The organism is Roseibium sp. SCP15 (genome assembly GCF_040329435.1).
In the GTDB taxonomy this organism is placed as follows: domain Bacteria; phylum Pseudomonadota; class Alphaproteobacteria; order Rhizobiales; family Stappiaceae; genus Roseibium.
Window position 1 is genome coordinate 739,936 of the sequence record NZ_JBDZYI010000003.1, and the last position, 56,285, is coordinate 796,220.

General features: G+C 54.9%; 57 protein-coding genes (2 of these 57 only partly in view). 13 read left to right on the forward strand and 44 right to left on the reverse strand.

The features are described from left to right. A protein-coding gene (locus ABLO27_RS17320; protein WP_353034223.1) for a 3-oxoacid CoA-transferase subunit B crosses the window boundary here: on the forward strand, positions 1-65 show its 3' portion. 586 nt of this gene lie to the left of the window's left edge; only the last 65 of its 651 coding nucleotides appear in the window; its start codon lies beyond the left edge, outside the window; it ends in the stop codon at positions 63-65. Between the two features lie 22 nt (positions 66-87). On the opposite strand, the gene ABLO27_RS17325 is transcribed toward ABLO27_RS17320, so the two are convergent. Beyond that, the gene (locus ABLO27_RS17325; protein WP_353034224.1) at positions 88-1,572 is read right to left on the reverse strand and encodes a PLP-dependent aminotransferase family protein; all 1,485 of its coding nucleotides are present in this window, start codon (positions 1,570-1,572) and stop codon (positions 88-90) included. Positions 1,573-1,654: 82 nt separating this feature from the next. On the opposite strand from ABLO27_RS17325, the gene ABLO27_RS17330 reads away from it, so the two are divergent. Further along, positions 1,655-2,329: a pyridoxamine 5'-phosphate oxidase family protein gene (locus ABLO27_RS17330; protein ID WP_353034225.1), complete on the forward strand. Its 675-nt coding sequence runs from the start codon at positions 1,655-1,657 to the stop codon at positions 2,327-2,329. An 88-nt stretch (positions 2,330-2,417) separates the two neighbouring features. Here the strand turns inward: ABLO27_RS17330 and ABLO27_RS17335 are convergent, their stop codons facing one another. The 3 genes from ABLO27_RS17335 to ABLO27_RS17345 all read right to left on the reverse strand — a co-directional run bounded on the left by ABLO27_RS17335 (position 2,418) and on the right by ABLO27_RS17345 (position 4,971). Then, on the reverse strand, positions 2,418-2,984 hold the full coding sequence (locus tag ABLO27_RS17335) for a lytic transglycosylase domain-containing protein (RefSeq protein ID WP_417714811.1): 567 nt from the start codon (positions 2,982-2,984) through the stop codon (positions 2,418-2,420). Between the two features lie 533 nt (positions 2,985-3,517). After that, entirely contained in the window at positions 3,518-4,282 is a 765-nt protein-coding gene (locus ABLO27_RS17340) for an N-acetylmuramoyl-L-alanine amidase (RefSeq protein WP_353034229.1), read from the reverse strand. Further along, complete coding sequence (locus tag ABLO27_RS17345) at positions 4,279-4,971, reverse strand: molecular chaperone DjiA (protein ID WP_353034231.1); 693 nt, start codon at positions 4,969-4,971, stop codon at positions 4,279-4,281. Before ABLO27_RS17345 ends, ABLO27_RS17340 begins: the two co-directional genes overlap by 4 nt. A 270-nt stretch (positions 4,972-5,241) precedes the next feature. On the opposite strand from ABLO27_RS17345, the gene ABLO27_RS17350 reads away from it, so the two are divergent. Then, positions 5,242-7,413 (forward strand): putative bifunctional diguanylate cyclase/phosphodiesterase, encoded by a 2,172-nt coding sequence (locus ABLO27_RS17350; RefSeq protein WP_353034233.1) that lies wholly within the window; start codon positions 5,242-5,244, stop codon positions 7,411-7,413. Positions 7,414-7,457: 44 nt separating this feature from the next. Here ABLO27_RS17350 and arsH read toward each other — a convergent pair whose 3' ends face one another. From arsH to ABLO27_RS17370, 4 genes are all read right to left on the reverse strand, one after another. Continuing rightward, on the reverse strand, positions 7,458-8,198 hold the full coding sequence (arsH, locus tag ABLO27_RS17355) for an arsenical resistance protein ArsH (protein ID WP_353034234.1): 741 nt from the start codon (positions 8,196-8,198) through the stop codon (positions 7,458-7,460). Beyond that, positions 8,191-8,604, reverse strand: coding sequence for an arsenate reductase (glutaredoxin) (arsC, locus tag ABLO27_RS17360; protein WP_353034235.1), 414 nt, complete (start codon positions 8,602-8,604; stop codon positions 8,191-8,193). The genes arsH and arsC overlap by 8 nt, the downstream gene beginning before the upstream one ends. Before the next feature lie 16 nt (positions 8,605-8,620). Then, the gene (locus tag ABLO27_RS17365; RefSeq protein WP_353034236.1) at positions 8,621-8,959 is read right to left on the reverse strand and encodes an ArsR/SmtB family transcription factor; all 339 of its coding nucleotides are present in this window, start codon (positions 8,957-8,959) and stop codon (positions 8,621-8,623) included. Between the two features lie 206 nt (positions 8,960-9,165). Continuing rightward, complete coding sequence (locus ABLO27_RS17370; RefSeq protein ID WP_353034238.1) at positions 9,166-9,702, reverse strand: winged helix DNA-binding protein; 537 nt, start codon at positions 9,700-9,702, stop codon at positions 9,166-9,168. Between the two features lie 149 nt (positions 9,703-9,851). On the opposite strand from ABLO27_RS17370, the gene ABLO27_RS17375 reads away from it, so the two are divergent. Further along, complete coding sequence (locus ABLO27_RS17375; RefSeq protein WP_353034239.1) at positions 9,852-11,330, forward strand: glycosyltransferase family 39 protein; 1,479 nt, start codon at positions 9,852-9,854, stop codon at positions 11,328-11,330. On the opposite strand, the gene ABLO27_RS17380 is transcribed toward ABLO27_RS17375, so the two are convergent. Beyond that, positions 11,323-11,568 carry a hypothetical protein gene (locus ABLO27_RS17380; protein ID WP_353034241.1) on the reverse strand — a complete coding sequence of 82 codons (246 nt, stop codon included), beginning with the start codon at positions 11,566-11,568 and terminating at the stop codon, positions 11,323-11,325. The genes ABLO27_RS17375 and ABLO27_RS17380 overlap by 8 nt on opposite strands. A 201-nt stretch (positions 11,569-11,769) precedes the next feature. On the opposite strand from ABLO27_RS17380, the gene ABLO27_RS17385 reads away from it, so the two are divergent. Then, entirely contained in the window at positions 11,770-15,354 is a 3,585-nt protein-coding gene (locus tag ABLO27_RS17385) for a hydantoinase B/oxoprolinase family protein (protein ID WP_353034242.1), read from the forward strand. Positions 15,355-15,669: 315 nt separating this feature from the next. Beyond that, positions 15,670-16,566: a diguanylate cyclase gene (locus ABLO27_RS17390; protein ID WP_353034243.1), complete on the forward strand. Its 897-nt coding sequence runs from the start codon at positions 15,670-15,672 to the stop codon at positions 16,564-16,566. Between the two features lie 6 nt (positions 16,567-16,572). On the opposite strand, the gene ABLO27_RS17395 is transcribed toward ABLO27_RS17390, so the two are convergent. Next, positions 16,573-17,214 carry a DUF1062 domain-containing protein gene (locus ABLO27_RS17395; RefSeq protein WP_353034245.1) on the reverse strand — a complete coding sequence of 214 codons (642 nt, stop codon included), beginning with the start codon at positions 17,212-17,214 and terminating at the stop codon, positions 16,573-16,575. Positions 17,215-17,560: 346 nt separating this feature from the next. Then, positions 17,561-18,337, reverse strand: a complete 777-nt coding sequence (locus ABLO27_RS17400; protein ID WP_353034247.1) for a HugZ family protein — start codon at positions 18,335-18,337, stop codon at positions 17,561-17,563. A 187-nt stretch (positions 18,338-18,524) separates the two neighbouring features. On the opposite strand from ABLO27_RS17400, the gene ABLO27_RS17405 reads away from it, so the two are divergent. Continuing rightward, complete coding sequence (locus ABLO27_RS17405; protein WP_353034249.1) at positions 18,525-18,977, forward strand: BA14K family protein; 453 nt, start codon at positions 18,525-18,527, stop codon at positions 18,975-18,977. A gap of 167 nt (positions 18,978-19,144) precedes the next feature. Here ABLO27_RS17405 and ABLO27_RS17410 read toward each other — a convergent pair whose 3' ends face one another. Continuing rightward, positions 19,145-19,906 carry an extensin family protein gene (locus ABLO27_RS17410; protein WP_353034251.1) on the reverse strand — a complete coding sequence of 254 codons (762 nt, stop codon included), beginning with the start codon at positions 19,904-19,906 and terminating at the stop codon, positions 19,145-19,147. Positions 19,907-20,003: 97 nt separating this feature from the next. Between ABLO27_RS17410 and ABLO27_RS17415 the strand changes: the two genes are divergently transcribed. Continuing rightward, entirely contained in the window at positions 20,004-20,630 is a 627-nt protein-coding gene (locus tag ABLO27_RS17415) for a LysE family translocator (protein WP_353034253.1), read from the forward strand. Between the two features lie 15 nt (positions 20,631-20,645). Here ABLO27_RS17415 and ABLO27_RS17420 read toward each other — a convergent pair whose 3' ends face one another. Then, positions 20,646-21,791, reverse strand: coding sequence for a DUF2336 domain-containing protein (locus tag ABLO27_RS17420; RefSeq protein ID WP_353034254.1), 1,146 nt, complete (start codon positions 21,789-21,791; stop codon positions 20,646-20,648). Positions 21,792-21,933: 142 nt separating this feature from the next. Between ABLO27_RS17420 and ABLO27_RS17425 the strand changes: the two genes are divergently transcribed. After that, positions 21,934-22,239 carry a hypothetical protein gene (locus tag ABLO27_RS17425; RefSeq protein WP_353034255.1) on the forward strand — a complete coding sequence of 102 codons (306 nt, stop codon included), beginning with the start codon at positions 21,934-21,936 and terminating at the stop codon, positions 22,237-22,239. A gap of 570 nt (positions 22,240-22,809) precedes the next feature. Beyond that, entirely contained in the window at positions 22,810-23,631 is an 822-nt protein-coding gene (locus tag ABLO27_RS17430; protein WP_353034257.1) for an alpha/beta hydrolase, read from the forward strand. Positions 23,632-23,674: 43 nt separating this feature from the next. Here the strand turns inward: ABLO27_RS17430 and ABLO27_RS17435 are convergent, their stop codons facing one another. The 3 genes from ABLO27_RS17435 to ABLO27_RS17445 form a co-directional block, all read right to left on the reverse strand. Then, positions 23,675-24,274 (reverse strand): FMN-dependent NADH-azoreductase, encoded by a 600-nt coding sequence (locus ABLO27_RS17435; RefSeq protein ID WP_353034258.1) that lies wholly within the window; start codon positions 24,272-24,274, stop codon positions 23,675-23,677. 160 nt (positions 24,275-24,434) lie between these two features. Next, complete coding sequence (locus tag ABLO27_RS17440; protein ID WP_353034259.1) at positions 24,435-26,087, reverse strand: pyridoxamine 5'-phosphate oxidase family protein; 1,653 nt, start codon at positions 26,085-26,087, stop codon at positions 24,435-24,437. Positions 26,088-26,418: 331 nt separating this feature from the next. Further along, complete coding sequence (locus ABLO27_RS17445; protein ID WP_353034260.1) at positions 26,419-27,039, reverse strand: glutathione S-transferase family protein; 621 nt, start codon at positions 27,037-27,039, stop codon at positions 26,419-26,421. 178 nt (positions 27,040-27,217) lie between these two features. Between ABLO27_RS17445 and ABLO27_RS17450 the strand changes: the two genes are divergently transcribed. Then, positions 27,218-28,093: a LysR family transcriptional regulator gene (locus ABLO27_RS17450; RefSeq protein WP_353034261.1), complete on the forward strand. Its 876-nt coding sequence runs from the start codon at positions 27,218-27,220 to the stop codon at positions 28,091-28,093. An 80-nt stretch (positions 28,094-28,173) separates the two neighbouring features. Here ABLO27_RS17450 and ABLO27_RS17455 read toward each other — a convergent pair whose 3' ends face one another. From ABLO27_RS17455 to ABLO27_RS17475, 5 genes are read right to left on the reverse strand one after another with little or no spacing between them, the layout of a single operon-like run. Further along, positions 28,174-29,592, reverse strand: a complete 1,419-nt coding sequence (locus ABLO27_RS17455) for a carnitine 3-dehydrogenase (protein WP_353034262.1) — start codon at positions 29,590-29,592, stop codon at positions 28,174-28,176. Beyond that, complete coding sequence (locus ABLO27_RS17460; RefSeq protein WP_353034263.1) at positions 29,589-30,500, reverse strand: 3-keto-5-aminohexanoate cleavage protein; 912 nt, start codon at positions 30,498-30,500, stop codon at positions 29,589-29,591. Before ABLO27_RS17460 ends, ABLO27_RS17455 begins: the two co-directional genes overlap by 4 nt. A 10-nt stretch (positions 30,501-30,510) precedes the next feature. Next, positions 30,511-31,293: a carnitinyl-CoA dehydratase gene (locus tag ABLO27_RS17465; protein ID WP_353034264.1), complete on the reverse strand. Its 783-nt coding sequence runs from the start codon at positions 31,291-31,293 to the stop codon at positions 30,511-30,513. Then, positions 31,286-33,322, reverse strand: a complete 2,037-nt coding sequence (locus ABLO27_RS17470) for an acetate--CoA ligase family protein (RefSeq protein WP_353034265.1) — start codon at positions 33,320-33,322, stop codon at positions 31,286-31,288. The genes ABLO27_RS17465 and ABLO27_RS17470 overlap by 8 nt, the downstream gene beginning before the upstream one ends. Before the next feature lie 2 nt (positions 33,323-33,324). Continuing rightward, on the reverse strand, positions 33,325-34,485 hold the full coding sequence (locus tag ABLO27_RS17475) for an acyl-CoA dehydrogenase family protein (protein ID WP_353034267.1): 1,161 nt from the start codon (positions 34,483-34,485) through the stop codon (positions 33,325-33,327). A gap of 78 nt (positions 34,486-34,563) precedes the next feature. On the opposite strand from ABLO27_RS17475, the gene ABLO27_RS17480 reads away from it, so the two are divergent. Both ABLO27_RS17480 and ABLO27_RS17485 read left to right on the forward strand, forming a co-directional pair. Next, positions 34,564-35,511 (forward strand): GlxA family transcriptional regulator, encoded by a 948-nt coding sequence (locus ABLO27_RS17480; protein WP_353034268.1) that lies wholly within the window; start codon positions 34,564-34,566, stop codon positions 35,509-35,511. A 212-nt stretch (positions 35,512-35,723) separates the two neighbouring features. Further along, on the forward strand, positions 35,724-37,676 hold the full coding sequence (locus ABLO27_RS17485; protein ID WP_353034269.1) for a multiheme c-type cytochrome: 1,953 nt from the start codon (positions 35,724-35,726) through the stop codon (positions 37,674-37,676). Positions 37,677-37,860: 184 nt separating this feature from the next. Here ABLO27_RS17485 and ABLO27_RS17490 read toward each other — a convergent pair whose 3' ends face one another. The 23 genes from ABLO27_RS17490 to ABLO27_RS17600 all read right to left on the reverse strand — a co-directional run. After that, on the reverse strand, positions 37,861-38,229 hold the full coding sequence (locus tag ABLO27_RS17490) for a hypothetical protein (RefSeq protein WP_353034270.1): 369 nt from the start codon (positions 38,227-38,229) through the stop codon (positions 37,861-37,863). Further along, complete coding sequence (locus tag ABLO27_RS17495; RefSeq protein WP_353034272.1) at positions 38,226-38,975, reverse strand: hypothetical protein; 750 nt, start codon at positions 38,973-38,975, stop codon at positions 38,226-38,228. The genes ABLO27_RS17490 and ABLO27_RS17495 overlap by 4 nt, the downstream gene beginning before the upstream one ends. Positions 38,976-38,986: 11 nt before the next feature. Further along, complete coding sequence (locus ABLO27_RS17500; RefSeq protein WP_353034273.1) at positions 38,987-39,295, reverse strand: hypothetical protein; 309 nt, start codon at positions 39,293-39,295, stop codon at positions 38,987-38,989. Positions 39,296-39,344: 49 nt separating this feature from the next. Beyond that, positions 39,345-39,590 carry a hypothetical protein gene (locus ABLO27_RS17505; protein WP_353034274.1) on the reverse strand — a complete coding sequence of 82 codons (246 nt, stop codon included), beginning with the start codon at positions 39,588-39,590 and terminating at the stop codon, positions 39,345-39,347. Next, positions 39,583-39,846: a hypothetical protein gene (locus ABLO27_RS17510; protein ID WP_353034275.1), complete on the reverse strand. Its 264-nt coding sequence runs from the start codon at positions 39,844-39,846 to the stop codon at positions 39,583-39,585. Before ABLO27_RS17510 ends, ABLO27_RS17505 begins: the two co-directional genes overlap by 8 nt. Next, complete coding sequence (locus ABLO27_RS17515) at positions 39,821-40,177, reverse strand: hypothetical protein (RefSeq protein WP_353034276.1); 357 nt, start codon at positions 40,175-40,177, stop codon at positions 39,821-39,823. The genes ABLO27_RS17510 and ABLO27_RS17515 overlap by 26 nt, the downstream gene beginning before the upstream one ends. After that, positions 40,174-40,638, reverse strand: coding sequence for a lysozyme (locus tag ABLO27_RS17520; protein WP_353034277.1), 465 nt, complete (start codon positions 40,636-40,638; stop codon positions 40,174-40,176). Before ABLO27_RS17520 ends, ABLO27_RS17515 begins: the two co-directional genes overlap by 4 nt. After that, complete coding sequence (locus ABLO27_RS17525) at positions 40,628-40,843, reverse strand: hypothetical protein (RefSeq protein WP_353034279.1); 216 nt, start codon at positions 40,841-40,843, stop codon at positions 40,628-40,630. Before ABLO27_RS17525 ends, ABLO27_RS17520 begins: the two co-directional genes overlap by 11 nt. A gap of 11 nt (positions 40,844-40,854) precedes the next feature. Further along, the gene (locus ABLO27_RS17530; RefSeq protein WP_353034280.1) at positions 40,855-41,415 is read right to left on the reverse strand and encodes a hypothetical protein; all 561 of its coding nucleotides are present in this window, start codon (positions 41,413-41,415) and stop codon (positions 40,855-40,857) included. Positions 41,416-41,483: 68 nt separating this feature from the next. Then, on the reverse strand, positions 41,484-42,128 hold the full coding sequence (locus ABLO27_RS17535; protein WP_353034281.1) for a hypothetical protein: 645 nt from the start codon (positions 42,126-42,128) through the stop codon (positions 41,484-41,486). Beyond that, positions 42,128-44,089 carry a hypothetical protein gene (locus ABLO27_RS17540; protein WP_353034282.1) on the reverse strand — a complete coding sequence of 654 codons (1,962 nt, stop codon included), beginning with the start codon at positions 44,087-44,089 and terminating at the stop codon, positions 42,128-42,130. The genes ABLO27_RS17535 and ABLO27_RS17540 overlap by 1 nt, the downstream gene beginning before the upstream one ends. Before the next feature lie 1,019 nt (positions 44,090-45,108). Next, complete coding sequence (locus ABLO27_RS17545) at positions 45,109-45,255, reverse strand: hypothetical protein (protein WP_353034283.1); 147 nt, start codon at positions 45,253-45,255, stop codon at positions 45,109-45,111. 165 nt (positions 45,256-45,420) lie between these two features. After that, the gene (locus ABLO27_RS17550; protein WP_353034285.1) at positions 45,421-45,798 is read right to left on the reverse strand and encodes a DUF4279 domain-containing protein; all 378 of its coding nucleotides are present in this window, start codon (positions 45,796-45,798) and stop codon (positions 45,421-45,423) included. A gap of 45 nt (positions 45,799-45,843) precedes the next feature. Next, positions 45,844-46,269, reverse strand: coding sequence for a hypothetical protein (locus ABLO27_RS17555; protein WP_353034286.1), 426 nt, complete (start codon positions 46,267-46,269; stop codon positions 45,844-45,846). 114 nt (positions 46,270-46,383) lie between these two features. Beyond that, on the reverse strand, positions 46,384-48,276 hold the full coding sequence (locus ABLO27_RS17560; protein ID WP_353034288.1) for a hypothetical protein: 1,893 nt from the start codon (positions 48,274-48,276) through the stop codon (positions 46,384-46,386). 27 nt (positions 48,277-48,303) lie between these two features. Beyond that, a complete protein-coding gene (locus tag ABLO27_RS17565) occupies positions 48,304-48,837 on the reverse strand; it encodes a virion core protein, T7 gp14 family (RefSeq protein WP_353034289.1) in 534 nt (177 codons plus the stop codon). Positions 48,838-48,840: 3 nt separating this feature from the next. After that, positions 48,841-51,273 (reverse strand): hypothetical protein, encoded by a 2,433-nt coding sequence (locus tag ABLO27_RS17570; protein ID WP_353034291.1) that lies wholly within the window; start codon positions 51,271-51,273, stop codon positions 48,841-48,843. Further along, on the reverse strand, positions 51,270-51,857 hold the full coding sequence (locus ABLO27_RS17575; RefSeq protein WP_353034293.1) for a hypothetical protein: 588 nt from the start codon (positions 51,855-51,857) through the stop codon (positions 51,270-51,272). Before ABLO27_RS17575 ends, ABLO27_RS17570 begins: the two co-directional genes overlap by 4 nt. 79 nt (positions 51,858-51,936) lie before the next feature. After that, positions 51,937-52,275 carry a hypothetical protein gene (locus tag ABLO27_RS17580; RefSeq protein WP_353034294.1) on the reverse strand — a complete coding sequence of 113 codons (339 nt, stop codon included), beginning with the start codon at positions 52,273-52,275 and terminating at the stop codon, positions 51,937-51,939. Between the two features lie 140 nt (positions 52,276-52,415). Beyond that, a complete protein-coding gene (locus ABLO27_RS17585) occupies positions 52,416-54,827 on the reverse strand; it encodes a hypothetical protein (protein WP_353034295.1) in 2,412 nt (803 codons plus the stop codon). Next, complete coding sequence (locus ABLO27_RS17590; RefSeq protein WP_353034296.1) at positions 54,827-55,297, reverse strand: hypothetical protein; 471 nt, start codon at positions 55,295-55,297, stop codon at positions 54,827-54,829. Before ABLO27_RS17590 ends, ABLO27_RS17585 begins: the two co-directional genes overlap by 1 nt. 95 nt (positions 55,298-55,392) lie before the next feature. Continuing rightward, positions 55,393-55,851 carry a hypothetical protein gene (locus ABLO27_RS17595; RefSeq protein WP_353034297.1) on the reverse strand — a complete coding sequence of 153 codons (459 nt, stop codon included), beginning with the start codon at positions 55,849-55,851 and terminating at the stop codon, positions 55,393-55,395. Next, on the reverse strand, positions 55,851-56,285 hold the 3' portion of the coding sequence (locus ABLO27_RS17600) for a hypothetical protein (protein ID WP_353034298.1). Its footprint extends 39 nt past the window's final position; the window shows 435 of its 474 coding nt (coding positions 40-474); its start codon lies off the right edge, out of view; the stop codon is at positions 55,851-55,853. Before ABLO27_RS17600 ends, ABLO27_RS17595 begins: the two co-directional genes overlap by 1 nt.

Consider the following 56,285-nt stretch of genomic DNA (forward strand, 5'->3'; position numbering starts at 1 on the left):
ACGTCATTTCAGCCACCGAAGCCAACCTGATCATTCGAGGAGAGGTTCCCCGAATGCGCCTTTAAAGGCCTGCGGAGCAGACTTCACTCAAGGGCTGGCTGTCTCGTGCCCAGCTTCCTTTAACAGATTGCTCAACGTCTCGACCCCTTGGGCAATCTGCACAGGAGTGGCATCGGCAAAACCAATGATCAGTCCCGACTTGCTGTTTTCGCCGAGATAGCAATTGCTGAGAGGCGACACGGCAAACCCGTGTTCCTGCATCTGTTTAGCCAATGCAACGTCATCGATCAGTTCCCTGAGAACCATCGTCACTTGAACGTTGCCGGTCGGAATGTCGACCTGCACCCGGTTTCCCAATCTTTGCCGCAACGTCTCAACGAGCAGTGCCCCACGCTCTTCATAGATCTGGCGGATCTGTTTAAGATGTTTCTGATAGCTGCCCCCATCCATGAACTGGGCAAGGGCCGCCTGGGCCTGAACATTTGCTGCACAGCCCATGTTGCGCATGAACTGCGTCAGCGGGTCGATCAGTTTCGAGGGCACAACGCAATAGGCAATGCGCAGGCCCGGCATCAGGCTCTTTGAAAACGTGCCGAGGTAGATCACCCTCCCCTCGTCCGCCAGGCCGTACAGCGCGGCAACCGGACGCCCTGAAAAAAGAAACTCGCTGTCGTAGTCATCTTCCAGGATCGTTGCCCCACTGGTCCCGGCAGTATCCAGAAGCGCCAACCTCCGTGTCAGAGGCATGCGCACCCCAAGCGGATATTGATGGGAAGGCGTTACATAAATCAGTTTCGGAGAATGGTCCGACACGTCCATGGCCGCAGCGTTCGCACCATGCTCATCCACGGCAAGCGGACGGATCTCCATACCCGCCGTGTGGAAGGCGGTCTTTGCCCCCAGATAGCCCGGGTCTTCCAGCCAGGCCACATCCCCCCGGTCTGCAAGCACCAGTGACAGAAGAGACAAGCTCGCCTGCATGGAACTGGTTATCAGGATCTGATCAGGCTCTGCCCGAACGCCTCGTTCGGCAGCAAGATGAAGTGACAGTTGCCGTTTCAATGAAGGCAGGCCGGTGTAGTTCTGATACTGAAGATCCGGGCTTCGCTCCAATCGTGCAGCCCGGCGCATGCAACGGGCCCAATCTTCGTATGGAAAGCAACCCAGCGCCGGCGCTCCGGGTTGCAACGCTCCGTGCCGAAAAGCCCAACCGTCACCGCGCAGATTGCATGACATCGCCATGCCCCGTGTCGAAAGACCCGGCCCCTCCACCAGTTTGACTTTTTCGAAGTTAGCCCCCTCCAGTGGCAATCCTTCCATGATCCGGGGCACTGCGCCGGTCCTTATCGAGACGATACCCTCGGCCTGCAGCAGGTCATAGGCGGTGTTTACCGTGTTTCTGCCAACACCGAGCATCGTCGCCAACCGGCGGGTTGACGGAAGCCGCGTACCGGAGGAAAGCAACCCTTTGCGGACAGCCTCTCGAAAACCACGGTAGATCTGTTCGGCGAGCGACACGTCACTGCTTCGGTTCAGGGAAAGTATGCCTTCGGGAAAAACTGGTTCTTTCATTTTCTAAAAACCGGACCTTTTACAGATCCAATTTATCGAGCAAATAATCACCAAACAAGATCAAAACAATCAGGAGACAGCAATGTCCTCTCTAGAAAAGCGGCAGGCGGCCGATTTGCCCAAATACGCCAAAATCAGGCAGATGAATCGCGGCAGCTACGACCAGTCACTCGTTCACGAGATTCTGGACGCCGGACTGGTCGCTCATTGCGGCTTTGTGCATGAGGGACGTCCCATGGTGATTCCGATGGCCTATGCGCGTATCGGCAACAAGCTCTACATCCATGGGGCAAGCTCCACGCGGATCATCAAGAACAACAAGGACGGAGTGCCCGCCAGCCTGACCGTGACACTGGTTGACGGCATCGTTGTGGCGCGTTCCGCCTTTCACCATTCGATGAACTATCGTTGTGCGATCGTCCACGGCACGGCGCGTTTGGTAACCAACCCGAAAGAAGAGGTCGATGCCCTTGCCGCGATCACCGACCACTTGTTACCCGGACGCTGGGACGAATGCAGGGAAATGCTGCCGAAAGAGCATAAGGCGACCGGTGTTCTGATGCTTGAAATCGAACATGCCAGCACCAAGGTTCGAACCGGTGGTCCGGTTGACGATGAAGCCGATCTCGGATCGGAAATCTGGGCTGGAGTGGTACCGGTTGTCACAGCCCTCGGCCAACCGTTTACCGCAGCCGATGTTCCGGAGAACACTGCTGTTCCGGCATCCGTGCCCGCTGCAAGCAAGAAGTTTGCCTGAAGGACGACACGCATACACGAGAAAAAAACCCCGCTGAAACCTCAGCGGGGTTCTTCCTGGCCACGACATGACCGCCCTGAATCGAGCCTTAGCTCGAAGCGAGAATACGCTTGACCTTGGTGCAGTAGCGACGACTGATCGGGTTCATGCGCTTTGCGTAGTGACCGGCATTGTAGCGCAGGATCGTTCCGCACAGATCGCCACCAGCGCGCTTGTGGGCGCCGGCGAGATATTTCATGCCCCACTCCAGGTTTGTTTCCGGATCGTAGAGTCCCTTGGTGGAACCACGGTAGCCGATGCCGCGAGCGGTCGCCGGCTTGATCTGCATGAGGCCCACTTCTCCGGCACGACCTCGTGCACTTGGGTTGAAGTTGCTTTCGACTTCGACAACCGCCTTGGCGATCTTGACCGGGACGCCGTGTTTTGCGGCCGCTTTGCGGATCAGCTTGGCATAGTCCTGCTTACTCGCAGGTGAGCTCTTTGCCTTGGCAGTCGTTTTGGTTGTCTTCGGCTTGGCCTTTGCAACCGACTTGGACTTCGGCTTGGTGGTCGACTTTGCTTTGGCTGTCGACTTCGATTTAGCCTTTGCGGCAGTCTTCTTTTTGGAGCCAGAGGACTTGGCTTCCTTTTTCGTTTCTTTTTTGTCGGTGTCCAGAATATGCAGGACGGGAGCAGATCCGGACCCTACTGTTTCCTTGGCAGCGGCAGCCTCTGTGCCCTTTTCATTCTTCTTGTCCGATTCAATGACATGCAGGATCGGATCAGATCCAGAACCTACGGCCAACGCAGCCGGTGTCATGACTGTGGTTGCATAAGCGAAAAGACACAGCGCTCCAGTAAGTTTCACGGATGACCGTAACATTCAGTCCAGCCCTTTATTGTTTCGTTGCAGTTGAAATCTGGGGCGGAGAAATGCCGGAGCTATGGGACAAAATTTGGCGCCAACCATTCACGAATTATTTCAATATATTTCAGAATTTTACCGTGAATCGGTATCAAAATTCGGCAGTTTCTGTAGTTTATGACTGAAAAAAGTCTTCAATCAGGCAAATTTTCGGCTTTCCATGGAAAGTCTGTGACCGACCTGAATTTTTGGTAATGCAAAGAAGGGCACTGCAGATCAGTTTTCACTTACCCTTGCGAGCGCTTCCAGAACAATTGCAATCCTGCTGAAGCGATCATCAGGTTTTATTCCGACAGAGAAGGTAGTTTTCGAAGGAGTGCGTTCAGCGTCTCGATTGTCGACTGATCGACAATGCCGTCGACTTTCTCTGGACGAAAATGACGTTGAAATGCCGTTACGGCGTTCCGGGTCCCCTCGTCAAACACACCGGAGATGTTCACTTCATAACCATACAAGCCAAGCATGGACTGAACGGCTTCTACCGGCTGTCCCCGGTCCCCTTCCTGCATGAAGAGACCGGTGCCGATTGGAAACGGATCGACATACAATCCGATCCCGGCGTCAGACAGCCTGTCCCAGGGAAACAACTCGCCCGGGTCTTCCTTGCGGTCCGGGGCAATGTCCGAATGACCGAGAACTCTCCAGGCGGCGATGCCATGGCGGCGGCATATGTCGCTGACAAGCGCGATAACCGCTTCAATCTGGTCCTCAGGAAATGGCCGGTACCCAAATTCGTGTCCCGGATTGACGATCTCAACTCCGATAGAGCGGGAGTTGATATCTGTCTCCCCTTTCCAAGAGCTTCGCCCCGCGTGCCAGGCTCGCCTTGCTTCGGGAACGCATTGCAAGATCGTTCCTTCTTCATAAACAAGGTAATGCGCTGAAACCTCGGCACGTGGATCACAAAGGCGCTGCAACGCCGCCTCGGCCGTCTGCATGCCAGTGTAATGGAGGACGACGGTATCGATACGTGCGCCGTCGGCGCGTTCCCCGTGGTTCGGGGAAGGATGAACTCTCGCTTTTACGCTTGTATCGGTTGCGACGCTCATATGCCTCGTTCCATGCAGATTTTCGCCCAGGCGTCGTTGAGGGCTGCAAGCCGGTCATTTGCGATGCGGACGAATTCTTCCGGAACGCCTCTGGCAATCAGGCGATCGGGGTGTGTCTCCTGCACTTCACGTCGATAGTGAGCCTTCAGCTCCTGGTCGCTGGCTTCCGGGCCGAGGCCTAGCACCTCGTAAGGGTTGCCATTTTCCCGTACATGCCGGGCCAGCACTTTCGAAAACTCCCGATCTGTCAGGCCGAATAGTTCTGCCACTCGGGCAAGGTAGGTAACCTCGCTTTCGTGAACAACGCCATCCGCTTTCGCGATGTGGAACAGACCGTCAAGAATGTCCAGCAAAGTCTTGTGGTCATATGGAAACAGATCGGCGAGCTTCTTGGCGTAGACTTCAAAACCAGCGACATCTTCCTGTGCCAGATTGAACAGTCGCGCAACGTTGCGCTCCTCTCGCGGCGGCACATCGAAAAGTTCTCTGAAAGCCAGGATCTCGTCGGTGGTCACAACACCGTCCGCCTTTGCCATTTTTGCCGACAATGCGATCATTGCGACGGTGAAGCCGACGGTGTTGGTTCCTTCCGGGCGCGCCAGGACAAGCTGGACAAGGCGGTCAACGACCTGTGCGCCGCCTGATCCAATCGCACTAACAATGCTGCCTATGCTGCTCCAGACGTTCACCAATAAACTCCCACAGGGACTGGGTACTTGAGACAACCGGCTCCATAAGTGCCAGATGAATCAATTGCATGTCCCACTCTTATCGACAGACGGCAGCTTTGGCCAGACATCGATACTTTACGCAGCGTCTATATAACCTTAGCTAGAATTTGAGCTAAATACTCGTAAATAAAGAGCTTTTTCCCGTCACGACTATGCCATGATTCATGATGGCGAAAGGAATTGCTCGTAATTTGTAAAAACACGTACCTCTAATTGGTGTTTCGCCGGATGGCAGCTCCGCTTGCAAAAAGCAACGTTGTTATTTTTTTCATCTCCATGTCGCTGGTCCTGACACTGGCGCTTGGTGTTTATGCAAGCAATCGACTGCTCACACACTGGCTTCTCGTGCGCGGGCTGGAGAACGCTTTTCAGCCCTTTGAACAAAGTGCGCAGGAACTGCTTCAGGCTTTGGTACAGGAACAACAATCTCCTTCTCGCCCGGAGCTGTCCGGATTGCGATTGTCAAAGCCCGAGCAAGATCGGTCGGAAATCGCCTCTGAAATGCTGAGGGATTTTAAAGGTGCCCTTCAGGAGGGCATCGGATCTTCGCCCGTTCTGGATGCCACGGTGATCCTTGCTGCACCCGATGGTACATATCGCTTCCTCTCGCCGGAAACAGCGGCAACCAGCTGGTTCCAAAAAGGTTATCTCGAATCTCGGAACACTCTTGCGAACGCGCTTAAAGCGCTGGCAGCCAACGATACGTTTGCGGCGTTTCCTGACATGAACTGGCAGGGAAGTTTCGGCAGAAACGCGGTTCTTGCCTACAGTCCCGGCAAGGGAGACACCACACTTCCGGGAATTCTGGTTCTGGCCAACCAGTCACAACTTCTGGCCAGCCTGTCCCCCTTGATCTGGACGATCAGTGCCGCGATCGGTGGCCTGTGCCTGATCTCGATTTGTTTTGCAGCCATACTTTTGTGGATGCGGTTTCATGACCAGGTCAAAACCAACCGGAACATACAGTTTCTTGCCCATCATGACGCACTCACAGGATTGCCCAACCGGGCCGTATTCAACGCCCGTCTTACCGAAGCTCTCCGGCTGGCCCAGGCAAAGGCCTCGAACATCGGTGTCATGCTGATTGATGTCGACAAGTTCAAGGAAATCAATGACACGCACGGACACGGCATCGGCGACGTGTTTCTTCAGATCGTCGGCGAACGTCTGAAGGCCGTTTTTGGCAATCATCTGGTTGCACGTCTTTCAGGCGACGAATTTGCTGTTCTGTTGACGACTGTTTCCGATCCCGCCCGGATGACGCGCCTTGCCACCGACATGATCGCTGCAACGAAGGCCCCCTGCCTCATAGAAGGCAAGGACATCAAAATCTCGTTGTCTATCGGCCTTGCCCGCGCAACAGACGGATCCTGGCGTTCTTCCCGCCTCCTCCATTGTGCGGACCTGGCGCTGTACAGAGCCAAGCACAGCGGGCGGTCCACTTTCGCCTGGTACACCCCCAATCTGGATGCGGACGCTCAAAAGCGGAAGGAAGTGGAAAATGGACTGATCAAGGCCCTGAAATTTGATCAGTTCAAGCTTGTCTATCAGCCACAATACGCTCTTCGCGATGGCTCCATGCGAGGCTACGAAGCTCTGATCCGCTGGGATCATCCAGACAAAGGGACAATCAGACCGGATATCTTCATCCCCGTGGCAGAAGACACCGGGCTGATCGAGGAAATTGGCAACTGGGTGCTGAACCATGCGTGCCTCGAAGCAGCGATGTGGGAAGACAAAAGCCGCAAGGTTGCAGTGAATGTGTCCCCTGCGCAATTCGTGGCCGGTGAAACGCAAAACAGGGTCGCACAGGCGCTTCAGAACTCTCACCTCGACCCGAAACGTCTGGAGATTGAAATCACGGAAAGCCTTCTGATTTCAAACACCGATGCCGTCATCGAAACTCTTCGACAAATCCATAGCATGGGCGTTTCGATTGCCATGGACGATTTTGGCACCGGATATTCCTCACTGAGTTACCTCAGCCTTTTTCCATTCGACAAGATCAAGATCGACAAGGCCTTCATTCAGAACCTGGGCAAGGATGCCAGCACGGACGCAATTGTGACGTCGATCGTCGGACTGGGGCGCTCGCTCGATGTACAGATCACGGCAGAGGGTGTCGAAACCGAGGAACAGGCTATTCTTCTGAGCGCCGCGGGCTGCGACCTGGTGCAGGGTTACATGTTTGGAAAGCCGGATAGCGTTGCCCGACATGAAGCAAACTACCCGGTTTTCCCTCACAATACATCGGGTGGCTACTGGTTTCCGCAAGAGCGCAAACACGGACGCAATTCACCCAAAATCACGTTGGCCCCGAAGCTTGCCCAATATGCAACCTTGGTCAGCGCGCCTTCCGTGCCTTCGGCAAAGGCGATCAAGAACGGGTCCTCGGACTGAGAGTGACACCGTTTACTCGGGCAACAGGTCTCGTGTTACGCTCCTTAGCGGGCAATGCCAACGGCAGCCTTTTCGGCAGCAGACCGTTTCTCCCGTGCCGCTTTTCGCTCTGAGTACCGATCCACCAGATAGTCCGAGCGCCCCCGCACCAGCAAAGTGAATTTCATCAGTTCCTCAATGACATCCACCACGCGATCATAGAGCGGTGACGGATGCATTCTGCCGTCCTCATCAAACTCCTGATAGGCTTTGGGTACAGAGGACTGATTGGGGATTGTAACCATCCGCATCCAACGTCCGAGAACACGCATCTGATTGACCGCATTGAATGATTGCGACCCGCCGGACACCTGCAACAACGCCAGGGTTTTGCCCTGGGTCGGTCGTATGGCTCCGGTGCTCAGAGGGATCCAGTCAATCTGTGACTTCATCACTCCTGTCATGGCACCATGACGTTCCGGGGAGCACCAGACCTGTGCCTCAGACCAGGCGCACAGGTCGCGAAGTTCCGCGACCTTGGGATGGTCCGTTCCAGCATCATCCGGCAACGGTAGCCCAGATGGATCGAAAACTCTGGTTTCCGCTCCGAAAGCGTTCAGCAATCGCTCCGCCTCAAGAACCAGAAAGCGGCTATAGGAACGCTCGCGCAAGGAACCGTACAGGAGAAGAACTCGAGGGGGATGAGACAACTCATCCTTTTCGAACAACCGCTCGCGCGATATTGCCATCAGATCGGTCGGGCAGACGTTACGCAGACCATTCCCTGCACAATCAAGTTCAGACATCCGATGCTCCGGACTTCACCACTTCGCCGTCTTCCTTGGTGAAGGAGCCAATGTCCGACGAAAGCAGGTCCAGAACCTTTTCGGACGGCCGGCACAGTCGAGCCCCCTTTTCCGAAACCACAATGGGTCTGTTGATGAGAATCGGATGTTCCATCATGAAATCGATGAGTTGATCGTCGGACCATTTGTCCTCACCCAGTCCGAGTTCATCATAGGGTGTTCCCTTTTGACGAAGCAGATCGCGAACGGAAATATCCATCCGTTTGATGAGGCTGACGAGCTCTTCCCGGCTGGGAGGGGTCTTGAGGTATTCGATAACCTTCGGATCTTCACCGGACTTTCGGATCATCTCCAGGGTATTCCGGGAAGTGCCACACTTCGGATTGTGGTAAATCGTAATAGGCATTTGAGGCCTTGTCCTGTCAGTTGTCTGAGGCTTTGGGAGTTTGTTGTTCAGGAAAACAGCAGATATCAGGATTGCTTCCGCAGCAGTCTTCCATCAGGAAAGTCAGCAGGTGCCGCATCCTGTCATAGGCGACGGCATAGTGTATGTGCCGCCCTTCCCGGCGCGTTTGCAGCAAACCTGCTCTCTCCAGGGTTGTTAGATGAAACGACATTCGCGTTGGCTGAATATCGAGTTTTTCAGCAACGGCACCGGAAGGAAGTCCGTCCGGACCTTTCGTCATCAAGAGACGAAAGGCCGCCAGCCGGTCTTCCTGAGCGAGCGCTCCGAGAGCGGTTACGGCATCCTGATCTTTCATAATTCGATATTACAAGAAATTTTGGAATAATCAACATGACTGAATGCCCGGGTGCCAGCTTTGACAAGATCGCAAATGCACTCGTCTCCATGCATGCCTCGTAAGCTTCATGGTGTCATCGCCCCGATGAGCGTGGGAGTTGCTGTCGTTTGATTGTTCGACCGCAAGAAGAAGCACGCGCCTCAAGACGATGCCTCCTCCAGCATTCACATTGCGGCAGCCGCTCTCGCAGCCTGATCATAATTTCCTGAAACGAGCCTGAGGGTTGCAGCAAGACGGGAGAGTTCGCTTTCATCAAGACCGAGCGCTTTCATGGGTTCGATCAGCAGGGCTTCCCGGAGACGCTTGTACTCCATGCACGCGGTTTCGCCTGCTTCCGTGATCTCGGCCGTTTTCTCCTTGCCTCTTCGACCAGAGGTGATCAGCCCTGCTTTTTCCAGCTTCTTCAAAGCATAAGTCACGGTGTGAGTATCCTCGATATTCAGCACCAGACAGATATCGGAAAGCGTTTTTGCTCTCCCCCGGTGATTGACGGAATGCAACACAAGGACATCCAACGAGCCGAGCCCTTCTGACCCGCTGGCCGCCATGCACCGCACCATCCAGCGGTGGTAGGCATTGACCATCATGGTGACCGCAAACTCGATCTCTGACAGCGCAGGCATCGCTCCGGAAGCAAGATGGGCCGCCGAAACGACGGGACCTATGGAAGTTTCATTTTTCGTACTGGATTTTTCCGTCATTGCTGAGCCTCGAGAATCTGGTCATCACAAAAGCCTCAATAACTTATCGATAAATTTGCAATTCAAAAATCACTGTTTGACTCGATCTTCCCTCAGACAGAAGGATTGGTTAGCGTTCACGCTCCCCATTTCAGAAAGGATGGTTCTGTTTGCAGCAGATCGGGCAAGAAAATCGGACGAGCAAGTTTCCAATCCTCCTGATAGCCATATTGCTGGCAGCGGCCGCGCTCCGGTTCCATGATCTGGACAGAACAAGCCTATGGTACGACGAGGCGGTAAGCTGGACTCAGTCCAACGGATCGCTGCGTGCTCTCTTGTCGGCTGTCGCCCAAGACAATTACCCACCGCTTCACAACATTGTTCTCTGGCTGACAATGCCGGTGATAGGAGACAGTGAAACTTCCCTTCGTGTTCCCTCGGCTATGCTGGGGGTTCTTGCGGTGTGGTTCACTTATCTCATCGGCAGGATGATCGGTGGCAATCCTGTCGGATTGCTGGCAGCCGCCCTTCTGGCGATTTCACCCTTTCACATCTGGTATTCCACCGAAGCCCGCATGTATGCGCTTTTGGCCGCTACCGGGCTTGCCTTCCTGCTTTCGCTGCTAAGGGTGCTGAAAAACCCATCGGCAAGCTGGCTTGGCGTGCTCGCCCTCAGCGGAACGCTGTTTCTCTATAGTCACATCTACGCCGTTCTCGGATTTCTCGCTGTAGGCCTCACATGCGCGCTCTTTGTGGTGATCGATGCTGTTCGCACGCGCCGTCTCGGCCAATCGAATGCCTTTCGCGCGTGCCTTGGCATGGCGATGAGCGGGATCGCTTTTCTTCCATGGCTCGTCATTTTGACAATTCGAGCACGATCTGTTGCCGAAACCGGATTCTGGATTGCCTTTCCTGATGCTGCTTTTCTGAAAGGCATGGCCTTCAATATCTCAGGTTCCCTTGCTCTCCTGCTTGCTCTTGCTGGCCTGGCAGTTTTTGCCCTTGCCCGGGCGTTGCTGCGAAAAGCGGAAGTGGAAAAAGAAAGCAATTGGCAACGGCGCTCTTTGCTGGTCATCCTCACCTACAGCGCCGGCCCTGTGATACTCGCCTACCTTTATTCGGTTCTGGTTCAGCCAATTCTCTTTGACCGTTACCTGATCGCCGCCTGGCCAGGCTTGCTTTTGCTTGCTTCTGAAGGCGCAAATCGCCTTCTCCCCAGATTAGCCCCGCTCGCCCTTGTGGCAGCAGCACTGGTTCTTACCTATCCGGAACTGACATTTACGCTTTCCCACAAGGTTCGACCCGAATGGCGTGACGTCGTGGCAGAGTATGAAAGCAAACGTGCCCCGGATGATCATCTCGTTCTCTACAAGGGATTTGCCGCGCCGGCGCTTTCCTATTACCTGCGTGGATCAGAAGATTTTTCAACCGCTAACAAGCTGGAAGACCTTCGAAATCTGGCGCGAACTCTTCCCACAAACCGCCAGTGGCTGCTGATCGTTCATAGCAACGCACAGGAGACGGGACGGGCGCAGGACGCTTTCGGCGTTGATGAGACCGGCCTTGTTGCGCAGAACTTTGGCTGGGGAGCAAGCGGTCTCAAGTTGCTCAACGCCAGTGCATTGAAGGAAGCCGAAATAATCAGGTGAGCGCGGAAACCAACAGGAACATGACGCCGCCGACAAAAATCACGGAAAGCCCGACAAGTAGCTCCAGCAAGACACCAGCAAGCACCGCGGTAACAACCAAGGCCAGGAGCAGGACCGCAATCACAATCCAAAAGTCCGAGAAAAAGAGATCGAACACAAAGCCGACTGCGTCCGATGCAAATGACGCAACTCTTTTCGTTGTTCTACGGTTCTTCCCGTTTGAAGTTCTCGAATCCATACCGCCCCCAACCTGCCTGAACCCTTCACCTCATATGGTCCTGAATTGAAAGGACAAAAGGGGTCTGTATGCCTTTCGTCAAATTTTTCATCGACAATTTATCGATAAAATGTCAACATAAATCCAATCACAGCCGAAATCACACGATTTCGCCCATCTGATATTGAAGAATTCAACCCGGCAAAACCGAAGGGGACAGTCATGACGGAGAAGTGGGACTTTTGGATCGACCGGGGCGGCACCTTCACAGATATCGTTGGACGATCACCTGACGGAACGCTTCATCCGCACAAGGTGTTGTCGGAGAACCCAGAAGCATATCGCGATGCCGCTATCCAGGGAATTCGCGAACTGCTGGGCGTCGAAAAGGGTGCACCGATTCCGTCTGAAAAGGTTGCAACCGTCAAGATGGGCACAACGGTTGCCACCAATGCACTGCTGGAACGAAAAGGCGAACGTACGGCACTTTTCATCACGAAGGGATTCCGTGACGCTCTCGAAATTGGATATCAGGCACGCCCCAAGATCTTTGCCAAGGAGATCATCAAGCCGGAGCTGCTTTATGAGAGCGTTCACGAAATTTCCGAGCGCGTGCAAGCCAACGGCACTGTAGAAATTGCGCTTGATGAAGACCAGGCTCGTTCGCATATGCAAGAAGCCTGGGAAGCTGGGATCAGATCAATCGCGATTGTTCTGATGCATGCTTATGCTTTTCCGGGACACGAGCAGTCACTTAAGAAAATCGCTGAAGAGATCGGCTTTCCGCAAATCTCCGTTTCTCATGAAGTCTCTCCTCTGATGAAACTTGTCGGGCGCGGCGACACAACAGTCGTTGATGCCTATCTTTCGCCAATCTTGCGCCGCTACGTAGATCAGGTTCAGGAGGAGCTGGGAGCCGGTCCGCGCCTGATGTTCATGCAATCGTCGGGCGGATTGACTGCCGCAGATCTATTTCAGGGAAAAGACGCAATTCTGTCCGGACCGGCTGGTGGCGTCGTCGGCGCGGTCGAAACATCACGCATGGCAGGCTATGACAAGATCATCGGCTTTGACATGGGCGGGACTTCGACAGATGTGTGTCACTTCGACGGTGATTATGAGCGGGCATTCGAAACGGAAGTAGCCGGCGTGCGCATGCGCGCACCAATGATGATGATCCACACAGTCGCGGCTGGCGGCGGTTCCATTCTGCATTATGCCGACGGCCGTTTTCAGGTTGGTCCCGATTCTGCAGGCGCAAATCCTGGTCCGGCCTGCTATCGGCGCGGTGGTCCTCTGACGGTAACCGATGCCAATCTGATGACCGGAAAGCTCGCCCCTGAGTTCTTCCCGAAGATTTTCGGCCCCAATCAGGATCAGCCTCTCGATGGCGAAGTGGTACGGCAGAAGTTCTCGGATCTTGCAGCCGAAATCGGTGATCGCCGCTCTGCGGAAGAAGTTGCCGATGGCTTCCTGAAAATTGCTGTCGAGAACATGGCGAACGCCATCAAGAAAATCTCCGTTCAGCGTGGATACGACGTCACCGAATACGCCCTCACCTGCTTTGGAGGTGCGGGCGGCCAGACGGGTTGCCGCGTCGCAGACAGCCTGGGCATGAAGACCGTTATTCTTCACCCGTTCTCCGGTATCCTGTCCGCCTACGGCATGGGGCTGGCGGATATCCGCGCCGATCGCCAGCAGGCCGTTGTAAAGACGCTGACAGAGGAGTTGTTGCCGGAACTCGCTTCCCTTCGCGATCAACTGGCTGGGTTGACGGAAGCAGAACTCGACAGGCAGGCCATTCCGGCAAACGCCCGCCGAACCACGGCAACCGCTCATCTGAGGTATGACGGGACGGACACTCCCCTTCCCGTTCCGCTCGGCAGTGTCGCTGAAATGCGCGAAGCGTTCGAAGAGGCGCACAAGAAGCAGTTCGGCTTTGCCTACGATAACAAGCCTGTTGTGGTCGAAGCACTTGAGGTTGAAACCGCCGGCGGCGGCGCTGGCCTGACGGAACCCGACCTCAGCCTGCTTTCGCAAACGCCCTCTTCAGCAAAGTCAACACGCCTCTACTCCGAGGGTGTCTGGCATGAAGCCGGCATCTACAAAAGAGAGACCTTGAAACCGGGGATGAAGGTCACGGGACCTGCCGTCATCATCGAACCTCATGCCACAATCGCAGTCGAAGACGGATGGCAAGCGGAGATCAACGCAAAGGATCACGTGATCTTGAAACGCATTGTGCCGTTGAGGCGGGCAGATGCCATCGGCACACATGCAGACCCGGTCATGCTGGAGGTGTTCAACAACCTTTTCATGTCCATCGCAGAACAGATGGGCGTGACGCTTCAAAACACCGCCTACTCGGTCAACATCAAGGAAAGGCTCGACTTTTCCTGTGCCGTCTTTGATGCGGATGGCGCTTTGGTTGCGAATGCCCCGCACATGCCTGTTCACCTTGGATCGATGGACCGCTCCGTCGAAACCATCATCAAGCTCAATGAAGGCAAGATAAAACCGGGCGACGTGTTTGCATTGAATGCACCTTACAACGGCGGCACGCACCTGCCGGACATTACGGTTGTGTCTCCGGTTTTCGACGACGAGGGCAAGGACATTCTGTTCTGGTCTGCGTCTCGTGGTCACCATGCAGATGTTGGCGGCTCGGCTCCCGGTTCGATGACGCCACGTGCAACGAACGTCGATGAGGAAGGCGTTATTTTCGACAACTTCAAGATCGTCGATCAGGGTCACTTCTGCGAGGCGGAGTTGGTCGAACTGTTGACCAATCACCGCTACCCTGCCCGCAATCCTCATCAGAACGTTGCCGACCTTTCCGCGCAAATCGCAGCGAACGAAAAAGGCATTCAGGAACTGCGCAAAATGGTCGCTCATTTCGGCCTGGACGTGGTTCAGGCTTACATGGGACATGTTCAGGACAATGCGGAGGAAAGCGTCCGCCGCGTGATCGAAGCGCTCAAGGATTCCGAGTACGAGTACCCGACCGACCAGGGGTCGGTGATCAAGGTCAAGATCTCGGTAGACAAGGAAAAACGGGAAGCTACGGTCGACTTCACTGGCACGTCCGGAGTGAAACCGAACAATTTCAATGCGCCAGAACCGGTGACCCGGGCGGCAATCCTGTATTGCTTCCGTGTGATGGTGGAAGGCGACATTCCGATGAATGCGGGATGTCTCAAGCCTATCAACATCATCATTCCGGACGATTGCATGCTCCGCCCATCATATCCGGCTGCCGTTGTGGCCGGAAACGTCGAAACCTCGCAACACGTCACCAATGCTGTGTTTGCAGCACTTGGAGCCATGGCGAATGCACAGGGCACAATGAACAACCTGACATTCGGCAATGACACTTATCAGTACTATGAAACCATCTGCTCTGGCTCACCCGCCGGACCGGGTTTCAACGGGACTGATGGTGTGCATACGCACATGACCAATTCGCGCCTGACCGATCCGGAGGTGCTTGAATTCCGTTTCCCTGTACTCTTGGAGGATTTCCATATCCGCAAGGGTTCGGGCGGTAAGGGCAACTGGTCAGCGGGCGACGGCACAAGACGTACGCTCCGGTTCCTGGAGAAAATGGACTGCGCGATCCTGGCGTCCCACCGGACCATTACACCCAAAGGCATGGAAGGTGGTCGCGATGGCGAACTTGGCCGTACGGAAGTGCGCCGCCTGGATGGCACCGTTCAACAACTTGAGGGATGCGATCAGACTGTTTTGGAAGCTGGCGAAGCGGTCACGGTCATAACGCCGACGGCTGGTGGCTGGGGTCAAGGCTGATCTAACCTCCGATAGAAACCCAACGGCCGCTTCGTAAGCGGCCGTTTTTTTTATGAACAAGCGACTGCACGACATCGGTCACCATGCCCCGACCAATCAGCAGGATCCTCACCATACAAAGCCTCACCCTCAAACCTTGCAACTATTGAGTGCACACCCAAAACATCTTGGGGCAGCAAATCACTGAACTCTGCACGGCACAATTTCAAGACAATCCACAGTCTAATTCCATAGAATATTGCCCATCATCTGCCATGTAATTTACCCTCTCTTTAGGGAAGACTTCTTTTGCTTGAACTGACAGGTTGGTAATTGATGATACCTTTACAAGCGAAGAAACAGGCTGAAACGGCCCAGGAACTGGACGCAATGCTCAACAGTCATCGCGCCTGGGCATACCGTTTGAACAAGGTCTTGATTTGCGGCCTTGAGCCGTCTGAGGAAATGGTGGCGCAAGACGCCCATCTGCATTGCACCCTTGGAAACTGGTTGGCAACGCGTGCCAGGGAACTCGACCTTGAAGACGAAACTTACGCCGATCTGGTCACACGGCATAAGAATGTCCACGACCTGGCGCGCGCGATCGTAAAGATGGATCAGCAAGGTCAAAAAATCGAGGAAACGATTTACGACAGCTTTCTTGAGGCCTCGGAAGAGTTCATCGGACTGATCGAAGCAACTTACGACAACCTCGTGGCATCCATTACCGCACTGGATCCTTTGACGGGAGCCGAAAATCGGACCTTGATGTTTTCGCGCCTGGAAGAGCGGCAAACTCAGGCCAGGGAACGCAATCATCCAGCATGGGTCATCATGATTGACCTCGATCACTTCAAGTCAGTCAATGACATTCATGGCCATGAACTTGGCGATACGGTTCTTAAAGAATTTGCGGTTGCCGTGAGAGACAACATCCGCGCAGATGATCTGTTCTTCCGATATGGAGGCGAAGAGTTCTTGCTGTGCATCAGCAACGCCGACGTCATGACCGTGACGAGAGTAGCCGAACGGCTGCGAAAGGCCGTAGAACAGATCAGCTTCGATGCTCCCAACGGAACAAGTTTCTCGATCACCGCTTCATTTGGCGTCGCTGCGCTTGACGCGGAAGAACAGGTCAGCAAAGCAGTTAATGCTGCAGACGCAGCCATGTATGATGCCAAGCATGCCGGCCGCAACAAGGTCTGTTTTGACCCGAAAGTCGCTGCCGACTGAATGCCCTCAACCCGGAAGCATTGCGGGGGCCATCAGCCTCGCCCGGATATCGACACGGAACAACAAACCTGAGCCTTGCACAATAAGCTCAATACTATCAGGAACGGGGCGCTTAAGAGCCTTTTTCCCGCCACCGACAACACAGATTTCACCTGCCTTGAACAGGTCCACAACATCTTTTCGTGACAGTCCCAACCCCTTCGCAAGGATCTGGTCCAGTCTCGCACGACAACACGATGGATTGCGAACCGTGAGCTTGATCCCCTCTCCCTCGGACAAGTGCTGATGTGGCGGACGGGTCTCTGCCATGATCCGCAACTCACCTTCCGGACCTGTTGCACTGCTTGACTGACTGCACTGTCGCGCCACTTCTGCCGCAAACCGCGTGTCGTTTTCCTGAAGTGCCAGAAGCTGATCCGCAGGTATCGAACCCACCGGCTTTCGCTCGAACACAGTGCGGTTCCAGCGCTTTTGGCATTGCAGGCACCTGTATATCAGCCAGGCATCAAGGCGGCTGCCGTTGGCATTCAGCCTGAACTTGCCTGTGGAACTAAAGGGCCTGACAACTCCGCAGCGGCCACATGGGCGATTGATAGAAGGGGTTTTCGTACTAGCGATGGTCCAGAAAACGTTAACGTAAGACGACATTCTGCTGGTCTTCCTTGTCGGGGAAGTTCGCCAACAGACGGTCAGGACAGTCCTGTGGTTGAAACCACGGACCCTCGATGAGGCTGGTAAATTTGGAAGTGGTGTAGCGTATCGGAAATGTCAGATACGGTCTGGCCAAGCCACACCGGTCCCGATCCGCCACATGACGAACAAGTCAATACATGCCCTATTGAGAGCAAAGGCGAATTCGAAGACCGGTCAGAGCGTAGGCAAAACAATCGTCCTGATTGAAAAAGATCTCACGGTGTAACAAAACACGAAAGTCAGGACAAGTGCAGGTTTGCAACGGTTGACTGCAATTAGTCGGATGCAGCGAGTGGCTGGCCTACCCGTTGCGCGCCTGAAGGGCCAGAGCGACCAAGGTGGGGCGAACGTCACTGGGCTTGCTCAACGGTTCGGCAAACCAAAGTCGTTCAACTCTATCGCCTGATGCCAGGTCGATTCCCTCTGGATCCAGGCAAGCGAGTCTCCAATTGGCACTTTCGCCGCCACACAGGACTTCTGCATAGAGTTTAACGGCATCGCGATGATCTTCATTCATGTGCGAAACGGCACCAGCCTCCATTTCGGACCAGCTTTCAAGATCATCGACACGTGCAAGAAGATCTTCGTGTTGCAATTCAAAGGCTTTGCCAAATCCTCCGTTCAGACTGGCCCTACTCGCCTCCAGTCGGAAAAATGCAAAATCGCCAAAATCAACATAGAGTTCCGCCTTGGGATGGCGAGCCAGATATCGGCGCTTGAGGCGCTCATGAGTAGAGCTCCCACGCTCTATCGGGACAGCGCTACAGAGCAACGAAACTCTGGGGTGAGCGAGTGGGTCCCCCTTGCCGGGTTCTCCAACCAGCAGGGAGCAGAAAGGATTGTTGCGAATGGCAGACGTGTGACCTGACAGCAAACTGGTCAATACGACTGGTGCCCCATCGAGATCGGTGGCGACCGCTACCCGGCTCGCCAACGGGTGTCCGGTATCGGTCTCGATGGCAGCCAAAGCTCCAAATCTCGCAGATCGCACCAGACCCTTCGCCATCCGGCGTGCCTGATCATCAGTCGGGCGGATCACTGATTTTGGTTCTTGTGCACCTTCGTCTTTCGTATTCACAGCGACCTCCTGATCAGATTGCTATCGGTCAAAGCAACTTGTTGCCTTGACCGGGGTCAACCCCACAACAGAATTCTGAACGTCAGATGAACGGGCATATCAGAACCGGTTCAGCCCCCCCGTGCCATTGTCCCTCCATCAGCTACGCCGCCACGGTAAATCGGCGCGGGCCATTGGAGAGACAACCATGAACACCTTGAGCAAACGCCTCGTTGCCACCGCCCTCTCAGGCGTCCTTATCCTGCCGACAATCGCAACCGCAGAAGCGGGGTCCAGACACGGCTGGCGGGATCATCGCGGCGGTCACCACCATCATCACGGCAAACATCACAAACACAAACGTCACAAGAGCAACAACAACGCAGGTGCGGCCGTAGCTGCCGGTATCATCGGACTTGCCGCAGGAGCCATCTTGCTGGGCGCAACCAGTCAACCCAGCTATGCCGGCCCGCCGGCAACCTATTACCCACCGGCGCCAGCATATCCGCCTGCCCCCTATCCCGGGCGGGTTCACGGTGCAGTCGGCTACCAGCCCTGGAGTCCCGCCTGGTACCAGTACTGTTCCTCAAAATACCGATCTTTTAATCCATCCACTGGCACATACACGACCTATAGCGGCGTGCAGAGGTTCTGTCAGTAACTGCAGACCTTGATCCAGAAGACCGCGATCAAGCCCCGTAAACTTGCGGCAACTGGCAACAGGTCAGCCGAACTGGCCGCCTGCCGTTGCCGCCTTCATTTGCACCGCAGACTGCGGAATATCTCCCAATCCTCACGACAGAGTGACACCTGCACTTTCGCGCCAGTTCACTGGCAGATCAGATAGGAGCAGTCTTTTCCGTGACACCCAGTGTCGAGATGAAAATGCGATTTGTGATTTGGATCCGCATCCGGACCGAGGACAGTCGTGAAACGCTCGCAAGCAGATTTGTGAATGGCCGTCAGGAACTTCCCTTTGGGAGATTCGGTTCCCCAATCTTTTTCGACCGAAATCAAGGTTCCGTCGGTTAGCTGAAATTCGGAAAAGTCTATTGCATTGCCCAGCGCATGCTCGGACAACTTGCCATCAGGCTTGTTGTTCCGCCTTCGACATTGGTAACCGGGCCCACTTCCCAGGCGTTCCACGGGGCTACCCAGGCGCCTCTTCGCTTCAGGCAGAACATCTTTCAAAATCCAACCCGCGAGAACTTGAGCAAATTCGCAACTCACTGTCGCCGACATTCGAAATGCGGTGCCCCCCGCTCCGTCGTTCACTCCTGACACCACAACCGGATTGGCTATGCCACATGCAGCATCACCATCGTTCGTTCCGTCTAGAGATGGCACCTTCCTGAAAATCAATCCCTCTATTTCACAATCAGCTCGAGCGGTTTTGTCAGTTTTTTTGCCGGATATCGATGGAACGAAAATCGCCGGTTTTCCGGGAGGGATATCAACCCCTTCAAGAAATCCGGGCCTGTCGGCCAACTGCACCGGTTTGGCTGAAGGGATCGGCTCAGAAGAAACAGAAGATGGGATTAGCAATCCGATGATGGATAGCACGCACGACAAAAAACCAGCTTTGAGCATCCATTTCCCCAGACTGGATCACACTCCCAAGACCACGGATAATTGAATATTCGTCGCGCGCCGTCTATGGTTTCGCATTCTCAATTCGGACTGTCCAATGACACTTGAACTCTATTTCGCGTATGTGATCGCCACATTGATTGTGTTGGCAATTCCCGGACCAACAATAATGCTTGTAGTGAGTTACGCGCTGACCCAGGGAAGAAAATCAGCCTTTGCCAGTGTCATGGGTGTCGGATTGGGAGATGCTACTGCCGCCACCGCTTCTCTCTTGGGACTGGGGGCAATTCTGGCGGCATCAGCAACGGCATTTACAGTGCTCAAGTGGGTAGGCGCCGCATACCTTGTCTGGCTTGGTGTCAAGATGTGGCGGAGCCGCCCGACGGCTCTCGGCATGCACCAAGTCGCGGCCGTCCCTGCAAACAAGATTTTTTGGCATGCCTACGTAGTTACGTCGCTCAATCCCAAGGGCATCGTCTTCTTCATGGCTTTTCTGCCGCATTTCATAGCGCCGCAAGCTGCTGTCGCCCCACAGCTCGTCCTTCTCGGCTCGACTTTTGTTGTTCTTGGTATTCTCAATGCAGCCGTCTATGCGCTTACAGCTGCGGCGATCGGCCAGAAGCTGAGAAGTCCGTCGTTGCTAAGGCTTGTGAACAAGGTTGGAGGTGGTTTTCTCATCTCCGCGGCTGCCATGACAGCAACCTTGCAGCGTTCGACCGCTTAAATCTGACTGTAGCCGTTACCGGCTCGCAGCAAAGGGAACATTCTTCTTGGGCCGCGTTTCTTCCTGCGCCGCCTCATCGCCAATCGTTTTCAAGCCGAATGTTGCACCAGACTTTTTCAATGTTTCAAGAGATCTGCGCGCGCCCTCTTCGCCCAATGCGGAGTAGCGTTGAATGGCTGCATTGAGCTCGAGGCCTCCCAAACGCAAACGCCTCGCCCGCATCGTTAGAATGTCCTTGTAGGCATCCGACGTAACGCCGTTCGCCTTGCAAAGGATGATCAAGGGCTTGTCGCTCGTGCTGAAAAGAAGTTGCGACACGGCGGCAGGAGGCAGACCGCTTAGCTTGGCCAGAAGCATTCCAAGTTCCGCTGTCCGGTCAGCGCGGGCAAACATGGTGACTGCCTCGTCAATCTTTGCCTTCTTGTTGATGACATCCTTGATCAGCGCGTTGGTCTCTTCCCGCGCGTCTTCAAGCTTCTGAGCTCTTGCCGCAACTTCTGTTGCCGCGCGTTCGGCCAACAATTGAACGAGTGTGTTGTCGGCACCAAGTGCACCAACCCTGGCCCGGAGTTCTTCGGACAAAAACGGCACCAGATCACTGGCAGCCTTTTCCGGAAGATCGGTTCTTTTGATAAGCGCAGCCTGAATGGCTTCGTCGGAGCGCGCTTTTTCAACCAATTTCAGGAAAGAAGCTTCCTCGAACTCTGCTCCCTTGTTACCGGCAACCTTGGTCAGAACCATCGAGTCACCACGATCGACAAGCACTGTCGTTACGGCCTTGTCTACTGTCTTTCTTCCGGCAATGGCCCCCAGATGCGCCATTGAAGCCGTCGAAGCAATTTCGACGAGATCCTGCGATGTCAGCGCCTGGGAATGTTCCAGAACCGGCCCCGCCACGGATATCTTGTCCTTTGCCAACTTGACCATCAGCTCGCGCGGGGCGTCGTCTTCGTGACAAACCCTCTTGGCCAGGATCATGCGCGTTTCTTCTTCAAGCTGCCCAAGAACTTTCAGAACGATGTCGCCAAAGAGCAAACTGATCTGTTCATCCCGATCATCACCAGCACCGACGAAAAGATCCGTAAGCGTCTTGATCAGGCCCTTTCGGCCCGATGGACTGGAATCCCTTGCCAGGTCAGCTAGCTTTGCAAGATTAAACATCAACTCTCCGACGCGCAGATCGCGTTAATGTACAGGCTATCAAACGTCTCTTAACATTACGCTACTGATGCTGTTGAGAGTTTGCTCAGATTTCAGGCAATTGTGTCGAAGCCGGTCAATATGACCAGAATTAGCCCTCTAAATGGGGGCATCGATTTTTTTTATGGCTTCATTGGTGATTTTCACACCTCCAGAAGAACAAGAACGAGCCTCGTTCTCTATCAATGCCTTACTTAATTTTTCACCAACGCGCACAACCATCGGACGTATTGCCACATTGCATTGCAGCACATTTTTTGCTTCGCTTCCTCGAATCCGTGTCTTAGTATCCAGCGGTCAAATAGAGGTAATCGGGAGCGGACAGATGACTATTGTACGAAACCTGAATGTGATTGCCTTCCTCGCAGCCTTTGCATTTTTGGCTGCAATCGTGGTTGGTGTCATTTAACCAACCTCAAATTTGCATGTGGTTAGAGGCCGCTGGCACGAAAGCGGACTCTTGAACCGGTTTTTACATAAAGAGATAGCCACATCGAAAGCCCGCCGCACCAGAAGGTGTCGGCCGGCAGTGGCTTGTGTATCGTCTGAAGTCAACGGTCAGTCTTTAGCACTGAAACCAACTGCAATTGCTCTGCTTGTTGAGCAAACAATTGCACTTGCAAGTCAATCAACGCAATTCTCGATTGCACAAGCATGCAGATCGGACGAAACTGAGTGATCCAACTGTCTCTGCGGTTTCGCCCAATCATTTATTCGGATCCCAGCGCAGGAAGACCTAAACCTGCAAGTGGTCAGGACCCAAAAGGCACTGCATCTCCGTCTCTCCTCCAAAATGCAATAATCGCTTCGCCATCGGGCAGCATTGAATTCTGGAGAAGAATTTTTCTCCATCGTGACGTTCCCGGGAAGTGAGGTATTACGTCGTTAGATACGATGGGATCCTTAGTCGGCGACATGCATGCCGATATTTCCTGTCGCCACCAGTTTGCCGGTTACCTCAAAAAGATGGAGATTGAACTTGGACGAAACGGCTGAATTTGACGAGCAATTCAATCTGAGAAAAAGACATCCCATCGCTCGACTTCATCTTCTCAAGAACGTGGTTCAAAGTCATTTCGTCCAGCGTATTCAAAAGTGTCAGCTTGACGTTAGCTATGGTGACAGCTCGGGGCAGATGGTGGACATTTTCCCGGCTATGAAAGCCGGCTCGCCGGTCTTCATGTTTATTCATGGAGGGTATTTTCGCGCACTCGACAAGCGACAATACCGCTACATTGCACAACCATTGGTGAAACTCGGTTACACAGTCGTTTTGGTCAACTATGACCTCGCGCCGCTAGTGAAAGTGTCTGACATCAACAGACAAGTACTTAAGTCTTTCCAGTGGATCAAAGACAATATTCGCCAATGGAACGGAGATCCTGATCGACTTGTTCTTTGCGGGCACTCGGTTGGCGCGTTTCTCGCTGCCAAAATTCTCGAAGAGGATTGGCCTGAAGGCAGTGGCATCAAAAAAGCGGTTCTGCTTAGCGGCCTCTATGATCTGGGGCCGATGAAACGATCCTTCCTCAACCGGGATCTTCACTTGAGTGATGCCGACGTTTCCAGCCTGAATGCCCGGCCCGAACTTCTGAAAGGACCGGTCGAAATACTTGTTGCCGTCGGCAGTGAGGAAACCGAGGAGTTTGTTTCACAATCTCGCAGATACAGCCAGGAACTAGAAAGCTCTGGGTTTCATAACGATCTGTGGGTGCTACCCGGGCTTAATCACTACACGGTGTCGAGATTGCTTTCCTATCAGCGCAGCCCCGTGTTGAAGTGGATGCATCGAAGAAACTAACATCGGTGCCGGACCTTCACCCGGCACCACACCATCTCCTTGTTCAAGCGGCAAGCTCCAACGTTTTGGTCAAGGCGGTTTCCCGGTTGGATGGATCCGACATCAACTGATCTGCTGCCACGATCACCACATCGGTTATGCCGATAAAGCCAAGCACATGTTTCAGATAATTGGCCGCATAGTCGATTTCCGATCCCACTTTGGTCCCACCGGAAGCGACGACCATATAAGCCTTTTTCCCTTCCAGAAGACCGACTGGCCCTGCCTCGGTATAACGGAAGGTTTCACGCGTACGGGCAACCAAATCTATCCAGGCCTTAAGGGTTGCTGGAACCGAAAAATTGTAGATTGGAGTTCCGATCACAATCGCATCGGCCGCCTTGAGCTCCCTGACGAGCATATCTGAAAGAGCAAGCTTTTCTTTTTGCAGTTCACTGCGCTCCTCGGGATCGGTAAAGTTTGCTCCTACCCATTCTTCATCCAGAAACGGCAACCCTTGAGATACGTCCCGCTTCAAGACTTTTGAGCCAGACACTTTATCTGCCAGTATTGAAACGAGGACTTCAGTCAGCTCGCGTGTTACCGAACCGGATTTTCGTGCCGACGCGTCAATATGCAGGATCGTTTTTGCAAGGGTACTCATTGGGGGGACTCCATCTATCTGCCGATCATTCACGGCCTCTTCCGTTCACATTTTCACAGATAGTATGGAGAAAAACTCCCAACTAGGTATATTTTAGTGAACAGAGTGTCGACATGAGTTTCCGCGGCAACGCTTTCCCGATGCCTCACCCACGTTCAGCTCAAAACGTTTCATAGTGAATCTGCGTTTCAGGTACGCCCAGGTCTTCAAGATCTGCTTTCACACCAACCATGAACGCTGCTGGTCCGCAAATGAAGTAGTGAGCGTCGGCGCGGTCCACCAATTGCGATATGAGCTCGGCCGAAACGCGACCTTCCTCATCAAAGTCCCGCCCTTGAATATCCGACGCAAGTGGGCGGCTATATAACGTTAGCAATTCGATGTTCGATCTGTTGTCCGCGAGCTTCTTGATCTCGTCACGAAATGGATGATGATTTCCATCCCGGGCACCATGAACAAACCAGACCGAACGATCTCCCTGTTCACGAGACACTTTGTGCAAGATGCTCAACATCGGCGTTACTCCAATGCCAGCACTAACAAGAACAAGAGGGCATTCTGCACATGTCATCATGAAATCGCCTGAGGGTTTGCGACTTTCAACAATTGAACCAACCTGCAGGCCGTCGTGCAGGAAAGTGGAAGCGAGACCGCCTTTCTCACGTTTTACAGAAATTCTGTACCGATTATCCAAAGGTGAACCGGACAAAGAGTATGTCCGATCAACCTTGCCGATTTGCCCAGGAATGTTCAACTCGATCGGCAAATGCTGACCTGCTTCGAAGACTGGTAGGTCACCACCATCTCTCGCTTCAAAGAGTAGCGACATGACATCGGCACTTTCCTGCCTTTTCTCCATCAAACGAAGAGTGCGTGCGGAATCGGCATCTTCTTGCCAACGCAGCTCCAACGCGGACGCAAGCTCGACAATTTCTTCAATTTCGAGCGTAACGAGTTGTCGAGCACCTGGAACCCGACTGACGATATCCGAGTTCCAGTCAATTGAGGCCTTTCCGGTGAGTTGCAACAGGCTGCCGGTTGAGAAATCCAGAAACAGAAAACCTGCCCTTGGATCAAGTGCCAGATTCCCCAGCGTGTTGTAGTGGTTGTTTCCAGCATAATCCGGAAACCTGATCCGGCGTTCGTCGAGAACTTCGACAAATCCACGCTCTCCACCGCGATGAGAAACGTCCATGCCATAGGCAAGGGTGTCCCCTTCACCACGGTATCCGCTGGCAATAAAAAAAGTATCTGCCGCCCCAATCCAGTCCTTCTGAAAAGCCGTTAAAGCATGTCCCCTGAACACCCTGATGGCTGGTTTTGCAGCATTCCTCCAATATTTTCGTTCACGAATGTACTGCGGACAATTCCCGAAAGACTGATCAACGGCGAAAGAGATTGAGTTGTCTGATTTGTCTTCAATCCGTCCGTTCACACGGTTCCTCCGGCGTGTTTCCAACTCTATTCCTAGAATGCCAACGTCTGCCTTTTCAACGAACGCGGCTTCGAGCGCATCTCCCTTCACGGGCACGCTTGTGATGGTCAGCCTGTCAGGTTCCGGCGATGTAACGAAGCCATCATTGCCCTCCAGCACCGTTGCCCAGGGTCGACCTTTTTCGTCTCGAGCAGACACGATCAGGAAAGGTTGCGCTTCATAGAACTCACGGTGCTGAGCGGGCATGTAATCGCGAATGACCTTGCGAGCCCATGTCTCGATTTCCTCAGCGCCCATTCTTTTCTGGATCTGGCGCTCGCCTTCATGAAATGGCGACAGCTGATCATCGTCAGCAATGCGGAATACAGACTCAACCATTTTGGTTTCCTCGCAGCCTGGTTCAATAAACTCTTGTTGGAAGTTCCACACGTGTCAGAATCCAATCTGCTGATCGGTAATGACCGTGCCGTAAGATCGTCCGCCTCCAGAGCCACTCCGGCCGGACTTCCGCCTGTTCCACCGCGACCAGTGCGCTGACGATCTTCACATTGACCTGATGTCGATTTCCTGTCGCAGAAACAGTCGTCTTACTGTCCGTGTTGATTGGAGGCCTGTTCTCAATCAACCGGAGAGGTGCCGCGGCACCTCCCTGGCGACATTCGGAAGTGCAATCACTCGTGTGTCAGGAACAGATGCAGGAAAGGAGCAATCAGGCAGCAAGTCCAACCGCTGTCGCCTGCATGGGCACGAATCCCTGAAGAGCCTCTATGCGCTCAAGCAATCCTCTGATGTTGGGATACGCTTCAAGCGACACATTTCCTTCTGGGGCATGTGCGGTGTAGCTGTAAATCGCAACATCAGCGACAGATGGACGGTTTCCAACCAGCCACGCTCGTCCCTTCAAATGTGCTTCAAGCCGTTCGAAGGCCTGATCCGCAATTGCCTTGGCTCGATTTGCGTCAAGCTGAGCGCCAAAGACGGTAATGAGACGCGCGGCAGCTGGTCCGTTTGCGATTTCGCCTGCGGCAAGGGAAAGAAACTTCTGTACTTCGGCCTCCGCGACCGGATCCGTCGGCAGCCAATCGGGCGCATACTTGCGTGCCAGATAGACGAGGATGGCATTGGAGTCAGCGATTGTGGCTTCACCGTCCTGAACGACAGGAACTTTTCCGGCTGGATTGAGCGTCAGGAATGGAGATTGCTTGTGTTCGCCAGCCAGGAGATCCACATCAACAAGTTCATAATTTACACCGGCCAGGCTCGCAAACAACTCAACACGGTGGCAGTGACCGGACAAGGGATGACGGTGAATAAGAATGGCATTGGACATTGCAGTTTCCTTTAGTCTGAACCTCTTGCGAAAATCGGATCCGTTGTCTCCGGCTCGCTCACTGCAATATACACACTCCTGAATTGGATATAATTGACCAGTTTATTCAATTATTATGTACACTTCATGGATAATTGATTGACATGCAGTCGAAAGGAAGCGCTTGGACAAGTTCGAAATGATGCGAGCATTTATTGCTGTTGCACGGGAAGGCTCGTTCACAAAAGCTGGCCGCAGGCTTGGGATCTCAACCAAGCTCGTCAGCAAATACGTGCAACAACTTGAAAATCAATTGCAGACGCAACTCTTCAATCGCACGACCCGCAGCGTTTCCCTGACCGATGTCGGAGCTGCCTATCTGGAACGGTGTCGACCAATCTTAGAACAGGTCGATGAGCTGGATGCCCTCGTTCGCGAGCGTCAGGGCGCTTTGGCAGGGCCAATCAGGATCACTGCTCCCACCGGTTTCGGAAGTACGCGTTTGACACAGGCCCTAATCCCTTTTCTGCGCCAGAACCGCGAAGTCGAGCTCGACATGAAACTTACCGACAATAGGGTTGCGATCGTCGAGGAAGGGTTCGACCTGGCAATACGAATTGGAGCTCTCCGGGATTCAACACTGATCGCTCGGAAGCTCACTGACATGCCTTTAATTCTTTGCGCTTCACCGGAATACCTGGATCGGCATGGTCGCCCACAGGATCCAAGGGCACTTTCCACACACGCCTGTCTTGTCGACAACAATCAACGGGAAATCAACGTCTGGCGTTTCAAGTCCGGAGCTCACGAACACGTTGTCAGGCTTAACGGGGCCATTCAAACCAACTCGCCGGGGGCACTTGCTCAAATGGCTATCGGAGGTTTGGGAATCACACGCTCTCCCTTCTATGCGGTGGAAGAGGCCTTGAATTCCAATCTGCTGGAGCATGTGCTTCCCAACTATAAGACCGACGTTTTTGGTCTTTACGCGCTGTATCCACCAAACAGACATTTAACACGCCGCGTTCGCGCTCTCATAGATTTTCTTGCTAGCGAAATGGGACGACAAGCCTAAGGTTCCAAGCAGATTGAAACACTTCACAAGTGACAGTTCCGAATTACAAACTATGAGGTGTTACACACCGCCAGACAGATCTAGGCCCTTTGCCCGACAAAGCGTCCTGCACCGTCTGGGGTTGGCAGTCGGGCGTGGTGGTTTGCGAAGATGGCAAGCCTGTCGGCAACCTCTGGGCCTGGCAGCGAGCTGGAGCGGGTCTTCAGATCCACATGCAGCAGCAGCGTCTCGACCGTGGCCGCCACCTGCCCCCCGGTACCTTTCAGGAAGTGGAAGAGCTGCATCTTCTTGCCTTCCCCCTTCAGAACCTGCGTCGTGATCGTCAGCCGGTCCCCCGCATGCAACTCGTCCAAATACCGGATGTGGTTCTCAACCGTGAAGTAGCTCCTGCCAGAGGCAACATAGTCGCCATCGGCCCCGATAAGCTCCATGAACCGGTCCGTTGCCGCCGCAGCAGCCTCCAGATAATGGGCCTCGTTCATGTGGCCGTTGTAATCCGTCCAGCTTTGCGGAACCTGCCGGTCCCCCGTCACCGGAAGCTCCGGATCGGCTTCAACGTTCAGATTGGCCTCATGCCGGTTGATCACCCCGCCGGCTCCACTGCCGCTCTTCTTCAGCGCCCGCATTATCCCGACCAGATTGTCGTCGCGCAGCCGCTCCAGATCCCGGATCGACAGATGACCGGACTGGGCATCCGATTGCCCGGCAATCAGGTCCACCAGCTCCTCGGTAAACTCCGGCACATCCATCAGCTTGGTCCAGGGCCATTCCAGGGCCGGGCCGAACTGGGCCATGAAGTGCTTCATGCCCGCTTCGCCACCCGCGATCCTGTAGGTCTCGAACAGGCCCATCTGCGCCCACCGGATGCCGAAGGCCATGCGGATCGCCTCGTCGATCTCTTCGGTCGTGGCAACGCCGTCCTTCACCAGCCACAGGCTCTCCCGCCAGACCGCCTCCAGCAGACGGTCGGCAATATGCGCATCGATTTCCTTGCGCAGGGTCAGCGGGAACATGCCTATGTCGCGCAGGATCTGCGCGGCCTTCCCGGTTTCAGCCGCATCGCCAACCAGCTCGACCAGCGGCAGCAGGTAGACCGGGTTGAACGGATGGGCGACGATGGCCCGTGCGCCCTGGCTGTTGAGTTCCGACGGCTTGAACCCGGAGGTCGAGGAGCCGATGACCGCGCCTGACGGAGCCAGCTCCGACAGGCTGCCCAGCACCTTGTGTTTCAGGTCCAGCCGTTCCGGAACACTCTCCTGCACCCAGTCCGCCCCGGCGGCCGCTGCCGCCAGATCGTCATGGAAGGTCAGTGCGCCTTCCTCCGGCAACAGCCGGTCATAGAGTGCAGGCAGGCTGCGGCGGGCATTGGCGATCACCTCGCCGATCTTGCGTTCCGCCTCAGGGTCGGTGTCGTAGACCGCCACATCCCAGCCGTTCAGGAGAAAGCGCGCTGCCCAGCCTCCGCCGATGACACCGCCGCCGACTATCGTTGCCTTCATGCCGGAGCCCTCTTTGTCAGCCCAAGCCGGTCACGCACATCCTGCGGACCGATGATCCGGGCGCCCATTCCCTCGATCACCTTGACCGCCTTTTCCACCAGCTGGGCGTTGGTCGCCAGGACACCCTTTTCCAGGAACAGGTTGTCTTCCAGTCCGACCCGCACATTGCCGCCGGCCAGCACCGCTGCCGCCGCAAAGGGCATCTGATCGCGGCCGAGGCTGAAGGCGGACCAGGTCCAGTCGTCCGGGATGGCATTGACCATGGCCATGAAGGTGTTCAGATCGTTCGGCGCGCCCCAGGGCACGCCCATGCACAGCTGCACCAGCGCCGGCGCAGCCAGCGTGCCTTCCTTGACCAACTGTTTGGCGAACCACAGGTGGCCGGTGTCGAAGGCTTCGATCTCCGGCTTGACCCCGAGCTCGGTCATCATGGCGCCCATGGCCCGCAGCATGCCCGGCGTGTTGGTCATGACATAGTCGGCTTCGGCAAAGTTCATGGTGCCGCAATCGAGCGTGCAGATTTCCGGCCGGCATTCGGCGATATGGGCCATGCGCTCGGACGCACCGATCATGTCGGTGGCGGCCGCGTTCACCGGAAAGGGCGCTTCGGTGGAGCCGAAGACAATGTCGCCTCCCATGCCGGCGGTCAGGTTCAGCACCACGTCGACATCGGCGGCGCGGATCAGCTCCGTCACTTCCCGGTAGAGATCCAGCCGGCGTGACGGTGCTCCGGTTTCCGGGTCGCGCACATGACAGTGCACAACGGCAGCACCGGCCCTGGCCGCGTCAATGGCGCTATCGGCAATCTCGCGCGGACTGCGCGGGACATGCGGGGACTTGTCCTGCGTCCCGCCAGATCCCGTCACCGCACAGGTCACAAATACATCCCGGTTCATCTGCAAAGGCATTGGTCTACTCCTATCGGCCCTTCCAGACCGGGTCGCGTTTTTCGGCAAAAGCTCTCGCCCCTTCCAGCTGGTCTTCGGACCGGTAAAGCCTTTCAACAGTCTCAAACTGGCTCTTGGTGATGCGGTTCATTGCATCTTGAAATTTCATGTCTTCGGCTTCCCGAACCACTTCCTTGATCGCCGCATAAACAAGCGGGGGTCCTGAGGCCAACAGTTGAGCAAGTTTGCGAGCTTCACTCATCAGATCGCTTTGAGAGTAAACGTGATTGATCAGGCCCCATCGAGCTGCTTCTTCCGCGTCAATCCAGCGACCGGTCAACAGCATTTCCATGGCAATATGATAAGGAATTCGCTTCGGAAGTTTGATACTTGCCGCATCGGCGACGGTTCCAGACCGGATTTCAGGAAGTGCAAAAGTGGCATGCTCTGCCGCGAGAATCAGGTCTGCTGACAATGCAAGCTCGAGCCCGCCACCGCAACAGATGCCGTTAATCGCCGCAATGACGGGCTTGTTGAGACCACGTAGTTCCTGAAGCCCGCCAAAGCCCCCTTTTCCATAGTCTCCGTCAACTGCGTCACCCGCTGCAGCCGCCTTTAAGTCCCAACCCGGGCAGAAGAACTTTTCACCCGTTCCTGTAACAATCGCCACTCGCAGATTCGGGTCGTCTCTGAACTCGGTAAATACGTCTCCCATGACGCGACTTGTCGCAAGATCAATTGCATTTGCCTTCGGACGATCAAGTGTTACTTCGAGAACGTGACCATCTTTTCTGGTCTTGATTGGATCACTCATCGATTGCCTCTCCACATTTGATCAACGCATCCACCGCGATTGCAAAGTCCCGACCGCATAGCAGAGGATTGATTTCAACTTCCTCGACCGCGGCCGACATGGCGTAACTCTGAACAGCCATCACTGCATCGATGATTGCATCAAGGTCACATTGGGGCCTACCTCGATAGCCAGCGAGGACACTTGATATTTTCAACTTGCCAAGTTCATCCCTCACCTCTGACCGGGATGCTGGCAGCACCATTGAGACACTGTCCTGAAGCAGCTCTGTCAAAACACCTCCCGCCGCCAGGGACAAAACGAGGCCATGCGCCGGATCTCGCACAACACCGACCAGAAGCTCAGCACAGCCACCAGTCACCATTTCCTCTACAAGGAAACGATCAGCTGGCATGGAACTGGCCGCTTCGGAAACCTCTTCGCCGGACATAAGGTTGAGAGAAACTGCTCCGGCTTCAGTCTTGTGCGCAATTCCAAGCCCCTTTAAGGCCACCGGAAAGCCAACACGTTCGGCAACTGACACAGCATCGTTTGCACTGTTTGCCTGAACGCTGACGGGTATCCGCACCCCATGTTTCTGCAAGGCGATTTTCGCTTCGCCTTCCGAAATCGTCATCGACTTCCCGACTGTCTTGGGAACATGGATCATTTCTGAAGGCAACTCCTCAGGAACTGAAGAAACCGCAGCGATCGCCGACATGGCTTCCTCCATTCCACAAAGAGGAACAACTCCCTTCGCCACGAGTGTTGCGGCAACGTCTTCGGGCAAGGTTTCCGGAAGAGTACTCAGCACCGCCATGGGTTTCCCAGTTGCTTCGACGGTGATCTCGATGGAGGCGAGCACTTTCACCCATTCATCTTGTGAGCATCGATCGGCACGCGGAAAATCCAGTACGACGATTCCAAGTGATAAATCCCCTTGCATCATCGCAGTAAAGGCTCGGCTCATTGCCTCGACGTCGCCCCAAATGTAGGTGTGGTAGTCCAAGGGATTGGCAAGTGCCACCTTGGGGCCGAGAACAGTTTTGAGATTTGCTTTCTGCCGGTCATCAAGCTCCGGAAAGTTCACTCCTCGCTCGAATGCCATATCTGCAATAAGGCTCGCCTCCCCTCCTGAGCAGGACATTGAGGCAAGACGGGCATCCGGCAGGTAACCTGTAACATGCACCAGCTTGAGCGTTTCCAGCAACACAGGGAGACTGTCGACCTGCGCAATCCCCAAACGCCTGAAGAGGGCTCTTGCTCCAGCCACTCCCCCTGCAAGCGACGCAGTGTGCGAAACTGTTGCAGTTTTAGCTTGTTCCGATTTGCCAACCTTCAGGGCAACCAGCGGCTTCCGAAGCGCCCGAGCCTTTCGAGCGAATTGCTCAAATCTGCGCAGATCATCAATTCCTTCGATATGGAACCCGATGGCCGTTACGCGATCATCATGCAGTAAGGCTTCACCGATATCGGAAAGACCGATCTGCGCCTGATTTCCAACCGTCAGAAAGTAAGCAATAGGCAGGCCCCGCGCCTGCATAGTGAGGTTCAAAGCAATATTCGAGGATTGCGAAATTATGGCTACACCTCGAGAGACTGACGCTGCCCCATGCTGATCCGGCCAAAGCATCGCCCCATCCAGCGCATTGATGAAACCGTAGCAGTTGGGTCCAAGGATGGGCATATCGCCCGCCGCAAGCACCAACTCTTCCTGCAAGCTATGACCGTCTTCAAGCTCTTGGGAGGCTTCACGAAAACCCGAAGCGAAGCACACTGCACCGCCCGCCCCGATTGCCGACAACTCGCGAACGATGTTCACCGTCATATGTCTGTTGACACCTACAAATACTGCATCCGGCACAAAAGGCAGGTCGTCAATCGACTGGACCGCCATGCATCCCCCGACTTCACTCCGCTTTGGATGAACCACGATGAGATCGCCGAGAAATCCACTTTTCCTGCATTCGCGAACGACATTTTCACACCACGTTCCACCACCGATAACCACCACGGATTTTGGTCGAAGCAAGCGATCGAGCACCTGCATCTCTATGCTCCAAGTGGCCGGAAGATATCCCGGCTGATGATGTGACGCTGAATTTCGCTGGTTCCATCCCAAATTCGCTCGACTCGAGCATCGCGCCAAAAGCGCTCGATCGGGAAATCATCCATGAGGCCCATTCCTCCATAAATCTGCAGCGTTGTATCGGTAACCCTCGCCAGCATTTCGGTCGCAAAAAGCTTTGCGCTTGCAATTTCGCGGTTTGCCGGCAGATCTTGATCCAGTCGCCAGGCACCTGCCAACGTCATCCAGTCCGCCGCATCTATTTCGGTAATCATATCAGCAACTTGGAAGCCAACCCCCTGAAATTTCGCGATTGATTGACCGAATTGCCTGCGTTCAACCGAATAACTTACAGCGTGATCAAAACACCGGCGTGCCCGACCAACACTCATGGCCGCCACGGTCAATCGAGTGGCGTAAAGCCAATCATTCATGACGTCGAAACCACCGTCGATCTCTCCCAAGATCTGACGGCCTGGCAGGCGGCATTTGTCGAAGTAAAGAATGTAATTCTTGTAGCCCCGATGGCTGACAGAGTTATAGCCCTCTCGGACTTCAAAACCCGGAGTTCCACGATCCACGAGAAAACACGTAATTCTCTTTTTCGGACCCTTCGGGGTGTCGTCGACGCCCGTTGCCACAAACACAATGAAAAAATCGGCATGCTCAGCACCGGAAATGAAATGTTTGGAACCGGAGATCACCCAATCTCCGCCATCACGGACCGCCTGGCACTTCATCCCTCGCACATCTGAACCTGCGTCGGGTTCAGTAATTGCCAGGGCGTCCATCTTTTCACCGCGCACAGCAGGTAGCAGGTAGCGTTCACGTTGGTCATCTTTACAGGCCATCAGGATGTTCTGAGGACGTCCAAAGAAATGCGTCAAAGCCATGGAGCCTCTTCCGAGCTCACGTTCCACCAAAGTGAAATCCATGTGACTGAGTCCCGCCCCCCCGACTTCCTCGGGAAAATTGCAGGCATAGAAGCCGAGATCGATGCATTTTTGCTTGAGCTCTTCCCCAAGCCCCACGGGAACTTGACCTGTTTTTTCCACACTGTCTTCGTGGGGATAGATCTCGTTTTCAACAAAAGAGCGCACCGTTGAGACGATCATCTCTTGTTCTTCGCTAAGTCCAAAATGCATCGGACACCTCCTCTTGCCTCAGCTTCGCAAGAGTGAGACAAGTCGAAGGACTAAATTGTGCAACTTTGGTGTAAAATCATGCAAACTTCGGAAAAATCTGAACGAACGCAGTCTATCTGTGTTCTGCTGTTCGAACGCTTTTCCAATCACTGCCTTGCAAACGCGATCGAGCCATTCCGTGCGGCTAATACAATCGCGCATCAAGATCTGTACTCTTGGAAACACATCAGTCTGAACGGCGGAACGATAAGCTCTTCAAGCGGCCTGCCGGTTGAAACACTGTCATGGGCTGAAGCAATGCCCAGTGGGGATTACCTTTTCGTAATGCCGAGTTACGGCTTTTCCGAGTATGCAACACCGAGAACCAACGAAATCCTGCGAGCTGCAAGAACACGCTTCTCAACGCTGGTAGGCATGGATACAGGCGCGTGGCTTCTGGCCACAGCGGGTCTTCTCGACGGACGTCGCGCTACGATTCATTGGGATGAATACACCCGTTTTTCCGAGACTTTCCCGAACGTTGACGCCGATGAGAATCGTTTTATCATTGAACCCGGCCTAGCGACATGTGGTGGAGCTTCCACGGCCTTTGAGCTAACGCTTGAGTTGATCAAGAACCACCACAGTCCGATGTTTGCACTAGAAATTGCAGCACTTTTTATGCATGGCGACAAACTCGAAATGCATGACCCTTTCCAGAGGTTGTCTTCCGACAGACTTGTTCGCCGTGCAACCGCATTGATGCGCCGGACGATCGAGCAACCTTTGCCCATCCCAGAAATTTCCAAGCGACTTGGCGTAGATCAACGATCACTCGAAGACAACTTTCAACACGAGATGCGGTTGACGCCAAGTTCTGTCTACAAGTCAATTCGCCTTCGTGAAGCCCGTCGGCTAGTCGAGTTGACAACGTTGAGCATTGCCGAAATTTCAGAGCGTTGTGGGTATCAAAATACAAGCGCGATGACCCGTGCATATCGCCTTGAATTCGGGCAACCTCCGAAGGCTCACCGGCAATCACTCTAATTCTTACCACTGCACAATTGGCCCCGGGATACTGACCGAAAGCAGAATCAAACGGCACCCTGTTTCTCCATCTTTCGAGGAAGATTTCCTTGACATGTTCGTTCAATCCGTTGCCGATTACATCAAGAGATAGCTAACGCCACTTTTAGATTGTTTCATTGTGTTTTCGAAAACCAACCACATGAATGCACGCCGTGTCCGGGTGGAACGGTATGTTTGAATCAGTTCGTTTTGGTCTTCTGATTGTCCTCTTGGTCTTTGCGGCTACTGCAGCGCTCGCGCAAGCTGATCCAATCCCCAACTATATGGGGTCAGAATCCTGCGAAACCTGTCACCAGGCAGAAGTGGAACCCTGGCAGCGGTCCCATCATGCGAAGGCTTGGATGAATCCTACCCAAGAGACTGTAGATGGAAACTTCAATGACGCGATCTTCACTCACAAGAACAGAAAAACCCGCTTTTTTCGAACCAGTGAAGGCTTTTTCATCGAGACCTCGGACATCATCGACGCCCCACAAACCTACAAGGTTGTGGGAGTAGGAGGAATTGCCCCTCTACAGCAGTACCTGATTGAAACAGAACCCGGACGACTGCAGTCCTTTGACGTCGTTTGGGACCAGGAAAACAAAAGCTGGTTTCACCTGTATCCTGACCAGTTGCTTAAGCCGGAAGACGGCTTTCACTGGAGCGGTCCGTACAAGAACTGGAACGCCAGGTGTGCGGAGTGTCACGCCACCGGTTTCTCTAAAAACTACAGTTTGCGCAATCGGCAATACAAAAGTGCTCACGTTGAGATTGGGGTCGGGTGCGAGGCTTGCCATGGTCCTGGAGAAGCGCATGTTTCATGGGCAGAGAACCAATCCCAACCTGCAGATTCACGGTTTCAGGGGCTCTCGCAAAAGGGCTTTCCCCTAAGATTTTCAGGATCTGAACCCGAAGTGGAAATTCAGCAATGCGCGGGATGTCATTCTCGAAGAGAACCATATCAGGACGCCTCGCCCGTCCCGGGGACACCCTTCCACGACAGTTACAGATTGGCATTGCTACGTGAAGGGCTCTATCACCCAGACGGCCAGATACTCGACGAGGTGTACGTTTATGGGTCTTTCCTGCAGTCAAAAATGTATGCCGAAGGTGTCAGATGCACAAACTGCCATGACCCGCATAGCGCTCAATTGAAAGCCACGGGAAACGCGCTTTGCACCCAGTGTCATTCAACTGCAGGCAATTCTGACTTTCCATCGCTTTCGCCAAAAATGTACGACGCCCCCTCCCATCACTTTCACGAGACCGGCACAGAGGGCGCTCAATGCGTTTCCTGTCATATGATTGAACGAACCTATATGGGAATCGATGGCCGCCGAGATCACTCATTTAGAGTTCCTCGACCTGACTTGAGCGTGACAATTGGAACACCTAACGCCTGCAATGATTGTCATCAGGATCAAACTCCGGACTGGGCAGCAGAAGAACTCGAAAACAGGTTCCCCGATAGCAAGCACCGTACAAGGCACTTTGGTGAATCGTTTGCTGCGGCAAGAAATAGCCCCGCGAACTTGAGAGATGAGCTGTTGGACATCGCTTCTCAGTCGACGTTTCCTGCGATCGTTCGCGCAACCGCCCTTGACCTGTTGGGGCGGCAGGCAACTGCAGATCTGGCAAACCAGGTTGCTCCCTTATTGGACGATGAAGACCCGTTGATAAGGGCGGCAGCAATCACCCTTCAGGAACAGGCTCCAAGTAGCCTGCGAGCTGAGCGGATCGCGCAAGCGCTCGAAGATCCAGCAAAGGCAGTTAGAATTGCGGCGGCACGTCAGCTTTTGACTTTGCAGAGAAGAAATCTTCCTGAAAGTGCGGCCTCAACAGCAATGAAGGCATCAAAGGAGTGGCAATTGTCTCTGGCCGCCAAATCCGATTTTCCGGAGACACATATGGTACTCGGTGGTGCTGCGCTTGCGATGCGAAACGTTGCAGCTGCGATAAACGCCTTTTCGGAGGTGACAGAACTCGATCCGCAACTCGTTCAGGCCTGGACAATGCTTGTCCAACTTCATTGGTCTCGACGAGATTTTTCAGCGACAGAAACCACTATTCAAAAGGGACTGGCCGCGAACCCCGGCGACCCTAATCTGCTCGAGTTGAAAATACAGTTTCTTGCACAATGAGCAAATAACGGAAATTGATCGTCACGGTGAATGTTTCAGTTGCTCAAACGAGAAGATTTGGCTTCCCCTTCAACGCACAATTACCCTTTACTCTAAGCAAGTAAATTTCGCTGAAAATCCTACCCCGTTGACCAGAAAGCATTTGCATTCATGACGTTGGCAGTTGAGTTGCACTGATTGTTGATTAGCTCTCCTGTGGAAGCTCATCCAGAGGAACGATCACCGACAGGCCTAGACCGCCGGTCACCGCTTCAAAGTGTGTTCTTCCGGTCTGTCCGCCGGCATCTACCGAAACAGTCAGTTGCCCCAAGAGTGCGGCGATATCGACGGCGGTATAGCCCTGCAGGTCCGGAACCTGTTCGCCGGTCATGTAGGCCTTGAACGCGGCTGCGACCCAGGAGTGCAAACCGTAGTGGGTTGCTGGATCCACGCCGCTCACCGACAAGGGAACCGCGAAGCCCGCGGTAAGCCCTAATGCTGCGGCCATTGCGCTGGCGGCCGGGACCATCGCGGCCGGTGCGATCACGACCAAGGAATGCGGGTAAGTCGTCATAGTGTCACCCCTGTTTTCTCTGCGATGTGTGCTTCAAGTTTCGCGCGATCTTCGTTTGAAAGTGCGCCGTTGTGGAACACGACGCTGTAAATATCGGCAACGCCGGGATGCGACCCGCTGAAATCCGTACCGATTGTCATGGCTTTGTAAGCGTTCGTGCCTGCGTTCCCGACCAGTTCAACCCCGCCGTCATATCTGATGTAGGAGCTTTCACCCTCCCAATGCGTGGTGATGACCTGTGCGGTTGATGTGGTCTTGCCGGTTTTACCACCAGCCCAGTTCCCCGCGTACTGCTGTACGTAATGGGTGCCGAGAGTGAGGATATGGCGCTCTACACCGCCCATACCGTCGAAGAACCTGCCTGTGTCCCCTACCCGTGCACCAAGTGCGGCAACATTCGGCTGATAGTAGACGGTAGCGCCACTGACCTTCAGGCGGTCGTCTACGCCGTCGAATTCGAGCTTATAAAGCTCCCCCACTTTTCGAAGAACCGGGCGCGCTGCATCGGACGGGGCAGTCAAATAGAGGCCTCGAGCCTTGTCTTTGATGGTTCCAACGATGCCGTCAACTTGGGCCAGGGTTGTGGCGCTTGCCCCTGTCGTTTCCTGCCACATGGTCGAAAGGTCGGAGGGATCCAACCAAATGGCTGTATTGGGCAGATCAAGAGGGGACCAGGGTGCCGGATTGGAACCAGGCGGCCCGATCATGGCTGCGGCCGACGCCGACAGCCCTAGTTCAAAGTCCAAATCCATTGTCCTTATACCTGTTCAACATACGCAACCTTGTCACCTTCGCTGCATCCCAAAGGCATCGCCTGGCCAACACCCAGGAACCAGCGCGGAGAAGCGTTCGGATTGGGGACTTTGCCAAAGGCGACATAGAGCGGAACGTCACCAGAGTTCGCAATCCTGGCGAAGCTTTGCGGACCGGCCACGCTGTTTGATGGGGTGTTCGCAGCCGTCAGGGTTTCAGAGGTCGCTGCATTGGCATCAAGTGCCGGCATCGCAGTGCCGTTCACGGATCGGCCCGAAGCCGGGGAAAATGTAACTTCCAGTTTGGCAGCCATGGTTCAGGCTCCTTTCTGTTCATTGGCCTGTGGCGGATCCTTGCCCGCCTCACTTCAGTCCGGTGAAAATCTTGTAGAGCCCGGCCAGTGCCAAGGCCCCGATTATCGTATTGATGGCCTTGCCCTTGACGCTTGATGTGCCTTTGCGCAGATCCCGCAGAAAGTGCATATCCTTCTGAGCTTCGAATGGGTGTTCCAGGTCGACGCCGAGAGCGCGCAGCACTTCCTGTGCGGCTTCCCGCCCGCCTTCTTTGCCGCCTTCCTTGGCGACCTCGCGCAATTCGTCTTCAGTCACGCTCTTCCCCTGCAAAGCCGGTCACGAGTTTGTCGTACCACTGGCCGCACCGTCTCACGCGGGCATTGGCGCGACCAAGCGCCTGGTCTGTCCGGAGCAAAGCAACGTCCAGAGGCTCCCCGATCCGGACGCCTGACCTTTCGCGCAACCGGCAATCTGTCGGATAAGGCGGCAACTCTTTGGTTGCTTCCGTTTCGCCTTGGGCCGCGGCGGCGACCTGCAACCGTTCGTCAACGGTTCCGCAGGCGGTCAACAAGGCCAGGCTGCACAACGCAACCGGCCTCAACAGTCGAAACATAGTGTTCCAGCTCCTGTGTTGCGGCTTCCGCTTCCGCGTTGGCCATTTCGATTTCTGTTTGAAGAAAGCGCCGCGCCCCATCGGTGACGGCCTGGCGGCGTTTGAGCTCTTCGAGCTGAACCCGTGCCGCGGTCAGCTCGACCTTGGCGACATACTCAACCACTGCACGCTTTACCGCGCTGGTCTTGTCGACCTTGTGCCAAATAAAAAGGCCGCCCAGAACGGCGGCAATGGCAAACACTGTGCGAGCGGTTCGGCTCTGGAGGATCCAAGCAGCCGCCCCGATCATTTCAGGCCTTCCAGGCAAAGCCTGTGTTCTGCCGCCCGGCGGTTCACAAGCCCCTTGATGGTGCGGCCGCCCGCCTTGTTGAACCACTTGGCAGCGTTGCAAGCGCCGCGAATGTCTCCGCGGTTGAGCCGCTTACGTGCCGTCGATCGGCAAAACGCTCCTACCCCGATATTGTAAGTCAGGCTGACAAAGGCGACATAGGACTTGCCAGGAATGGCGCCGGGGTTCTTCAGGCACTTGCGCATTCCTGCTTCATGCTTTCGCAGCGAGCGCATCAACATTGCATCGCATTCGGCCTTTGTGTGCTTGTCCCCCAGCTTCACCCCGTAGGTTTCGCCGTAACAGACAGTAGGCACCCCCACAACGTCACGATAAGCGTTCAGGCGCAGACCTTCCCAGGTTCCGACAAGCACGATTGCAGCCGCGCCAACGGTCCCGACCAGGCGGGTTTTACGTCCCATCTTTGTAATTCCTCTGTGCGAGAAGGCGGGCGACGAATGCGCCGGCAGTGGAAAGAGCCGAAAGAAACGCCAGGCGCCCCGGCTCGATAAAATCACCCATGAAGGGCAACGCGACTTCCGCGCCCGACAACAGCGCGGCAAGCATCATGAGGCGCACGCTCCACGCTCTGCGCAGAACGCGGCGCCAGTTCGTAACGAGTTTCATTGTTGGGATCCTTAACCAGGTGCGGCCAGGTACATGACAAGGATCAGCGCCCACCAAAGAGCACCAACCAGCAATTCGGAAAGAGTGTTGCCCCAAGTAGTGCGCCAGCGGAGTTCGTAAGCCCCTACCCCGAGCAGACCGAACGGAACCGCGGCAAAGCCGAGCCAGGGAGAAGCCCCAGACCACGCAGACCAAGCGGCCAGCATCGGCAAGACAAAGGCCCCCAGACGAAAGAACATTGCGGCATAGTCAGAACCGAACGAGAGAGCGTCTATCACCCTCACGAACAGGTCGTTTCGCCGCGGATCATTCCTTTGCTGATCGTCATGCCGGTGCAGATCGAACCAAAGCCCCCAGCCAGGCGCACCCCAGAAGAGGAAACCAAGGAAGACCACAAGGCCAAGTTCCAGGCTCAACAGAGATCCGGCCAGCCCGCCGACGATGGCCGCCACATAATACAGCGCTCGACCTGGAAGGCGGTCCGTCAAGCTGGACATGCCCCCGCCGCGGATCCGGTTGAAGATCATCAGCACCGGCAACGCCACAAGCCAGGAGAGAAGAGAGGAAAGCATGAGTGTCCTTTCAGGCACAAAAAAACCGCCTCAAGGGCGGCACTTGCGGGTGTGATTGTCAGGCAGAATTACGCGGCCCAATAAGCCTCATTGGTCGCGAAGTCGAACGGCCGGGGATCCATGGCCTCAAGCGCGTTAGACGCCGCCCGAATGCCCTTGATCTTGTCCCATATGGCTTGCCCTTCGGCCACTTCCGCTTGTTCTTCGGCCGTCCAGTTGTCGACGCCCTTCAATGAGAGTTCAGCCGCCCGAGCAGTGAGATTGCGTTGATACCACTCCGGGGCAACTTCCAGGATACGGCGGGCCGCTTCGGCCTTGATCAACTCGGCCGCTGGCTCCGGCGGCACCCAGTCCGAAATCTTGCCGCCAGTATTCAGCCATTGTTGCGCAACAATTCTAACTTTGTTTTCGTTTGAATTGTCCACCGGCTCTTTGAAGACTGGCTTTTGCGCTTCCGTGGCATTCCCGGCGGCAAAATCAACCTCCCATGCCTCGAAACGAACGGTGTATTCGTCCCATGCCTTGTTTACCTTCGCGAGGAACGCGGCCTTTTGAGCGGGAGTTGGGGGGTTGATCCCATACGGGATTTCTTCAAGCGTGCCGTTTGCATGCCTAACTTGAAGATGGACGATCGCGCTTAGGAACTGAGTGTCTTTTTCCGCAAGGTCGGTCCCGCCGTGGGGCTCAATCGCAAGAACTTTCACAATTTCCATTATGCCACCCTCTGAAAGATATTGCCGTTTCCGCTCGGACCGCGACCACGCGAACGCCAAGTTCCCGACAGGGTGCTGCCGTCTCCTTGACCATGGTTGTAGTCCCAATTGCCTGAGTTCTGCTTGATGGTTGCTGCGGTGTTCCGCCCGTAATACGGAGAGGAATTGTTGGTAAAAACAATGTGTCCTATAGGAAAGTTGGTTTCTGAAGCGCTTGACCCGTCGTAGACCAGCGCAAGCTTGTGCAGTCCGCCGTCGTTTTCTTCCATCACCTGGGCGTTAGCGCTGTCATCCCAACGGAACGTGCGGCTTGTGTTTGAGTTGTCGTCATAAAAATGGATATCGGCGTCACCGCCGCCATTCTTGCCAACCGTAATGTCACCGCCCTGCACATTCAGGTCACCCGTTAGCGTCAACGTTCCCGACATTGTGTCATTGCCATCCGAGCGGACAAACTGCGAACTATCCAAGCCGTCCAGAGTTCCGGCGTTATAGCTGGTCGAACCGGTCGGGCCTTGCGGGCCTTGCGGACCCTGTGCGCCCGTATCCCCTTTTGCAGCGAGCAAACCCCAATCATCTGACGACGTACTTGGGTTCTGACCAACATTGATGCGAAGAGAAATATAGGACGAACCGTTATAGGTCACCGTTTCGTCCGCGGCATAGGTAACGCCAGATGACCACATACCCCGATAGGTCAAGCCGGGGTCGCCCTGATCACCTTTCACCCCTTGCGCGCCGGTCGGGCCTTGGATGCCCTGATCGCCCTTTGGCCCCTGGATGCCTTCCGGCCCCTGTATCCCCTGCGGTCCTTCCGCTCCCTGGATGCCCTGTTGTCCCTGTAAGCCACGCTCACCTTTAGAGGCAACAATATCCCATTCTGCGGCGGCATCCGCTGGGGTGACGTTTGTATGATCGGCCACACAAACAAAATACGCGCCGTCATAAAACACCGTGTCGTTGACAACGTAGGCAACCGCGTTCGACCAGGTGCCGCGATGGTTCATCCCGACAGGTCCCGCCGGTCCCTGGATGCCTTGAGGTCCTTGCAGGCCTTGAGGACCACGGCCGAACGGAACGCCAACCGACCAGGCGCCCACCGCATTGGACAGCTTCCAATATACAATCCCGGCCTCTGTATCGAGATACGAGAAATTCGCCGGTTCCGCATTGTAGGCGGCGCGATCGGCAGTCAGTCCGGACGCATCCGGATCGAATGCCTTACCCACAGGACCTTCGGGGCCTTGTGGTCCCTGCGGACCGATCGGGCCTTGCGCGCCAGTCGGGCCGGTCGGACCTTCCGGGCCTCTTGGGCCTTCCGGGCCTTGCAAGCCGGTCGGGCCTCTAGGGCCTTCATAGCCAACCGGTCCCCGTTCCCCTTGTGGCCCTTGTGCACCTTGTGGGCCTTCCGCACCTTGCGGCCCAGCCGGTCCAGCGTCCCCAATCGGCCCCTTTGGACCCTGGGCGCCAGGCAGGGAAGCGATCTCAAGCACCTGTTGAAGCGTCGGCACGTCGGTGTTTTCCGCCGCTTCAATCCCACCGATCAGTCGACGGCCGTCCAGATCAAAGCCGCCGTTTTTCTCGATCAAGGCACGGGTGGCAACCGACTGCATGTTGATCGCAGTCCGATCCATAGCCCTTTCCATCACGGCCGGGTCAATTTCACCACCGGCAAGGCTGTAAGGCTGGTCAAACTCACTGACCAGCAAGACCGTCAGGGTTTCACCTGCCTGCAAATCCGCCGCGGTAAAGTGAACCGCACCGATTGCAAAGTTCCCGCCCGTGAAAGTCCAGCTTCCGGGGGATTGCTGGTAAGTCCAGACGGTTTGACTTCCATTGCCATCCGTATGGATCACCTGAAGGTTGGTTTCATCGACAAACTGAAAAGGCAAGTCGACACGTTCGGTCACGCCGTCACCCTGGATTTGGGCGCGGCCTTCCGTCAAGGCTGCTACTGTCATAGAAATCTCGTTAGTTGTTTGCGGCACACGCCGCTGATGAGTGTCTTTGATTGATCGAACTAGATGTTGCCGGCAGCAACCACACTTTGACGTCACCGCATTTCGTCTGCTTGCGTGACAGAGGGTCCAACTAGCATCGTACCCTACGCGGTGGATATGAGGCTGTTCGTAGGCTTTGATCAGCAATGTGCGTTTGCAATGTTTTAGCCGCAGAGGATCGTAGACTTACGTCAGTTCTGCGAAAACGTCCTCTCAAGAGAACCAAAGTCGTTGGATTTAGAGTGACAATCTAACCGACACCAAATTGCAACGGCTCAAGCACACGCAAACCGTCAACAATACTCGGATCGATCCCGTCAAGTTCGGCAAGAACTCCGAAAGCAATGCTGACTTCGACAGTGTCCGAATTGTCCAACTGCTTGAGGAGGTCTCAGATACTTGCCCTGAAAAACGCCTTTGCTGTGCGGCATTCCCAGGTCCAAGGCGTCTCAGTCTGTTTCACTGTCATCCAGATTGGCGATTGCACTGACGAAGTTCAATTGAGTTTGCCGTCACTGAAGATTGCAAATCGGTCTACCCGACACGTGAAAGGCCTGCGCCGGAAATTCCGCAACTTCTTGCCTTCAACGTTGTCAGGCAATGGATCTACTTGCAGGTCACAACGCGCTCTGGGGCCTCAGTCAAAAAGACTGTGCGAGGAGAAAAGCACAGTGGAATGAGTTTCAGACTGATGTGCAATTTGCGCTACAGGCCCTCACTCAATTGACGTTATCCGCTTGGATATCAGCATTCTCCTGCTCATTCTGGAGAAGCTCCAGATACTGCTTGGTCATTCTTCTGAACGCATAGACCCGCTTGGTTGGTTCAAATTCACCATAGGGTGTTGGTTCTGCCTGAGTCACAAATTCAAAATCGAAGGAATGAACAGTAGAGAGTTTAGCAAGCTCGATAGCACCTTCGAAGAACCGTTCAAAATCATCGACAATGTCTTCAAGAATTTCCCGAATTACGCTATAGCTTCAGTCGAAAGCGATCACCAGTTTCCAACTCGCCTCTGCTTCTCCAAATTCAAGAAATGCTTCAACCAGGTTGCACGTTACCTTGTCCAGTAAGGCATCACACAAGATTTGCTGGCCATAAAACAGCTCTTCGAGTTCCAGTTTCATGATTTCAGGTTCTCCAATTCAGGCGGTACGGCACGATGCTTGGAGCGGACCAGCCCTTCACGTGATGCAAGCAATCCAGAACTCGTTCTGCAGCATACAATGGCGAGGAATTTGAGAGGTGTTACCGACATAGGCAACGACCAGCTTGAAGACCTCAATAAGCCTTCACTTCGATGATGCCCCGATGGATGCGCAAAACTCTATCGCTTCAGTCGATATCTTAAACGGATGAATTCCATCCTCGTCTTCAACCAGTACTCCGAATATTAGTTCACATTGATCGGAAAGTTTCTTCAGCTCTGCCTCCTTAGGCAGAAACTTGGTGGAAAGATTATCCAAGTGATTCTCGAATGATGCGCTTTCCTCGTCTGCCCAGGATGTAAAAGTCGTCCAGTTCTTCGCAGGGACTTGTCTTTGAGTCGGGCTCTTTGCGCCAAACCGGCCTTTTGAGTCGGCCTTAAGCCCAAGAACAGCTTCAACTTCGTTTGGGGACAGAGTCACTGGAGAGAGGAGAGTGAAACTTATCTCGATGTCATAGTCCATGAGCTCGCCGGTCATTTTTCAACCGTCGAATGTTCTGCGACCCAATCAGTCATCTACGATCTCCCCGGCAGAAGCACTCACAAGAATTCCGTTCTCGAACCAGACTTCAAGTGCAAGGTCTTCGAATTCATAGGGTGTTTGGATCGAACCATTTTCATACTCTACACTGTCACCTACTTCGTCCGGTTTTTTCTCGAGATGGGCGATCAACTCCCTTTCGGACATCCCAATCAGGTTTTTGTTTGTAAAAATAAAAAAGTCTTCACACTGTACCGCTTCGATTTTTCCATTTTCTGTCCAAACCGTTTTTTCCGGACCTCCCACTTCGTACATTCCCCAGCCTGTGACACTTGCGCCCTCTGGTCTAACCAATTTCAGATCCAAATAGGCTTCATACTCGACGACAGGCGTTCCAAACCTACATGGACCGACACCAGTCCCCGGTATCCAATCCCACCTACGTTCACTCATTTTGCTCCCTTACCTCTTTGGCTATGAGCTTCGCCTGATTTGGCTCTTTGCACCGCTTGTTCAACGCGTTCAATCTTCTTTTTCAGCTGTTTCTTTTCGCGTCGAGTTTTTACCTCAATAAGCCGTTTTCGAAGTTCCCTTACTTGAGTGTCCGATTTTTTGAATTCGCCTTCCGCCATCACCATGCTGTTCATTCTTACCATTGTCGGCAGATTTCTTACCACCTGTAGTTTCATTCCCTTTGTTAAACAGCTCCGACGCGGTTGCCGACGGGTTCATCAGATCCGACATAAAGCGCAGATAGGGCAGCGCCGAAGTCGCAGCCTCATTTGGCGTCGCCCCGCCATAAAATCCGCTTGGCTTGTCCGGATCGAGTGGCGTGACAAGCGGTAGTCCGCCGGGTATCGCCAGACCGGCAGAGTTTCCTGCGACCTGTATCTCGCCAGCGCTGTTGCCACCTCGCTCAACAAAATCGATACCGCTTAGAAGTTCATCGACGGGAATCGGACTACTCCCGTAACCACTTGCTGAGTGGTGAGCCAACCGGCCCTGTGCTCTTGCACGTCCTGTCCGCCCTTGCGGATATTGACCCGCGAAATCTGTTCGAAGATCTTTTCGCCGCACAGGATCATTGGCCTGTGCCAGGTCTGCGGAAGTCTCCCTTAAGGAAAACCCGAATCTGTTGAGCAGAATGTCCTGCTTTTCGACGCCGGATCGGAATTGCTCATGTCCACGCAGGCCTTCAACAAACTTCGGGTCGACCTTGCCAATCTCAGCAAGAATGTCGAAGGCTTTGCCGACTTCGGCCGGGTCCGAACTGTTCAGCGTGTTTTCCAGGGATTTCAAATAGACGTCCGGCAATACCCCTTTGTTGCGTAGCATTCCCAGGGCCAGGGCGTCTCGATCCGTTTTTCCATCATCCAGATAGGCAAATGCCCGGTCGGCAAGCTCCTGATTGCTGCTCTCATGCGTCGGCTCCGCTGCCGACGCCCCGAGCCAGCTGACCGCTTCCAAATCCCTTTCCTGCTGCCGGATTTGCTCCTGAAGATCGTCGAGCAAGCGCTTTTGCTGGTGTGCTTCCAGAAAACCGCTCTCATGTATCTCTTGAGGGTTCATTGCCAGAGGGTTCTCGGCAATCAAGGTCGCTATACGCTCTTCTTCCTGAACGGTGGCAACCGCCTGTTTCTTCTTCGCGTCTGCAAGCAGTCTGTTTTGCGTGTGCGGGGAAAGAAACTGGGCACGGCTCTCAAAAACCGACATCTCGCTGGAGACGGTCCTCGGTCCGGCACCTGCCGACCCTTTCCCTGACGTATCTGCACTGACACCGGCGTCGCGCCTGGATTTCAGTTTTGTCAGGCCATCGATCTGCTCCTGCACCGGGCGGCTCTTTGTCCAAGCCTCGGCCAGATTTTCCTTAATCCTATTCAAACCGCTGGTTTTCACGGTCGCCGGCAGAGGCATTGTCGTCAGGATGGCGTCCGCTCTTTCAATGGCCGCACTAATTACTTCGGGATCATCTTGAACCTCGGCGACAAGCCTGTCTTCGACTTCACCCATACCCCGCTGAAAGTACTTTTCGTTTTCAGCTGCTTCTACCGCGGCAAAACTGCTCGCATATCGCTCGCGGTTTGCTTCAATTTCCTGGTTGAAGCGAACCTTCGCTTCCTCACTAAGTTCTTTTTGAGCTTCCTCGCGCCCCTTTTCCAGATGGATAAGCATGGCCTCTGTCAGGCCAACGCCTCCTGGTCGCTCAATCAGCAGTTCCTGACCAAGGTTTCCTTTCAGGCGCCTGTTAACCTTCATGTCAGCTTTTTCGGCCTCAAATTCGTCAATCCGTTGCTGTCGCCTACGCGCAAGGTCCGCCAGCTTGCCGAACGTTCCAGCCGTATTTCCAATCTGCCGACCTAATCCTGCAACGGCTTCGCCAACTGCCGTATCTGCAACAACCTGTGGGCTGCCGACACCCGGCAGGCTCGTTGTGCCTTCAAATTTTTGTAGTCTTGCCATGTTTCAAGAACCATTTGTTCAAACTCATCAAATTCTGGGCTTAACCCTCGGAATGGCCGGTGTGCTCGCTTGCTGACCACCTCCATAGAAAGCACTTCCAAGCGTCGTAAAAGCACTGGTCGCACTGCCAATGATCGCGCTGGCAGCCCCGTATCGACCGGCGCGGCGACTGGAGTTCGCACGCTCGAGCGCGGTTTTGGCTTCGAAGTTGAGATTGTCCCGCTGACCGTCCACCCGGTAGCGGATCGCCTCAATGTTTTGGGCAGCTTCATAGTCGCTGTCGTTCTGCACATCGACAAGCGAACCTGTTTCGGACAGGCCTCGTTCGGCCCCAACCGCCCGGTTCTGCCCGATAATTCGTTGCTGCTGCTCCAGCGTGCGTTTTCGCTCAAACGAGCCTTGCGTCTGATTGACGACTTTCTGCCGCTCCGCCAATTCTGCGCGGCGTTCTTCGGCTTTCGCCTGAGCTTCCGCCTGCTGGCGGATGCCCTGGGCCTGCACGACACCGCCTGCAAGCGACCCTGCGACGGAAACTGCGGCTAATACTGCTGGATGACACATGTCTTATGGCTCCGCATCTGTTCCAAAATTGATTGTCAGGATGGTTGAAGGTTTGCCGCCACTGGCTTCAAACGCCAGTTGCCCGCCGTCCTCCCAGCGGGTCTCAACGGTTTGGTCAAGCGGTCCGGTGCGCAGCGGTGCCGGTTCACCGGCGATGTCTCCTGCACGGTAATAGATCAACTCATCCATATAGGTTTCGTCCGACCCTGCCTTGAGCGTTCCTGTCTCCAGAACTGCGATTGAGCAGCTGTCGACGCGCATTTTTCGGCCCATCAGCGCACCATCGCGTGCGCTCACCGGAAACGGCAATGTCCTGGCACGAGCGCTCACATTCAGCCCGACAAGGATCTTTTTCGCCAATTGTCCGTTTGGAAGGCTAACCTCTCCTCCGGTGACTATCGCGGCATAGTCCGTACCGTCGGCGTATATGATGACCTCCTCGCCTTCCAGGTAACCGAGACCTGAGACGGTATTGGCCGACGCTCCCTTATAAAGCGAAGCACAATCCAGATGCCAGGCATCTTCAATCTGTCCGCCTGCGAACGGACGCTGCATGATTTCGATGTAACGTTTGGTCTCACCGTTGATCGTCCTATTGACGATCATCCAGACTTCATCTGACTGATCTCCTGACAGATCCGCCATGCATTCCACGGCCCCGCCAAAGTCGTGGCGTTGCATGCCGAAGACCTGCTGTTGCCGCTCATAGGTGAAGCCGATGCCTGCACCGGTTTTGTCCCAAAGCCAGATGATGCTGTCCGGATATTGCTGATAACTGGCGCCGACAACCCCTTCTCGGAAGAGATGAGACTGCACTTCACTCAAGGACTGGGAAACACGTCCATCTGCACCGAAGTCGTAAGCCATCTCGCGCATGTCCGTGCCGTAGGGCCCGAAGTAAAGCAGCACGGAACCGATCTTGATCGGGCTCACGCGGTTGGTGCCGAAATTGGTTTCCGGCTTCTGATCCACATTTTCCGGGCCGTAGGCATCTTGCTCCGTAGCCTTGCCGAGTGCGCGGACCGCGCGTGTCGTGCCAACGATCAGGTCATTGTCATCGACGAGCCATTGAATGCGGTTGACCTGCCCGGACAGAATGCCGGCTGTGACCGCATCCGATGCCTGCAGGATGTGAGAAACCGAAAAATTGTTGAAGTCTTCTGTCTGGCTTTCCCAGACCTTCTGCGGTTCTTCCCGCGTTCCGGCAAAGGCAAGACGGCTTTTGTGCCACCCGATTGTCTCCGGCCAGCCGGTTGTATCCGACCATGCCCCCATGCGCCAAATGCTCTGCGCTTTTGTATCCTGCAGGGACTGGCCATAAAGCTTAACCTTGACCACCTTGTCCGAGGTCCGGCTCTCGATCTTGAACCAGCGCCAGAAACCGTCCGAACCGCGAAAACGGATGTGTCGCCCCACATCAGTTGTCTGGAAACCTGTGCCCCCATTGATCCCGGTTGTGTCCGACGCCGTCAGGTTGAAAGGGGCCTGTGTGTCACCGGACTGGTGCAGCACAAGCTGCCCAATCGCAGAGTCATCCGCCAGCGATCCGCCACCTTGCGTAAAGCTGAGCCGATAGTGGGTAAACGCTGTTTTGTTTGGAAACGAGTACTGACGCCATTCGCTGGAAGTCCAGGTGTCCTGTGCATCCTGCGTGTCCAGAATGGACCAGTTTGAACCGTCATTGGACGCTTCAATGTTCCATTGCCAGGGCATGTCGTCATTCTTGCTGTTGTCGCTCGGGGCTTGCAGCATGTAGGCATCAATCACCACCGCGCTCGGGAACCGGTACTGAACCCACCCGGTTCCGCTGGAGGACAGAACAACCTTGCCCTCGGACCGGTTGAACACCTGCCAGGCACTTGCGCTCCCGTTGGAGGAAGAGACGGTGCCACTCGGTGCGCTGTTGGACGTCATCACCGGCACCGGATTGCCGGTCCCGGAAGGTTTCAGGTTGGTGGGTGAAATGTTCACGTCCAGAAAGGGACCGTCCTTGAACTCCATCGGCTCGATGGTCCAGTTCACCTCCCCCCTGCGTTGCAGGGCCTGTGGAGGAAGATTGCCCCCCGTAATGAACAGCGTATCGGTGGACTGCACGAACTTGAGTTCCGGCAGAACATCAATTTCGTAGGGTGTCTCGACATCCACAATCCCGACCCTGCCCTCACGGGTGTACACCCGGAAGTATCTGTCACCGAATTCCAGCATGTAATATTGGCCATTGCCGAACTCGAACGGGATCAACCACCCGCCTTTGCTGCTGTCCTTCAGCTCAGCGATAAATTTCGTGCCGCCCCTGCGTCGAAGGCCGCCACGTTTCAGCGTGATGAAATTACGGCATTCCGCCAGGGAGGACCTGAACATTTCCAGGTCCGATCGATAAACCAGCTCGGGGTCCAGTTCCCCCCGGCTGAAGGTTGCTTGAAGGTGATAGCTCATCGGTCCGTAATGATGTCCAGGTCAATCATGGGTAGGGGTGTGCCTTGCTGGGCATCGCTGCCACCGGCTTGCTCAAATGCGTCATTTGCCGCCTGGCGCAACGCTTCGGCACGGCTGTTCTTGCCTGTAATCACATGCGCGCACCCTGCTGCCAGGAAGAGCGAAAATCCGTGCACGAAAAGAGGTGAGAACTCGGTTTCCCGGGTGACACGCCTGAGATAGCGAAATGGAAACGGCGGTGCGTAGTCGGTCAGAAGATGCTGCCCGGCAATCTCAAAGGAAATGACATTCCCGTCCGGGTTTCCATTCACCGTCTGCAATGGAATGCGCAGGCAGTCAGATGGCTTCCTGTATCGATAGGCCCAACGGAATGGCGGCTTGGCACTTTCCGCCGGCAACTTCGCCAGGGCGATCGCAAAATCCCAGTCATGCATCGCCAGATAGGCGTCGCGGTGGGCGGCGTAGTGGTTTTTGAACCAGCGGGAAGCAACGGAAGAAAAATCGAAATCGCGGATCGGCGCTTCCTTCAAATGGGCAAGCGCAAGGTTCGCCATTTCCACGGAGGTATGGACGGTGCCGGACATATAAATTCTGCTTTCTTGGATTGGTATGTTCAGGCGAACGGAAACCGGGTCGCCTCCGGGAAATCAGCGCCGCCTTTCTCTAGGCAGCCGGTGGAATCGTCAATTCCGCTTCATAAATTTCAAGGGCACGAACGGCTTCTTCCTTGTTGCTGGCTTCCGCCCCTGCATAGTCTGCTGCCATCGCTTGCTGGGTCTTCCAATGCTCCTTCCGCCATCCTTCCGGTAATGGTCTGTTCGCGGTTGGAATGCGCGATGCCTTCTGCTTCTTGTTCCAGTCGGCCGAAATCACATTAGCCATGTTTTCCTTCCGCTGGTCCGCCCAGCTCTTCTCCCTGCCGAACCGCTCGTGAAAGTCACTCTCGTGGCTCTCCTCCAATCGCTGCAAATGCCTGAGGCGGCGCATGATGATTTCATCCATTTCAAAACCCTTTCTGCAAAGAAAAAAGGCGGCTCAAGCCGCCCTTAAGTTTCTGATGATTTTCGCTTTTCTGAGACTACCGCGCAGCGGTTTTCCGGGATCGGCAAGCCGCTGGCTTGACTGTCAAGCGACACGCCCCTTCACACCGTTGGCCGGACGTCCGGTTTCGGCTTCGGTACCGGCGCTTGTGCTGTCGTTGGCGCTTGCAGCGGCGCAGTCGGCTTCTTCGGGATATCCACCCGAGGACCTGCGGCGGCTGCCGGAGCGGTTTGCCCGGCCTTCATCCGCTCTGCCTTAAGCTGCTTCTGTTTCAGCTTGATGGCCGCCCCGCGCACATTCACCTGGTAGCTGTCGCTCAGCCGGTGGCGCTGGCCCGCCTCATCGTCATAGGCAAGCGTCATGCGCGGGCCATAGCCGTCTTCGTCCATCCAGCCCTGTTCCCAGTCCCCACCGGTCTTGTCGTTCGGTGTCAGGTACCATTTCTTCGCCCGGATCCCCTGGTGGGAAAGCGCGGCGTTCACATCCTCGTCCACATAGCTGTAGCCGATCTCCTCGATGTTCGGGTAAACCCGCTCCATCGGGTATTTCATCATCAGGCCGTCCGCATCCTCCGCATAATCCGACAGCGCCCACCTGCGGCTGAACCGCCTGGCTGCCAGCAGTTCAGCGGCTTGTTCGCGGCCGTTCATCTCCAGGTAGCCTTGCTCGAACTCCTCCCAGAGCTCGTCCTGGCCCTGTTGCTCTTCTTCCGGCGTGCGGCCGATCTTGCGGAAAGTCCTGTAAGACGTCTTGCGCAAAAACCTGTCACTGTCGGCTTCCAGACCAGAAGCGGTCGCCCGGTCCGGTATCTGTCCTGCCGCAGCAGGTGCCGTTTCCGGCCCGGACGCTGGGTCAAGGCCCGGCTCGAGGGCTGGCTCAAGGCCCAACTCGAGGGAAGACGGCAGGATCTGCTGCGCACCGGGCAGTGTCGGCACACCGGACATCGGCGCTGTGCCACCCCCCGGCAAAGCCGTTTCCGGCGACAGCTGATCTGCCTTTGGCACCGGAGCACTCAGCGGTGCTTCTTCTTCCGCCAACGGTTTGCCGGAAGTGACCTGCGCAGTCGCTCTTGCCTGAACCGCTGTTGTCAAAGCATCCGCCACCTGTTCCTGTGTCGCTCCCGCCTTGAGGGCGTCCCCGGCCGCGTCCCCGCCGATTTCGACGAGCTCGCGCAGGTCGCCAAGAGCCTTGGCCTGTTCCTCCTCACCGGTGCTGGTGCTGAACACCCAGTCAATTGCACCGCCAACAGCCCCGGTCAGCGCGTCGCGCCCTTCCACATAGGTCTCAAAGGCAGCCGTGCCTTCGACGGCATCGGCGATCCCGGCCAGCTGCTGGATGGTCTCGTTGTCCGGATAGGCCGCCCCATAGAGCTGGGTCACCGCGACGATGTCGTCAACATTGCCCAGAACGTCCCAGGCCTTCTTCAACCAGCCTGCAACGGGAATGGCGGTTATCGCCGCATCGGCCCCGACCTCGGCCAACAAGTCCTTGAACTCGTCCTCGCCAAATTCAATGCCCAGCTCGCGCGCAGCCTGGTCAAACGGAATGTTCCGTTCCGCAGCCCGCGCCTGCACCATGGAGAACACCGGCACCGCCGCAATTCCGAGCAATGCCACCTGTGCGCCATTGCGGGCCAGGTTCATGAACCGCCGGCCGATACTCGGGCCTTCCGTGAGTGAGCCTTTGGCCTTGCCGTTGATGCCGGCGTTCGGCTCAAGCTGACCGCCAGATAGCCCGTCGAGCGGCGCGCCGGAGGAAGAAAACGGCACCCCCGCCCCCGGATCAACCGGAGCTCTGCCCAACTGTCCGTCGGCCTGACCGCTGAAGCCCCTGATGTCACTGCGTCGTCTGGGGTCCGTTTCCGCCCGGCGCGCACGCTCGATTACGGCGTCCTCATAAGTATCTGGAAGGCGATAGCTTTCCCGCTCCAGTTCATGCGTTGCGATACCACGATCCTTGGAAAGGTCGAACTTGCCTTTGTGGATCGCCTGGAGCAGGGACTGCAGCCTTTCCGGATTGTGGGGCACATCCGGATGGGTGGCCAGCCAGGTCAGGGCCGATCGCGTGCTCAGCCGGTCGAATTGCAGACCATACAAAGGGTGAGCGGGATCATCCACTTGATGATTGAGAAGCTCAAGATCGCGGCTGATAACCTCAAAGGTAAACCGATCCTTGTTCTGCAGCATGAACTTTCGGATCGACATGTCCGATAGCTCCTTGCCACCGCGAGACGTACCACGCTTTCCAAGATCATAGATCTTGTACTCTTCCGAAGTGACACGCTCTTTCATCTCGATCAGGCGACCGTTCACTCTTTGTTCTTCACGCCAAGCTTGGAAACGAAGGCCGTTCTTGGAATCCCATTCGTTGGCTGCAATCAGCTCCGCACGAAGGTCATCACTAAAGAAAAAATATTCTCCCCGCTTGTGAAGCGCTGACAGTCCATCAACTCCGGTTCGTCGCATGATCGTAAGGAGTTGAGACGCGTCAATGATTATGACTTTGTCCATCATCACGTCTCCTTCGGAAACGCGACAATCCAGGAGAACTCCTCTCTCACAAACTGCTCCGCTTCGGGGGAGCGCAAAGACGGCAGGTCCCCGTTGACAACGTCAATAGCCAATCTCTTACCTGCGCTGAAGGTAGAGGCGCCCAAAGCGACGTTTAGTTTCATGGCATACCAGCGCCTGAAAGCATCAACTTTCAAGTTATCTTCAACCGGACACAACTCCCAGAAACCCTCATCCTCTCGACCAAAATCAGGATTGTCGTCCAGAAATTTCACAAATTTGGCTGATTTTCTTAGCGCCTCATGGATCTCATCGTGCTGGAAGAGCTCTTCCGCGAAACGCACCTCCTGTTCGAACGTTAGCTCGGTTGCTTCCCCCCAACCATATTCGCCAAAAAACATTTGGCCTTCCTCGGTCGCTTCAAATGCTTCCAGCTCTTCCCGCCAGCCGGTAATATCGTCAAAATCTGCCATTCGCCCTGTCCTGAATTCCTTAGTCAAGATGTTCATGAATTGTTCCAACAATCAATCCTTGCGTGCACAAGTGCAACGCGAAAGTTCATTACTCGCTATGTGGACCGCGTGCTCAGACGGTCGAATTGCAGACCATACAAAGGGTGAGCGGGATCATCCACTTGATGATTGAGAAGCTCAAGATCGCGGCTGATAACCTCAAAGGTAAACCGATCCTTGTTCTGCAGCATGAACTTTCGGATGGACATATCCGATAGCTCACTGCCACCGCGAGACGTTCCGCGCTTACCAAGGTCGTAAGTCTGGTACTCTTCCGGCGCGACAGGTTCATCGACCTCAATCAGGCGCCCGTTCACTCTTTGTTCACTAAGCCAATTTTGGAAGCGACGTCCGTTCTTTGATTTCCATTCCTTACCGATTTCCAATTCCATTTGAAGATCAACGCTAAAGAAAAAATAGTCTCCTCGCTTGTGAAGAGCATCTAGTCCATCCACTCCGGTTTTCGCAATGATTGTCAGGATCTGCGATGCGTCCACAATGACAACACGGTCCATTATACCTCTTCCTCCGGGAATCTCAGGAAACTCCCATATTCTGCTTTCGCATGGGCTTTGGTTTCTGGAGAGTGCAAAGATGCCAGATCACCGTTCGCGACATCCACCGCTAAACCGAATCCAGCCGTAAATGTCGATGGGCCATACGGAATACCAGTCTTCATGGCATACCAGCGTTCAAAGGCGGCCGTCGTCTTGTTGGCTTCCCAAGGACACAAGATCGAGAAGTTTTCGTCATCCCTGCCGAAATCGGGATTTTCATCAAGAAACTTCACCCACTTGGCGGACTTCTTCAACGCCTCATGGATCTCGTCGTGCCGAAAGAGCTCTTCCGCAAAACGCACCTCCTGCTCAAAAGTAAGCGTGGTTGCGTTCCGCCAACCGTATTTGCCAAAAAAATTTCGTCCTTCTTCGGTCGCCTCAAACGCTTCCAG

Excerpts from the sequence above, each read along its gene's own strand:
- ABLO27_RS17325 (WP_353034224.1), bottom strand. The coding sequence starts at position 1,572 with ATGAAAGAACCAGTTTTTCCCGAAGGCATACTTTCCCTGAACCGAAGC.
- ABLO27_RS17330 (WP_353034225.1), top strand. The coding sequence starts at position 1,655 with ATGTCCTCTCTAGAAAAGCGGCAGGCGGCCGATTTGCCCAAATACGCC.
- ABLO27_RS17340 (WP_353034229.1), bottom strand. The coding sequence starts at position 4,282 with ATGAGCGTCGCAACCGATACAAGCGTAAAAGCGAGAGTTCATCCTTCC.
- ABLO27_RS17350 (WP_353034233.1), top strand. The coding sequence starts at position 5,242 with ATGGCAGCTCCGCTTGCAAAAAGCAACGTTGTTATTTTTTTCATCTCC.
- arsH (WP_353034234.1), bottom strand. The coding sequence starts at position 8,198 with ATGTCTGAACTTGATTGTGCAGGGAATGGTCTGCGTAACGTCTGCCCG.
- arsC (WP_353034235.1), bottom strand. The coding sequence starts at position 8,604 with ATGCCTATTACGATTTACCACAATCCGAAGTGTGGCACTTCCCGGAAT.
- ABLO27_RS17365 (WP_353034236.1), bottom strand. The coding sequence starts at position 8,959 with ATGAAAGATCAGGATGCCGTAACCGCTCTCGGAGCGCTCGCTCAGGAA.
- ABLO27_RS17370 (WP_353034238.1), bottom strand. The coding sequence starts at position 9,702 with ATGACGGAAAAATCCAGTACGAAAAATGAAACTTCCATAGGTCCCGTC.
- ABLO27_RS17380 (WP_353034241.1), bottom strand. The coding sequence starts at position 11,568 with ATGGATTCGAGAACTTCAAACGGGAAGAACCGTAGAACAACGAAAAGA.
- ABLO27_RS17385 (WP_353034242.1), top strand. The coding sequence starts at position 11,770 with ATGACGGAGAAGTGGGACTTTTGGATCGACCGGGGCGGCACCTTCACA.
- ABLO27_RS17390 (WP_353034243.1), top strand. The coding sequence starts at position 15,670 with ATGATACCTTTACAAGCGAAGAAACAGGCTGAAACGGCCCAGGAACTG.
- ABLO27_RS17395 (WP_353034245.1), bottom strand. The coding sequence starts at position 17,214 with ATGTCGTCTTACGTTAACGTTTTCTGGACCATCGCTAGTACGAAAACC.
- ABLO27_RS17405 (WP_353034249.1), top strand. The coding sequence starts at position 18,525 with ATGAACACCTTGAGCAAACGCCTCGTTGCCACCGCCCTCTCAGGCGTC.
- ABLO27_RS17410 (WP_353034251.1), bottom strand. The coding sequence starts at position 19,906 with ATGCTCAAAGCTGGTTTTTTGTCGTGCGTGCTATCCATCATCGGATTG.
- ABLO27_RS17415 (WP_353034253.1), top strand. The coding sequence starts at position 20,004 with ATGACACTTGAACTCTATTTCGCGTATGTGATCGCCACATTGATTGTG.
- ABLO27_RS17420 (WP_353034254.1), bottom strand. The coding sequence starts at position 21,791 with ATGTTTAATCTTGCAAAGCTAGCTGACCTGGCAAGGGATTCCAGTCCA.
- ABLO27_RS17425 (WP_353034255.1), top strand. The coding sequence starts at position 21,934 with ATGGGGGCATCGATTTTTTTTATGGCTTCATTGGTGATTTTCACACCT.
- ABLO27_RS17435 (WP_353034258.1), bottom strand. The coding sequence starts at position 24,274 with ATGAGTACCCTTGCAAAAACGATCCTGCATATTGACGCGTCGGCACGA.
- ABLO27_RS17440 (WP_353034259.1), bottom strand. The coding sequence starts at position 26,087 with ATGGTTGAGTCTGTATTCCGCATTGCTGACGATGATCAGCTGTCGCCA.
- ABLO27_RS17445 (WP_353034260.1), bottom strand. The coding sequence starts at position 27,039 with ATGTCCAATGCCATTCTTATTCACCGTCATCCCTTGTCCGGTCACTGC.
- ABLO27_RS17450 (WP_353034261.1), top strand. The coding sequence starts at position 27,218 with ATGATGCGAGCATTTATTGCTGTTGCACGGGAAGGCTCGTTCACAAAA.
- ABLO27_RS17455 (WP_353034262.1), bottom strand. The coding sequence starts at position 29,592 with ATGAAGGCAACGATAGTCGGCGGCGGTGTCATCGGCGGAGGCTGGGCA.
- ABLO27_RS17460 (WP_353034263.1), bottom strand. The coding sequence starts at position 30,500 with ATGCCTTTGCAGATGAACCGGGATGTATTTGTGACCTGTGCGGTGACG.
- ABLO27_RS17465 (WP_353034264.1), bottom strand. The coding sequence starts at position 31,293 with ATGAGTGATCCAATCAAGACCAGAAAAGATGGTCACGTTCTCGAAGTA.
- ABLO27_RS17470 (WP_353034265.1), bottom strand. The coding sequence starts at position 33,322 with ATGCAGGTGCTCGATCGCTTGCTTCGACCAAAATCCGTGGTGGTTATC.
- ABLO27_RS17475 (WP_353034267.1), bottom strand. The coding sequence starts at position 34,485 with ATGCATTTTGGACTTAGCGAAGAACAAGAGATGATCGTCTCAACGGTG.
- ABLO27_RS17480 (WP_353034268.1), top strand. The coding sequence starts at position 34,564 with ATGCAAACTTCGGAAAAATCTGAACGAACGCAGTCTATCTGTGTTCTG.
- ABLO27_RS17485 (WP_353034269.1), top strand. The coding sequence starts at position 35,724 with ATGTTTGAATCAGTTCGTTTTGGTCTTCTGATTGTCCTCTTGGTCTTT.
- ABLO27_RS17490 (WP_353034270.1), bottom strand. The coding sequence starts at position 38,229 with ATGACGACTTACCCGCATTCCTTGGTCGTGATCGCACCGGCCGCGATG.
- ABLO27_RS17500 (WP_353034273.1), bottom strand. The coding sequence starts at position 39,295 with ATGGCTGCCAAACTGGAAGTTACATTTTCCCCGGCTTCGGGCCGATCC.
- ABLO27_RS17515 (WP_353034276.1), bottom strand. The coding sequence starts at position 40,177 with ATGATCGGGGCGGCTGCTTGGATCCTCCAGAGCCGAACCGCTCGCACA.
- ABLO27_RS17520 (WP_353034277.1), bottom strand. The coding sequence starts at position 40,638 with ATGGGACGTAAAACCCGCCTGGTCGGGACCGTTGGCGCGGCTGCAATC.
- ABLO27_RS17525 (WP_353034279.1), bottom strand. The coding sequence starts at position 40,843 with ATGAAACTCGTTACGAACTGGCGCCGCGTTCTGCGCAGAGCGTGGAGC.
- ABLO27_RS17530 (WP_353034280.1), bottom strand. The coding sequence starts at position 41,415 with ATGCTTTCCTCTCTTCTCTCCTGGCTTGTGGCGTTGCCGGTGCTGATG.
- ABLO27_RS17535 (WP_353034281.1), bottom strand. The coding sequence starts at position 42,128 with ATGGAAATTGTGAAAGTTCTTGCGATTGAGCCCCACGGCGGGACCGAC.
- ABLO27_RS17540 (WP_353034282.1), bottom strand. The coding sequence starts at position 44,089 with ATGACAGTAGCAGCCTTGACGGAAGGCCGCGCCCAAATCCAGGGTGAC.
- ABLO27_RS17545 (WP_353034283.1), bottom strand. The coding sequence starts at position 45,255 with ATGAAACTGGAACTCGAAGAGCTGTTTTATGGCCAGCAAATCTTGTGT.
- ABLO27_RS17550 (WP_353034285.1), bottom strand. The coding sequence starts at position 45,798 with ATGGACTATGACATCGAGATAAGTTTCACTCTCCTCTCTCCAGTGACT.
- ABLO27_RS17555 (WP_353034286.1), bottom strand. The coding sequence starts at position 46,269 with ATGAGTGAACGTAGGTGGGATTGGATACCGGGGACTGGTGTCGGTCCA.
- ABLO27_RS17560 (WP_353034288.1), bottom strand. The coding sequence starts at position 48,276 with ATGGCAAGACTACAAAAATTTGAAGGCACAACGAGCCTGCCGGGTGTC.
- ABLO27_RS17565 (WP_353034289.1), bottom strand. The coding sequence starts at position 48,837 with ATGTGTCATCCAGCAGTATTAGCCGCAGTTTCCGTCGCAGGGTCGCTT.
- ABLO27_RS17570 (WP_353034291.1), bottom strand. The coding sequence starts at position 51,273 with ATGAGCTATCACCTTCAAGCAACCTTCAGCCGGGGGGAACTGGACCCC.
- ABLO27_RS17575 (WP_353034293.1), bottom strand. The coding sequence starts at position 51,857 with ATGTCCGGCACCGTCCATACCTCCGTGGAAATGGCGAACCTTGCGCTT.
- ABLO27_RS17580 (WP_353034294.1), bottom strand. The coding sequence starts at position 52,275 with ATGGATGAAATCATCATGCGCCGCCTCAGGCATTTGCAGCGATTGGAG.
- ABLO27_RS17585 (WP_353034295.1), bottom strand. The coding sequence starts at position 54,827 with ATGATGGACAAAGTCATAATCATTGACGCGTCTCAACTCCTTACGATC.
- ABLO27_RS17590 (WP_353034296.1), bottom strand. The coding sequence starts at position 55,297 with ATGGCAGATTTTGACGATATTACCGGCTGGCGGGAAGAGCTGGAAGCA.
- ABLO27_RS17595 (WP_353034297.1), bottom strand. The coding sequence starts at position 55,851 with ATGGACCGTGTTGTCATTGTGGACGCATCGCAGATCCTGACAATCATT.